50 protein-coding genes and 1 pseudogene (2 of these 51 only partly in view) are annotated in these 57,671 nt (G+C 69.2%); 24 read left to right on the top strand and 27 right to left on the bottom strand.

All coding sequences use genetic code 11. The features are described 5' to 3' along the window. On the top strand, positions 1-581 hold the 3' portion of the coding sequence (locus LCL87_RS20115; protein ID WP_225023076.1) for a YihY/virulence factor BrkB family protein. 532 nt of this gene lie to the left of the window's left edge; only the last 581 of its 1,113 coding nucleotides appear in the window; its start codon lies beyond the left edge, outside the window; it ends in the stop codon at positions 579-581. Here LCL87_RS20115 and LCL87_RS20110 read toward each other — a convergent pair. Beyond that, positions 551-790 carry a DUF3039 domain-containing protein gene (locus LCL87_RS20110; protein WP_225023074.1) on the bottom strand — a complete coding sequence of 80 codons (240 nt, stop codon included), beginning with the start codon at positions 788-790 and terminating at the stop codon, positions 551-553. The genes LCL87_RS20115 and LCL87_RS20110 overlap by 31 nt on opposite strands. 59 nt (positions 791-849) lie before the next feature. Between LCL87_RS20110 and LCL87_RS20105 the strand changes: the two genes are divergently transcribed. The 3 genes from LCL87_RS20105 to LCL87_RS20095 all read left to right on the top strand — a co-directional run bounded on the left by LCL87_RS20105 (position 850) and on the right by LCL87_RS20095 (position 3,852). Further along, complete coding sequence (locus tag LCL87_RS20105; protein WP_225023072.1) at positions 850-1,206, top strand: DUF3099 domain-containing protein; 357 nt, start codon at positions 850-852, stop codon at positions 1,204-1,206. Between the two features lie 47 nt (positions 1,207-1,253). Next, entirely contained in the window at positions 1,254-2,732 is a 1,479-nt protein-coding gene (locus LCL87_RS20100) for a DUF7782 domain-containing protein (protein WP_225023070.1), read from the top strand. Positions 2,733-2,883: 151 nt separating this feature from the next. Next, a complete protein-coding gene (locus LCL87_RS20095; protein ID WP_225023068.1) occupies positions 2,884-3,852 on the top strand; it encodes a sigma-70 family RNA polymerase sigma factor in 969 nt (322 codons plus the stop codon). A 141-nt stretch (positions 3,853-3,993) separates the two neighbouring features. Here LCL87_RS20095 and LCL87_RS20090 read toward each other — a convergent pair whose 3' ends face one another. Continuing rightward, a complete protein-coding gene (locus tag LCL87_RS20090; protein WP_225023066.1) occupies positions 3,994-6,690 on the bottom strand; it encodes a bifunctional GNAT family N-acetyltransferase/acetate--CoA ligase family protein in 2,697 nt (898 codons plus the stop codon). Continuing rightward, on the bottom strand, positions 6,683-7,957 hold the full coding sequence (locus tag LCL87_RS20085) for an acetoin utilization protein AcuC (protein ID WP_225023064.1): 1,275 nt from the start codon (positions 7,955-7,957) through the stop codon (positions 6,683-6,685). Before LCL87_RS20085 ends, LCL87_RS20090 begins: the two co-directional genes overlap by 8 nt. Before the next feature lie 176 nt (positions 7,958-8,133). Here LCL87_RS20085 and LCL87_RS20080 point away from each other — a divergent pair, with 176 nt between their 5' ends. Beyond that, complete coding sequence (locus LCL87_RS20080) at positions 8,134-8,820, top strand: iron-dependent transcriptional repressor DtxR (protein ID WP_225023062.1); 687 nt, start codon at positions 8,134-8,136, stop codon at positions 8,818-8,820. A gap of 45 nt (positions 8,821-8,865) precedes the next feature. After that, on the top strand, positions 8,866-9,861 hold the full coding sequence (gene galE, locus LCL87_RS20075; RefSeq protein ID WP_225023060.1) for a UDP-glucose 4-epimerase GalE: 996 nt from the start codon (positions 8,866-8,868) through the stop codon (positions 9,859-9,861). Here the strand turns inward: galE and LCL87_RS20070 are convergent. Both LCL87_RS20070 and LCL87_RS20065 read right to left on the bottom strand, forming a co-directional pair. After that, positions 9,858-10,970 (bottom strand): DUF4192 domain-containing protein, encoded by a 1,113-nt coding sequence (locus LCL87_RS20070; protein ID WP_225023058.1) that lies wholly within the window; start codon positions 10,968-10,970, stop codon positions 9,858-9,860. The genes galE and LCL87_RS20070 overlap by 4 nt on opposite strands. A 150-nt stretch (positions 10,971-11,120) precedes the next feature. After that, positions 11,121-11,801, bottom strand: coding sequence for a DUF5642 family protein (locus LCL87_RS20065; RefSeq protein WP_225023056.1), 681 nt, complete (start codon positions 11,799-11,801; stop codon positions 11,121-11,123). 212 nt (positions 11,802-12,013) lie between these two features. Here LCL87_RS20065 and LCL87_RS20060 point away from each other — a divergent pair, with 212 nt between their 5' ends. The 5 genes from LCL87_RS20060 to LCL87_RS20040 all read left to right on the top strand — a co-directional run bounded on the left by LCL87_RS20060 (position 12,014) and on the right by LCL87_RS20040 (position 17,916). Beyond that, a complete protein-coding gene (locus tag LCL87_RS20060; RefSeq protein WP_225023055.1) occupies positions 12,014-12,994 on the top strand; it encodes a PAC2 family protein in 981 nt (326 codons plus the stop codon). Positions 12,995-13,172: 178 nt separating this feature from the next. Then, complete coding sequence (locus tag LCL87_RS20055) at positions 13,173-14,210, top strand: alpha/beta fold hydrolase (RefSeq protein WP_225023053.1); 1,038 nt, start codon at positions 13,173-13,175, stop codon at positions 14,208-14,210. A 75-nt stretch (positions 14,211-14,285) separates the two neighbouring features. Next, positions 14,286-16,805 (top strand): DEAD/DEAH box helicase, encoded by a 2,520-nt coding sequence (locus LCL87_RS20050; protein ID WP_225023051.1) that lies wholly within the window; start codon positions 14,286-14,288, stop codon positions 16,803-16,805. Positions 16,806-16,878: 73 nt separating this feature from the next. After that, positions 16,879-17,529: a TMEM198/TM7SF3 family protein gene (locus LCL87_RS20045; protein ID WP_225023049.1), complete on the top strand. Its 651-nt coding sequence runs from the start codon at positions 16,879-16,881 to the stop codon at positions 17,527-17,529. An 87-nt stretch (positions 17,530-17,616) separates the two neighbouring features. Next, a complete protein-coding gene (locus tag LCL87_RS20040) occupies positions 17,617-17,916 on the top strand; it encodes a DUF1540 domain-containing protein (RefSeq protein WP_225023047.1) in 300 nt (99 codons plus the stop codon). A 39-nt stretch (positions 17,917-17,955) separates the two neighbouring features. On the opposite strand, the gene LCL87_RS20035 is transcribed toward LCL87_RS20040, so the two are convergent. Beyond that, a complete protein-coding gene (locus LCL87_RS20035) occupies positions 17,956-18,387 on the bottom strand; it encodes a DUF5997 family protein (RefSeq protein WP_225023045.1) in 432 nt (143 codons plus the stop codon). Between the two features lie 73 nt (positions 18,388-18,460). On the opposite strand from LCL87_RS20035, the gene LCL87_RS20030 reads away from it, so the two are divergent. Continuing rightward, on the top strand, positions 18,461-19,231 hold the full coding sequence (locus LCL87_RS20030; RefSeq protein ID WP_225023043.1) for a LysR substrate-binding domain-containing protein: 771 nt from the start codon (positions 18,461-18,463) through the stop codon (positions 19,229-19,231). A 25-nt stretch (positions 19,232-19,256) separates the two neighbouring features. Here LCL87_RS20030 and LCL87_RS20025 read toward each other — a convergent pair whose 3' ends face one another. Next, on the bottom strand, positions 19,257-20,189 hold the full coding sequence (locus LCL87_RS20025) for a LysR substrate-binding domain-containing protein (protein ID WP_225023041.1): 933 nt from the start codon (positions 20,187-20,189) through the stop codon (positions 19,257-19,259). 106 nt (positions 20,190-20,295) lie between these two features. Between LCL87_RS20025 and LCL87_RS20020 the strand changes: the two genes are divergently transcribed. Continuing rightward, entirely contained in the window at positions 20,296-20,973 is a 678-nt protein-coding gene (locus LCL87_RS20020) for a PhzF family phenazine biosynthesis protein (protein ID WP_225023039.1), read from the top strand. Between the two features lie 39 nt (positions 20,974-21,012). On the opposite strand, the gene LCL87_RS20015 is transcribed toward LCL87_RS20020, so the two are convergent. The 3 genes from LCL87_RS20015 to LCL87_RS20005 all read right to left on the bottom strand — a co-directional run bounded on the left by LCL87_RS20015 (position 21,013) and on the right by LCL87_RS20005 (position 23,097). Then, positions 21,013-21,312, bottom strand: a complete 300-nt coding sequence (locus LCL87_RS20015; RefSeq protein WP_225023031.1) for a hypothetical protein — start codon at positions 21,310-21,312, stop codon at positions 21,013-21,015. A gap of 164 nt (positions 21,313-21,476) precedes the next feature. Then, positions 21,477-22,064 (bottom strand): transglycosylase family protein, encoded by a 588-nt coding sequence (locus LCL87_RS20010; protein WP_225023029.1) that lies wholly within the window; start codon positions 22,062-22,064, stop codon positions 21,477-21,479. A gap of 355 nt (positions 22,065-22,419) precedes the next feature. Then, positions 22,420-23,097, bottom strand: coding sequence for a C40 family peptidase (locus LCL87_RS20005; protein ID WP_510850817.1), 678 nt, complete (start codon positions 23,095-23,097; stop codon positions 22,420-22,422). Positions 23,098-23,126: 29 nt separating this feature from the next. Here LCL87_RS20005 and LCL87_RS20000 point away from each other — a divergent pair, with 29 nt between their 5' ends. After that, positions 23,127-23,378 (top strand): hypothetical protein, encoded by a 252-nt coding sequence (locus LCL87_RS20000; RefSeq protein ID WP_225023025.1) that lies wholly within the window; start codon positions 23,127-23,129, stop codon positions 23,376-23,378. A gap of 3 nt (positions 23,379-23,381) precedes the next feature. On the opposite strand, the gene LCL87_RS25975 is transcribed toward LCL87_RS20000, so the two are convergent. The 4 genes and pseudogenes from LCL87_RS25975 to LCL87_RS19985 form a co-directional block, all read right to left on the bottom strand. Continuing rightward, positions 23,382-24,224, bottom strand: a complete 843-nt coding sequence (locus LCL87_RS25975) for a substrate-binding domain-containing protein (protein WP_510850820.1) — start codon at positions 24,222-24,224, stop codon at positions 23,382-23,384. Positions 24,225-24,353: 129 nt separating this feature from the next. Continuing rightward, a pseudogene (locus LCL87_RS25970) lies at positions 24,354-25,373 on the bottom strand (ABC transporter permease); the annotation flags it as partial. Further along, positions 25,370-26,863: a sugar ABC transporter ATP-binding protein gene (locus LCL87_RS19990; protein ID WP_225023014.1), complete on the bottom strand. Its 1,494-nt coding sequence runs from the start codon at positions 26,861-26,863 to the stop codon at positions 25,370-25,372. The pseudogene LCL87_RS25970 and the gene LCL87_RS19990, both read right to left, overlap by 4 nt. Further along, entirely contained in the window at positions 26,860-27,834 is a 975-nt protein-coding gene (locus tag LCL87_RS19985) for a ribokinase (RefSeq protein WP_225023012.1), read from the bottom strand. The genes LCL87_RS19990 and LCL87_RS19985 overlap by 4 nt, the downstream gene beginning before the upstream one ends. Positions 27,835-28,025: 191 nt before the next feature. Here LCL87_RS19985 and LCL87_RS19980 point away from each other — a divergent pair, with 191 nt between their 5' ends. Further along, positions 28,026-29,024 (top strand): LacI family DNA-binding transcriptional regulator, encoded by a 999-nt coding sequence (locus LCL87_RS19980; protein WP_225023010.1) that lies wholly within the window; start codon positions 28,026-28,028, stop codon positions 29,022-29,024. Positions 29,025-29,030: 6 nt separating this feature from the next. Here LCL87_RS19980 and LCL87_RS19975 read toward each other — a convergent pair whose 3' ends face one another. After that, positions 29,031-30,224: an aminotransferase class III-fold pyridoxal phosphate-dependent enzyme gene (locus LCL87_RS19975; protein WP_225023108.1), complete on the bottom strand. Its 1,194-nt coding sequence runs from the start codon at positions 30,222-30,224 to the stop codon at positions 29,031-29,033. A gap of 226 nt (positions 30,225-30,450) precedes the next feature. Between LCL87_RS19975 and hrpA the strand changes: the two genes are divergently transcribed. Beyond that, positions 30,451-34,389, top strand: coding sequence for an ATP-dependent RNA helicase HrpA (gene hrpA / locus LCL87_RS19970; protein WP_225023008.1), 3,939 nt, complete (start codon positions 30,451-30,453; stop codon positions 34,387-34,389). Between the two features lie 61 nt (positions 34,390-34,450). Here hrpA and nrdR read toward each other — a convergent pair whose 3' ends face one another. Beyond that, on the bottom strand, positions 34,451-34,930 hold the full coding sequence (gene nrdR / locus LCL87_RS19965) for a transcriptional regulator NrdR (RefSeq protein WP_225023007.1): 480 nt from the start codon (positions 34,928-34,930) through the stop codon (positions 34,451-34,453). Positions 34,931-35,171: 241 nt separating this feature from the next. Further along, positions 35,172-35,744 (bottom strand): LysM peptidoglycan-binding domain-containing protein, encoded by a 573-nt coding sequence (locus LCL87_RS19960; RefSeq protein ID WP_225023005.1) that lies wholly within the window; start codon positions 35,742-35,744, stop codon positions 35,172-35,174. A gap of 254 nt (positions 35,745-35,998) precedes the next feature. Here LCL87_RS19960 and lexA point away from each other — a divergent pair, with 254 nt between their 5' ends. Next, positions 35,999-36,727 carry a transcriptional repressor LexA gene (lexA, locus tag LCL87_RS19955; protein ID WP_225023003.1) on the top strand — a complete coding sequence of 243 codons (729 nt, stop codon included), beginning with the start codon at positions 35,999-36,001 and terminating at the stop codon, positions 36,725-36,727. A 66-nt stretch (positions 36,728-36,793) separates the two neighbouring features. Here the strand turns inward: lexA and LCL87_RS19950 are convergent, their stop codons facing one another. The 3 genes from LCL87_RS19950 to LCL87_RS19940 form a co-directional block, all read right to left on the bottom strand. Further along, positions 36,794-37,939 carry an acyl-CoA dehydrogenase family protein gene (locus LCL87_RS19950; RefSeq protein ID WP_225022994.1) on the bottom strand — a complete coding sequence of 382 codons (1,146 nt, stop codon included), beginning with the start codon at positions 37,937-37,939 and terminating at the stop codon, positions 36,794-36,796. A gap of 178 nt (positions 37,940-38,117) precedes the next feature. After that, the gene (locus tag LCL87_RS19945) at positions 38,118-39,374 is read right to left on the bottom strand and encodes a solute carrier family 23 protein (protein WP_225023106.1); all 1,257 of its coding nucleotides are present in this window, start codon (positions 39,372-39,374) and stop codon (positions 38,118-38,120) included. Between the two features lie 224 nt (positions 39,375-39,598). Further along, on the bottom strand, positions 39,599-41,212 hold the full coding sequence (locus LCL87_RS19940) for a hypothetical protein (RefSeq protein ID WP_225022992.1): 1,614 nt from the start codon (positions 41,210-41,212) through the stop codon (positions 39,599-39,601). 426 nt (positions 41,213-41,638) lie between these two features. On the opposite strand from LCL87_RS19940, the gene betT reads away from it, so the two are divergent. The 3 genes from betT to LCL87_RS19925 are packed head-to-tail and all read left to right on the top strand — an operon-like array spanning position 41,639 to position 46,768. Further along, positions 41,639-43,705 carry a choline BCCT transporter BetT gene (gene betT, locus LCL87_RS19935; protein ID WP_225022990.1) on the top strand — a complete coding sequence of 689 codons (2,067 nt, stop codon included), beginning with the start codon at positions 41,639-41,641 and terminating at the stop codon, positions 43,703-43,705. Between the two features lie 7 nt (positions 43,706-43,712). Beyond that, the gene (locus tag LCL87_RS19930) at positions 43,713-45,218 is read left to right on the top strand and encodes an aldehyde dehydrogenase family protein (protein ID WP_225022988.1); all 1,506 of its coding nucleotides are present in this window, start codon (positions 43,713-43,715) and stop codon (positions 45,216-45,218) included. 2 nt (positions 45,219-45,220) lie between these two features. Continuing rightward, positions 45,221-46,768 (top strand): GMC family oxidoreductase N-terminal domain-containing protein, encoded by a 1,548-nt coding sequence (locus LCL87_RS19925; RefSeq protein WP_225022978.1) that lies wholly within the window; start codon positions 45,221-45,223, stop codon positions 46,766-46,768. Between the two features lie 13 nt (positions 46,769-46,781). Here the strand turns inward: LCL87_RS19925 and LCL87_RS19920 are convergent, their stop codons facing one another. From LCL87_RS19920 to LCL87_RS19900, 5 genes are all read right to left on the bottom strand, one after another. After that, the gene (locus LCL87_RS19920; RefSeq protein ID WP_510850816.1) at positions 46,782-47,909 is read right to left on the bottom strand and encodes a hypothetical protein; all 1,128 of its coding nucleotides are present in this window, start codon (positions 47,907-47,909) and stop codon (positions 46,782-46,784) included. Beyond that, positions 47,902-49,380 (bottom strand): GTPase HflX, encoded by a 1,479-nt coding sequence (gene hflX, locus LCL87_RS19915; protein ID WP_225022976.1) that lies wholly within the window; start codon positions 49,378-49,380, stop codon positions 47,902-47,904. The genes LCL87_RS19920 and hflX overlap by 8 nt, the downstream gene beginning before the upstream one ends. 80 nt (positions 49,381-49,460) lie before the next feature. Next, a complete protein-coding gene (dapF, locus tag LCL87_RS19910) occupies positions 49,461-50,330 on the bottom strand; it encodes a diaminopimelate epimerase (RefSeq protein WP_225022974.1) in 870 nt (289 codons plus the stop codon). 21 nt (positions 50,331-50,351) lie between these two features. Beyond that, positions 50,352-51,299: a tRNA (adenosine(37)-N6)-dimethylallyltransferase MiaA gene (miaA, locus tag LCL87_RS19905; protein ID WP_510850815.1), complete on the bottom strand. Its 948-nt coding sequence runs from the start codon at positions 51,297-51,299 to the stop codon at positions 50,352-50,354. Further along, positions 51,287-52,027 (bottom strand): class III extradiol ring-cleavage dioxygenase family protein, encoded by a 741-nt coding sequence (locus tag LCL87_RS19900; RefSeq protein WP_225022970.1) that lies wholly within the window; start codon positions 52,025-52,027, stop codon positions 51,287-51,289. Before LCL87_RS19900 ends, miaA begins: the two co-directional genes overlap by 13 nt. A 166-nt stretch (positions 52,028-52,193) precedes the next feature. On the opposite strand from LCL87_RS19900, the gene LCL87_RS19895 reads away from it, so the two are divergent. Continuing rightward, entirely contained in the window at positions 52,194-53,549 is a 1,356-nt protein-coding gene (locus tag LCL87_RS19895; RefSeq protein ID WP_225022968.1) for a DUF349 domain-containing protein, read from the top strand. Positions 53,550-53,623: 74 nt separating this feature from the next. Here LCL87_RS19895 and LCL87_RS19890 read toward each other — a convergent pair whose 3' ends face one another. After that, a complete protein-coding gene (locus tag LCL87_RS19890; RefSeq protein ID WP_225022966.1) occupies positions 53,624-54,226 on the bottom strand; it encodes an Rv2732c family membrane protein in 603 nt (200 codons plus the stop codon). After that, entirely contained in the window at positions 54,223-55,740 is a 1,518-nt protein-coding gene (gene miaB / locus LCL87_RS19885) for a tRNA (N6-isopentenyl adenosine(37)-C2)-methylthiotransferase MiaB (protein ID WP_225022964.1), read from the bottom strand. The genes LCL87_RS19890 and miaB overlap by 4 nt, the downstream gene beginning before the upstream one ends. Positions 55,741-55,951: 211 nt before the next feature. Here miaB and LCL87_RS19880 point away from each other — a divergent pair, with 211 nt between their 5' ends. The 3 genes in view from LCL87_RS19880 to LCL87_RS19870 are tightly spaced (at most 34 nt apart) and all read left to right on the top strand, a layout consistent with a single transcriptional unit that may run on beyond the window. Then, on the top strand, positions 55,952-56,680 hold the full coding sequence (locus tag LCL87_RS19880) for an amino acid ABC transporter ATP-binding protein (RefSeq protein ID WP_225023102.1): 729 nt from the start codon (positions 55,952-55,954) through the stop codon (positions 56,678-56,680). 34 nt (positions 56,681-56,714) lie between these two features. Continuing rightward, on the top strand, positions 56,715-57,545 hold the full coding sequence (locus LCL87_RS19875) for a glutamate ABC transporter substrate-binding protein (RefSeq protein ID WP_510850819.1): 831 nt from the start codon (positions 56,715-56,717) through the stop codon (positions 57,543-57,545). A 15-nt stretch (positions 57,546-57,560) separates the two neighbouring features. Beyond that, positions 57,561-57,671: the 5' end (the start) of an amino acid ABC transporter permease gene (locus LCL87_RS19870; RefSeq protein ID WP_225022954.1), read on the top strand. Its footprint extends 573 nt past the window's final position; 111 of the gene's 684 nt are visible here — the first part of the coding sequence; it begins with the start codon at positions 57,561-57,563; its stop codon lies off the right edge, out of view.

Genomic DNA, 57,671 nt, shown 5'->3' with positions numbered 1-57,671 from the left:
GAGTACTCCCGGAGTCGTGGCATGCGTTCGGGTCGGAGGTGGTGGACACGTTCTACTACCCCGCGGTGGGCCTGCTGCTCATCATCGGCCTGACGACGCTGTACAAGGTCGCGCTGCCGAAGTCGCTCCCGTGGCACCGTCTGCTGGCCGGCGCCCTGGTGGCAGGAGTGTTCTTCATGGCGGCGAGCACGGTGCTGCGCCTCTACCTGAGCTGGGTGACCGGCACCGGGTACACCTACGGCGCGCTGGCGACGCCCATCGCGTTCCTGCTCTTCACGTTCTTCCTGGGATTCGCGGTGGTGCTCGGTGCCGAGTTCAACGCCACCATCCAGGAATTCTGGCCCGCGCGCGCCACCCGCATGGAGCAGGTCCGCGACTGGATCGCCGCGCAGGCCGCGGTCGACGCGTCCGACGAAGCCGGTCCGGTCACTGCGATCACCCGACGGATCGCGACCGGACCGATCCGCTTCACGTCTGATCGGTCACAGTCCGCGGACACCGAAACGGCGGACGCGCCCGACTGCGGCGCATCCACCGAGGAGTCGGCGACTCAGTCGCCGCCCTTGCGCAATCCGTCGTAGATCTTCTTGCACTCCGGGCACACCGGGGAGCCGGGCTTCGCGGACTTGGTGACCGGAAATACCTCGCCACACAGCGCGACGACGTGCGTTCCCATGACCGCACTCTCGGCGATCTTGTTCTTCTTCACATAGTGGAAGAACTTCGGGGCATCGTCGTCCGTCGTCTCGTCGGTGGTGGTGTCGGGACGTTCCTTCGTCAAAGTGCTCACGCCTCAATAATGCCGCAAGCGCATGTGCAATTGCCGCCCGAGAGTGCAACAGTGGAACCATGGCAAGAACATCGGGGTTCGGCGACTCCGCAGAGAGCGGCACACCCCGCCACCCGGCACTGATCACCGAGGCGCAGCAGTCCATCGAGGATCAGCACCGGGCGCGCGTGAAGAAGTACCTGACGATCATGTCGTTCCGGATTCCCGCGCTGATTCTCGCGGCCCTCGCGTACGGCGCATTCGGGAGCGCCTGGATCTCGGTCGGCATCATCGCGCTGTCGATCCCGCTGCCGTGGATCGCGGTCCTCATCGCGAACGACCGGCCGCCCCGCTCCAAGGACGAGCCCAGCCGGTACGACAACCGCAACTCGGCCCGCGCCATCGAATCACGGACCGACCGCACCATCGAGGGATGACTCGCGCGGCAGGCCGGTCGTGACCTGACGGCTGCAACAATGCTCGCGTGACCCGTGATCTCCTGCTGTCCGTGTGCGCCCCCCTTCGTGCGGCGCTGACGCGCTGCAAGTTCGACACCGACTCGATCCTCGAACTCCTCGGACCCGAGGCCCACGCGGCCCTGGACCGGCACGAACCGGTGCCGGTCCGCCGCGCGTCCGCAGACGGCGGCGAACTGGGCCTGCTGGTGCGACTGTTCCTGCTCGGTGACGACTGCGATGCCGGTGCCGTCGCGGCCGCGCTGAGCCCGCTCGGCATCGACGACGCCGTCGCGGCCGGACTGCTCTCGCGCGCCGGCGACGTCGTCCGCGCCGAACTCGATCTGCGCCCACTGGACCTGGGCACCGGCACCCGCTGGGTGCTGTCCGATCTCGACGGCTCGATGCGGCCGCGCCCCACCGCCGACGACCACGTCATCGGTGTCGGGCATGCGTCCCTGTCGTTGCTGCAGGGCACCCCGAGCCGACCGGTCGGCACCGTGCTCGACGTGGGCACCGGCTGCGGCATCCAGGCGCTGCGTGCCGCGGACTACGCGGGCACCGTGACCGCGACCGACGTCAACGCGCGTGCAACCGACCTGACCGCGGCCACGGCGGCACTCAACGGACTCGAGTTCGAGATCCTCGAGGGTTCGTGGTTCGAGCCGGTCGCGGGCCGGACGTTCGACCAGATCGTCGCGAACCCGCCGTTCGTGGTCAGCGAGGCCCGCGTGGTCAACAGCTACCGCGACTCGGGCCTGGACCTCGACGGCGCAAGCGAACTGATGATCTCCCGCGCGGCGGACCATCTCGCGCCCGGCGGGACGGCCGCGATGCTCGCGTCGTGGCTGCACGTCGACGGCGAGGACTGGCGTCACCGGGTCGCGTCGTGGCTGCCGGCCCATGGCGTCGACGCGTGGATCGTCCAGCGCGACGTCGCCGACCCCGCCCTCTACGTGGGGACGTGGCTGCGCGACGGTGGCGGGGATCCGCGAGATCCTGCGGTGCAGGCCCGGGCCGAGGCGTGGCTCGATCACCTCGCCGAGGCCGACGTCGAGGGTGTCGGGTTCGGCTTCGTCTACCTGCGACGCACGGATGCGCCGTCGGACATCCTGTGCGAGGACCTGCGGCACGGCTTCAGCGATCCACTCGGCGACGAGGCGCTCGCCTACTTCGACCGCCTCGCGTGGCTGCGCGAGCACGACGTACTGGAGTCACGGTTCACCGTGCGCCCCGATACCGCCCTCGAACGCGTGTTCCTGCCCGGCGACGACGGCTGGAACCAGGTGGTCGCACGGGTGCACCGCGGCAACGGCCCGCGGTGGCAGCACGAAGTGGACGATCTGGCGGCGGCCCTGCTCGCGGGAATGCGCGGCGACGGACTGGCGTTGGAAGAACTCGTCACGCTCCTCGCCTTCGCGAACGACGAGGACGAGGAGTCCCTGACCGCCTCCGCGATTCCGCTGGTGCACTCGTTGGTCCGTCACGGGTTGATCGAACCCGCCTGACGCGTTCCCGGGCGCGCACCTTCTCAGGAACTTCTCAGGGGACCTCGGCGATACCTGCAGGTCAGGGGCGGCAACGACGAATCGTCCGGGGAACTTTCCCGGACCGTCGAAGCGTTGAGGGATATGAGACACCCCGATGAGGAGGCACGTCATGACAAGCCCCAGCACCACTCGACCCCGCGCCACCGGTTCCGATCTGGACAGCCAGAGCCCGGCAGCAGATCTCGTTCGCGTCTATCTGAACGGGATCGGCCGCACGGCACTGCTCACCGCTGCGGACGAGGTCGATCTGGCGCGGCGGATCGAGGCGGGGCTGTATGCCGCGCACGTCCTCGCGACCAAGAAGCGGCTGACGGCGGTCAAGAAGCGCGACCTCGCCACCATCGTGCGGGACGGAGAAGCGGCCCGGCGTCATCTCCTCGAGGCCAACCTCCGCCTCGTGGTGTCGCTCGCCAAGCGCTACACCGGCCGCGGTATGCCGCTCCTGGACCTGATCCAGGAAGGCAACCTCGGGCTGATCCGAGCGATGGAGAAGTTCGACTACGCCAAGGGCTTCAAGTTCTCGACGTACGCCACGTGGTGGATCCGTCAGGCGATCACGCGCGGCATGGCCGATCAGAGCCGCACGATCCGGCTCCCCGTCCATCTCGTCGAGCAGGTCAACAAGCTCGCCCGGATCAAGCGCGAACTGCACCAGCAGCTCGGCCGCGAGGCCACTGACGAGGAGCTGTCGCAGGAGTCGGGGATCCCCGAGCACAAGATCGCCGACCTGCTCGACCACAGCCGCGACCCGGTGAGTCTGGACATGCCCGTCGGCAACGACGAGGAGGCGCCGCTCGGCGACTTCATCGAGGACTCCGAGGCGACGTCGGCGGAGAACGCGGTGATCGCCGGGCTGCTGCACAGCGACGTCCGCAGCGTCCTGGCCACCCTCGACGAGCGCGAGCAGCAGGTGATCCGCCTGCGCTACGGCCTCGACGACGGCCAGCCGCGCACCCTCGACCAGATCGGCAAGCTGTTCGGGCTCTCCCGCGAGCGCGTGCGGCAGATCGAGCGCGAGGTGATGGGCAAGCTCCGTCAGGGTGAGCGCGCCGATCGCCTGCGTGCCTACGCGAGCTGACCCCTCCGATCACCTTCTCGGCCTTCTCACTGGCTTCCCGGCCGGTCTCCGTCCCTCCCCCTCGGGTTCGGAGATCGGCCGGGTTTCGTTGTGTCGGGGCACTTCGGCGGGTCGGGGCACTGCCGGCCCTTCAGTGGTGGGTCACCACTCCCGGAGCCGACGCGGACCGAGGTCTGCCATGCTCGGCTCGGGTCCGATCCGCACCCTGGCGTCGGTGACCTGGGCGCCCTCGGCGGACGCGAGCACCGGCTCGCAGGCGAGCGATCGCACCTCGGGCAGGTCGTCGGCCAGTGCCGACACCCGCTGGACCAGGTCGACGAGCGCCTGCTTGTTCACCGGCGCGGCGCTGCGGTACCCGGACAGCAGGGGCGCGGCCTTGGGCGCGTCGATCAGTTCGGCCGCCTCGTCCTCCGTCAACGGCAGCACCCGGTACGCGCGATCCCCCAGCAGATCGGAGATCACGCCGGCCAGACCGAACGAGATGAGCGAACCGAACGACGGGTCGTCCTGCACCCCGACGACACAACCGATGCCCTTGGTCGCCATCTTCTGGACGTGCAGCAGCGGCTCCCCCGACGCTGCCGCGAGGTCGCGGTACGCGAGCCGCACCGAGTCCGGTCCCACCAGATCCAGCCGCACGCCGCCGAGATCGGGGCGGTGCCGCCACAGCTCGCCGGTCGCCTTGACCGCGACCGGATATCCCAGTTCGTCGGCCGCCGCGACCGCCTCGTCCGCGGTGGTCGCGGCACGGAACTCGACCACGTGGACGCCGTAGCACGCGAGCAGCTGCGCGGCCTCGAAGTCCGACAGCCACCGGCCGTTCGACTCCCCCAGCCAGCCCTCGACGAGGGTGCGGGCCCGGTCGGGATCGATGCCGTTGGGTCGGACCACCTTCGAGACCGGCCGACCCCGCCAGGCGGCATAGCGCCACGCGCGGGCCAGGGCCAGCGCCGCCCGTTCGGGGCCGGGGAACGACGGCACCGACCCCCGCGTCGGATGGCCGTCGGGCCCGCGGACCGCGAGCACGTCCGGAATGCCCTCGGCCGCGAGGAACGTGGTGAGGATCGGCTTGTCGGTGTCGACGACGGCCTCCCGCAGCGCCTGCGCGTACGGTTCGACGGCAACTGCGACGGGCGGCGCGAAGACCGCGATGACGGCGTCGACGTCGAACGACGCGAGCGCGGTCGACACCGCGGCCGCGAACACCTCGGGGGTGGCCTGCGCGCCGAGGTCGACCGGCTCGCCCACCTGCAGGCCCTCGCGGCGCGCCGCGTCGACGGCCAGCACACCCAGCGCGGTCGAGTTGCCGACAACCGCGACCCGGGGCCCCGCCGGCAGCGGCTGGTACCCGAACAGCATCGCGCAGTCGAAGAGCTGCGAGATCGAGCCGACCTGCACGACGCCGGCCTGCTCGAACAGCGACCGCACGATCGAGTCGTCCATCTCGACGCCGGTCGCGGCGAGCGCCGGGGGCACCGCGTGCCGGCCGCTCTTGACGGCGACGATCGGTTTGTTGCGGGCGACGCGGCGGGCGATGCGGGAGAACTTGCGGGGATTACCGAAGCTCTCCAGGTACAGCAGCACCACCTCGGTGTCGGGATCGGTGTCCCAGTACTGCAGCAGGTCGTTGCCGGAGACGTCCGCGCGGTTGCCGGCCGAGACGAACGTCGACAGGCCCAGGTGCCGTTTCGCGGCCTGGTCCAGAATCGCGATGCCGAGTGCGCCGGACTGGCAGAAGAACCCGACCCGACCCGGCTTGGGCAGCACAGGCGCGAGTGTCGCGTTCAGCGACACGGCCACGTCGTTGTTCGCGACCCCGAGCGCGTTCGGCCCGATCAAGCGCATGCCGTGCGCGCGGGCCGCGTGCACGAGGCGGCGCTCGGAATCCCTTCCGTCGGGCCCGGTCTCGCCGAATCCCGCCGACACCACCACGAGCGCCTTGACGCCCTTGGCGAGACAGTCGTCGAGCACCGCGTCGATCGACTCGGCCGGGACCGCCACGACGGCGAGGTCGACGTCGTCGGGGATGTCGCGCACCGTCGGATAGGCGCGGACACCGCGCACCGATCGGTGTTCGGCGTTGACCGGGTAAACGGGGCCGGAGAAGTTGCCCTGCAACACGTTCGCCAGGACCGCATTGCCGACCTTGGAACTGTCGGTGGAGGCGCCGATCACGGCCACCGATCGTGGGCTGAGCACGTTGCGGACGCTGCGGGCCTCGGCGGCGCGCTCCCGCGAGTTCCGCACCGACAACAGCGCCTCGGTCGGGTCGATCGCGAACTCGAGGCGCAGCACGCCCCCGTCGAAACTGCGGCTGACCTGATATCCGGCCTCACGAAACACGGAGACCATATTGCGGTTCTCGGCCAGGACCTCGGCGACGAACATGTTCAGACCGTTCTCGGCGGCCGCACCCGCGAGGTGCTCGAGCAGGATCGGTCCGAGGCCGCGGCCCTGGTGCGCGTCGGCCACGACGAACGCGACCTCGGCGGAGCGTCCGTCGCCGACGTCGAGCAGGCGTTCGTAGCGGCCCACCGCGATGATCTCGTCGCCGAGGATCGCGACGAACGCGACGCGGTTGCGATGATCGACCGTCGTGAAGTTCACGATGTCGCGCTTGGACATGGTCGGGTACGGGCCGAAGTAGCGCAGATAGCGGGTGCGTTCGGACAACTTGCCGTGGAACTCGACCAGCTTGTCGGCGTCCTCGGGAACGATCGGACGCAGGTGCACGACACCCCCGTCCGACGCGAGCACGTCCGCGAGCCAGTGCCGCGGAAAGTTCCGTGCGCGTTCGAGATCGACTTCCTTGCCGTCTTGGGCGGTGCCGTCAGTCACGGGGATCCTCCGGATCGAGGCCGAGCAGTGGGAATGCGGCGCGGCGGGTCGCGATGATCGCCGCGTCGATGCGGGTGAGGGCGCGGTCCATCGAGGCGACGCCGGTCTCGGGCGTCCCTCCGGGGCCGTCCCACGGCAGGTACTTCGTGTCGCCGCCCTCGCCCATCGTCGTGGGCAGATCGACGCTGGGAGCGATGGCGTGTGCCTTCTCACGCCAGCTGTCGGGGATCGCCGTGGCGGGGTCGATCTCGCGGTCGAGAGCGGCGGCGATGAGATGGGTCCACGATCTCGGCACGACCCGGACCAACCCGTACCCGCCACCGCCGACCGCGAGCCAACGCCCCTCCGCGTACCGGTCGGCGAGGTCGCGCATCGCGAGGTACGCGGCACGCTGACCGTCGACGGTCAGGGCAAGATCCGCCAGCGGGTCCTCGCGGTGATTGTCGGCGCCACACTGGCTGATCACGATCTGCGGCCGGAATCCCGCGATCGCGGCCGGCACCACCGCATGGAATCCCCTCAGCCACAGCGCATCACTGGTGCCGGGCAGGACCGGAAGGTTGATCGCGGTGCCCTCGGCGGCACCGGCTCCCACCTCGCTCGACCACCCGGTGTTCGGCCACAACGTGGCCGGGTGCTGGTGGATCGAGATGGTCATCACCCGCGGGTCGCCGAGGAACGCGTGCTGGACGCCGTCACCGTGGTGCGCGTCGATGTCGACGTAGGCGATGCGGTCGAAGCCGTTGTCCAGCAACCAGGAAATGGCGATCGCGGCGTCGTTGTAGACACAGAATCCGGAGGCCCAGTCCGCCATCGCGTGATGCATACCGCCGCCGATGCTCACCGCGCGCCGGGCGCGGCCGGACGCGATCTCCTTGGCGGCGGCGAGCGAACCGCCCGCGAGCACCGCGCTGGCCTCGTGCATCCGGGGAAAGATCGGGTTGTCGTCGGTGCCGAGTCCGTGCCGCGTCTCGAGCTCCGGTGGCAGTGCCCCGTCGCCTGCCTCGCCCGCGAGTTTGACCGCGTCTATGTAGGCGGGGGTGTGGATGCGGAGCAGGTCGGCGTCGGAGGCGGCGTCGGGGCGCACGACCTCCGCGGCGTCGATCAACCCCAGTCCGTCGGCGAGCGCCATCGTGAGGTCGAGGCGGGTCGGGTTCATCGGATGCTGCGGACTCCAGCGATAGCTGAGATAGTCCGGACTCCAGACCACGACGCGATCCGAACCGGTGGTTGCTGTGCCCCTACCGGGACCTGACGACACGGCCATTCACCCAAGTTACTTGGCGCGGCGTCGCCCGCGCGAGGCGCCACGAACAGTGTCGACAGGGCCGTCCGGAGGAGCTCTCGCTCCGGCGCCTGCGCGACGCGTTTCGCCTCGGTGCCGGAGCGGGACCGACAAACCGAAATGCCCGGTAGAATCACCCGAGACGAAGGGGTGTGAGAGTGAAGGATCTGGTCGACACCACGGAGATGTATCTCCGGACGATCTACGACTTGGAAGAAGAGGGCGTCGTCCCGCTCCGCGCGCGGATCGCCGAACGACTCGAGCAGAGCGGTCCGACCGTGAGCCAGACGGTTGCCCGCATGGAGCGCGACGGGCTGCTGCAGGTGGCGGGTGACCGCCATCTCGAGCTGACCGACAAGGGCCGCAACCTCGCGGTCGCAGTGATGCGCAAGCATCGCCTCGCCGAGCGCCTGCTCGTCGACATCATCGGCCTCGAGTGGGACCAGGTGCATGCCGAGGCATGCCGCTGGGAGCACGTGATGAGCGAGGACGTCGAACGCCGCCTCGTCGAGGTACTGAAGAACCCGACGACCTCGCCGTACGGCAACCCGATCCCGGGTCTGGCGGATCTGGGTCTGGACCGGCCGTCCGGCAACGCGGAGACGCTGATCCGGCTCACGGACGTGCCGCCCGGCAAGCCGACCGCCGTGGTGGTGCGCCGCCTCGCCGAACACGTCCAGTCCGATCCGGAACTGATCGGCCAGCTGCGCGAAGCAGGCGTGGTCCCCGATGCCCGGGTTACAGTCGAGACCCGACCAGGCTCGGTGACGATCACCGCGTCCGGTCACGACGAATTCGACCTTCCTGAGGAAATGGCCCACGCCGTCCAGGTGAAGCAGGTCTGACACCTCGCTTCGCGTGTTCGGTTGCGGCACGCGAGGAGATGAACTGTGAGACTTCTGGTTACCGGCGGCGCGGGATATGTCGGCAGCGTGTGCACCACCGTGCTGCTCGAGCGTGGCCACGAGGTGGTCGTCGTCGACGACCTCTCGACCGGAAACGCCGACGCCGTGCCGGCGGGTGCGGAGTTCATCGAGGGTGACATCGCTGCTGTTGCCGGGTCCGTGCTCGGATCCGGCAACAGCACACCCCGTTTCGACGGAGTGCTGCATTTCGCCGCACAGTCGTTGGTCGGCGAGTCCGTCGAGCGTCCGGAGCAGTACTGGCACGGCAACGTCGTGACGACGCTGGCTCTGCTCGAGGCGATGCGGCTGTCGGGCACACCGCGCCTGGTGTTCTCGTCCACCGCGGCGACCTACGGCGAGCCGGAGCGCACGCCCATCACCGAGGACGCGCCGACCCGTCCGACCAACCCGTACGGCGCCACGAAGCTCGCGATCGACCACGCGATCACGTCGTACGCGAACGCACACTCGCTCGCCGCGACCAGCCTTCGCTACTTCAACGTCGCCGGCGCCTACAAGGGTGCAGGCGAGAACCGGGTCGTCGAAACACATCTCATCCCCCTCGTGCTCCAGGTCGCGCTCGGCCAGCGCGAGAAGATCTCGGTGTTCGGCACCGACTGGCCGACCAAGGACGGCACCGCGGTGCGCGACTACATCCACGTACTCGATCTGGCCGACGCGCACCTGCTGGCGCTGGAATCGTCGGTCGCCGGACAGCACCGCATCTACAACCTTGGCAGCGGCGCCGGATTCACTGTCCGCGAGGTTATTTCGGCCTGCGAGCGCGTGACCGGCCTGCCGATCGCCGCCGAGGACGCACCCCGGCGCGCGGGTGATCCTGCCGTGCTGATCGCGTCCAGCGACCGCGCCGTCGACGAACTCGGCTGGCGCCCGGCACACACCGACCTCGACGAGATCGTCTCCGACGCCTGGAAGTATCTGCAGGCCCTGGGCGACCGGGCGCACGCCGCCCGCCGCTAGTCCGCCGTCGGCGGCAGACGCACCCCGAGGTCGGCCGCGGTATCGCGCCCGACATCGGCGAGTTCGCGCAGGACGCCCGGGCGTACGCCACGTTGCAGGGCGTCGTCGAGGAGATTGGCCAGACGATGGCAGGGGTCGGCCGTGAGCGCTGCGCACAGCGCGACCCCCGCCATCGGCCCGTCACCCCGCAGGTACGCACTGAAGCCGAGAAGCGCTAGCGGTTCGGCCCGTTCGGGCTCGGGCAGTGCGCGCGCCAAGGCGATCCACAACTGCTCGGCAGCGTCCGCGTCGTCGCCGGCCGACAGCGCGAGCAGCGCATCTCGCACGCGCGGATTCTCCAGCACGAGAGCGAGTTCCGCGCATTCCTCGGGTGTCACCTCGTCACCCGACGCGGTCTGCGCGATCCGGGCGAGCACCCGCTCGAGGCAGTGCCGGTCGGCGCCGATCGGATCGGTGGCGGTCCGCGCCACCCCGGCTCCGCGCGCGATCCGGTCCCGCGCGTCGTCGATGAGGTGGGCGACACGCTGCTGGTCGTCGAGCGGATCCGGGACCAACACGGCCTCGAGTTCGTCTCGGGAGGATCGGATCGCGCGGCCCCCGAGAACCTGGGCGAGTGCCACCCTCGACGAGGTCGGGTCCGGGAGCGCTCCACGTACGCTCCCCGCGAGGTCCGTCCACGGGGCACCTGCCGCGATGCGGGCGACGAGATGGGTCGCGGCAAGCTCGATTCCCCGTACCCCGAGCAGTTCGGCGAACGCCGCCGCGATCTCCCCGTGGGTCACGAGATCGCTCGACTCGGGACGGTCGGGTAGGCGGTCGTCGACCATGACGACCAGGATCTGGTCGGCTCCTTCCCGGACGGCCACCGCGGTGAACTGCTCGAGGACGATGCGCATCACCGCGGGCTCACCAGGCCGGAGATCGTGCCGCATCACCGCGCCGACCGAGGTGCCGGCCAGGCAGATCACGACGAGCGACCGGTGCGGGTGGAAGCCGAGCAGGGCGGGCACCGCACTGATGAGGTCCCCGGGATCGGAGATGCGAACGGCATGAGCCGTACGCGGGTCGTGTGGACAGGGTGAACCGTGTGCCGAGGTCGGTGTCGTCATGCCACGACCATGCCGCGTGAACCGGACGAGGTGTTCGCCGCGACCTGGGACGATGCCCGCCCTGTGGATGACGGCGACGCCTGTGCAGAACCCGGCTTTCCGGCCGCGCGAGGCGCCCCCCTGTCGGGGTGATGTGTTAGCGCCGGGACCTCAACCGGCGCGGACCTTCTGCACCGCCGCGGTGAAGAGTTCGTCGAGGACCGCGGCGTCGTCCCCGCCCGGTTCGGCACCGAACGACATGTAGGTGGCCTGGATCCGCACGTCGTCGACCTGCGCGATCAGGGTGAGCATCGATTGGGTCACCGTCCCGCCCGGCCCGCCGGATTCGACTGTCCGGCGCAGTGCGAGCGTGTCGTCCGCCTCGATCCGGGGCGGTGGGGTGATCGTGGTCCGCACCGCTACGTCGACGCCGTTCGCGGTCGCGGTCACGTCGGGGCATTCGACCAGTTGCGCCCCGAGTTCCGCGAGTGGAGTCGCCACTCGGACCAACTCGATCGTGACGGTCGACCGGGTCACCGAATCCGTACCGACCGCCATCACGGTTCCGTTCGGGGTGAAGTCCTGCTGCGGCGGTTTGCAGCCCGGTGGGACGACCCGCGCGCCGGGCGCGATCCCGGCGAGGTCCGGCGCCGCCTGCGAAACCGCTTGCGCGGGAAGGACGACCGCGGGGTATGCGGTCGGGAAGGCCGCCGGCTCGAGCAACAGTTCACCGAGCGGCCGGGACGTGACCGAGCCCTGGGTCGGCGTCGCGGTGCCGGAGACCACCGTCCCGCATCCGGCAACGAGCACGATCGAACCCAGCACGAGCGCGCAGAGCATGCGCTTCCTCATGTGGCGCCCTCCTGCACGATTGACTCGCGGTCCTGCCCGTCCGCCACACCCTGTCACACAGCCGGACCGGACGGAATGATTCGCGGGCCGCCGTTGTTGGTCCACTGACGGCGGGTACCGACCCTCGCCGCGGGCCTCCCCGGCTCCCGTTTAGAACGACGGGACCCCGTGAGGGACACTGGAAGAAGACGTTCGAAGGAAAAGGAGCCGTCATGGACGAGCAGTCGAAGATGTACGAGCTGGAATTCCCGGCACCGCATCTGTCCTCGGCCGACGGCCAGGGTCCGGTGCTGATCCACGGACTGGAGGGCTTCTCCGACGCCGGACATGCGGTGAAGCTGGCCACCAAGCACCTGCGCGAGAGCCTCGAGACCGAACTGGTCGCGTCGTTCGCGGTGGACGAGCTGATCGACTACCGATCGCGGCGCCCCACCATGACCTTCAAGGCCGACCACTTCTCGGACTTCGACGCGCCCCAGCTGAACCTGTATGCGCTGAAGGACACCGGCGGAACCCCGTTCCTGCTTCTCGCGGGCATGGAACCCGACCTGCGCTGGGAGCGGTTCACCACCGCGGTCCGGCTGCTCGCCGAGCAGCTTGGTGTCCGCCGGACGGTCGGCATCAACGCGATTCCGATGGCCATCCCTCACACCCGGCCGCTGAGCGTGACGGCGCACTCGACCAACAAGGAGTTGATCAAGGATCACCACCGGTGGTCGGGCGAACTCCAGGTACCGGGCAGCGCGTCGTCGCTCCTCGAACTCCGGATGAGCCAGCACGGACACGAATCGGTGGGCTTCTCCGTGCACGTGCCCCACTACCTCGCCCAGACCGAGTACCCGGCCGCCGCCGAGACACTGCTCGAGAACGTGATGGAGATCGCGGACCTCGCGCTGCCTCTGGTCGCCCTCGGTGAGGCCGCCGCCCGGGTGCGCGAGCAGATCGACGAGCACATCACCTCGAACGAGGAGGTCCAGTCGGTGGTGAAGGCGCTCGAGAACCAGTACGACTCGTACGTGGCCGCACAGGAACAGCAGTCGACCCTGCTCGCGAGCGACGAGGACCTCCCGAGCGGCGACGAACTCGGCGCCGAGTTCGAGCGTTTCCTCGCCGAGCACGCGCGCCGCGGGGACGAAGCCGGCGACCCCGGAGCCGAGACGGACGACGAGCGGGGCACCGACGAGCCGAACTGACGGCCGAACAGCGCCCAGTTGGTCGTTGGTCCAGGTAGTGTGAAGTCCGAAACCTTTCCGTTATCCGAAGTCACACTCACGACTCTTGGGCCGCATAGCCTCTCGGTGCACGGATATACTCGGACGATCGATATCTGAGCGGTGCCCGCTGTGCCGGGCGACGGCTTCAGGAGGCGATATGAGCGACTGTCGCACGCGCGTGCTCCGCCCGGTGCCCGACACCGAGCCACGCCTGCTGTTCCGCACGATCCACGGCTACCGGCGTGCCTTCCGCATGGCCGGCGAGGGCCCGGCCGTCCTCCTACTGCACGGCATCGGCGACAACTCGTCCACCTGGAGCGAGATCATCCCGCACCTGGCGCAGAACCACACCGTCATCGCACCGGACCTGCTCGGCCACGGCCGTTCGGACAAGCCGCGCGCCGACTACTCGGTGGCCGCGTACGCGAACGGGATGCGGGATCTGCTGTCGGTCCTCGGGATCGACCGGGTGACCCTTGTCGGGCATTCGTTGGGCGGCGGTGTCGCGATGCAGTTCGCGTACCAGTTCCCTCACATGGTCGACCGTTTGGTGCTGGTGTCGGCGGGCGGCGTCACCAAGGACGTCCATCCGCTGCTGCGGCTCATCTCGATGCCCGTCGTCAACGAGGCGCTCAAGCTGCTGCGGCTTCCCGGCGCGATGACCGCCGTCCGGGCGATCGGCGACGTCGTCTCCCGGGTGCACGGTTCCCCGCTGCGCCCGGGCACCATGCTGCACGACACGCCCGATCTGATCCGGGTACTCGGCGCACTGCCGGACCCCACCGCCTACGAGGCGTACCTGCGGACGCTGCGGTCCGTCGTGGACTGGCGTGGGCAGGTCGTGACGATGCTCGACCGCTGCTATCTGACGGAGAATCTGCCCGTCCAGCTCATCTGGGGTGCGCGCGACTCGGTCATCCCGGTCAGCCACGCGCGACTCGCGCATTCGGCGATGCCGGGCTCGCGTCTCGACGTCTTCGAGGACGCGGGCCACTTCCCGTTCCGGGACGACCCGATGCGCTTCCTCGATGTGCTCGAGGGTTTCCTGGAATCGACGCCGCCGCTCGAATTCGACGGGGACCGTTGGCGTGCCCTGCTGACGAATGGCGCCGGCGAGTCCACGATCACCGGTGCTCCCGAGACCCGGATGGCGGTGCTCGACGCGATGGGGTCCGACGAGCGCAGCGCCACCTGACCGACGGCCGACGCACCCACCGGTCCGGAATGCCCGCCTGGCCCTCCTGTCCTTGCGAGGCTCTAGCCTGTAACGGTGCTGCTTCCCGATCTGCTCCCCGACACCGTCGACGCTTCCGACGTCGATGCCGACGCCCTGTTCGACGCGTTCACCTCGTGGACGAGCGATCGTGGCCTGCAGTTGTACCCGGCGCAGGAGGAAGCCCTCATGGAGCTGGTCTCCGGGGCGAACGTGATCCTGGCGACGCCCACGGGGTCGGGGAAGTCGATGGTGGCGCTCGGCGCCCACTTCTTCGCACTCGCCGAAGGCCGTCGCACGTTCTACACCGCGCCCATCAAGGCGCTGGTGAGCGAGAAGTTCTTCGCGCTGTGCGAGGTGTTCGGGGCCGACAAGGTCGGCATGATGACCGGCGACGCGTCGGTGAACTCGTCGGCGCCGATCATCTGCGCGACCGCCGAGATCGTCGCGAATCTCGCGCTGCGCGAGGGCGCGGGCTCCGACATCGGCCAGGTCGTGATGGACGAGTTCCATTTCTATTCGGAGCCGGACCGCGGCTGGGCGTGGCAGGTGCCGCTGATCGAGTTGCCGCAGGCCCAGTTCCTGTTGATGTCGGCGACGCTCGGCGACGTCACGCACCTGCGTGAGGACCTCACGCGCCGGACCGGACGCCCGACGACGGAGGTATCGGGCTCCGAACGCCCCGTGCCACTGCATTTCTCGTACTCGCAGACCCCGATCGGCGAGGAGATCGAGGAACTCGTCACCACCCACCAGGCCCCGGTGTACGTCGTGCACTTCACGCAGGCGGCCGCGCTCGAGCGCGCCCAGGCACTGACCAGTGTCAACCTGTGCAGCCGCGCCGAGAAGGACGCGATCGCCGAGGCGATCGGGGCATTCCGGTTCACCACGGGCTTCGGAAAGACGTTGTCGCGCCTGGTCCGTCACGGCATCGGCGTGCACCACGCGGGCATGCTCCCGAAGTACCGCCGGCTCATCGAACGCTTGGCGCAGGACGGCCTGCTCAAGGTCATCTGCGGCACCGACACCCTCGGCGTCGGCATCAACGTGCCGATCCGCACCGTGCTGCTGACCGGCCTGACGAAGTTCGACGGCACCCGCACCCGCCAGTTGCGGGCCCGCGAGTTCCACCAGATCGCCGGGCGCGCGGGCCGGGCCGGCTTCGACACGATGGGCACGGTCGTCGTGCAGGCTCCCGAGCACGAGATCGAGAACGTGCGGGCGCTCGCGAAGGCCGGCGACGACCCGAAGAAGCGCCGCAAGGTGCAGCGCAAGAAGGCGCCCGAGGGGTTCGTCTCGTGGGGCGAGGGCACGTTCGACAAGCTGATCGTGGCCTCTCCCGAACCTCTCGTCTCGAGGTTCTCGGTGAGCAACTCGATGCTGCTCAACGTGATCGCCCGCCCCGGCAACTGTTTCCAGGCGATGCGCCATCTGCTCGAGGACAACCACGAGCCGCGTCCGGCCCAGCGCAAGCACATCCTCAAGGCCATCCGGCTCTATCGCGGACTGCTGCAGGCGGGCATCGTGCAGCAGCTCGACGAGCCGGACGCGCACGGCCGCATGGCCCGGCTCACGGTGGACCTGCAGCGCGATTTCGCGCTCAACCAGCCGCTGTCGCCGTTCGCGCTCGCGTCGCTCGAACTGCTCGATCCCGAATCCCCCAGCTACGCACTCGACGTGGTGTCGATCATCGAATCGACCCTCGACGATCCGCGACAGATCCTCATGGCGCAGCAGCACGCGGCGCGCGGCGAGGCGGTCGCCGAGATGAAGGCCGACGGCATCGAGTACGAGGAGCGCATGGAGCTCCTCGAGGAGATCACCTGGCCGAAGCCGTTGGCGGACCTGCTGTTTCCCGCGTTCGAGACGTACCGCGCCGGGCATCCGTGGATGAGCGAGTTCGCCCTCTCCCCCAAGTCGGTGGTCCGCGACATGGTCGAGCGATCCATGACGTTCGCCGAGCTCGTGAGCCACTACGGCCTCGCCCGCTCGGAGGGCCTGGTCCTGCGGTATCTCGCCGACGCGTATCGCGCTCTGCGGCAGACTGTTCCGACCGAGGCCAGGACCGAGGAAATCGAGGACCTCACCGAGTGGCTCGGTGAGCTGATCCGCCAGGTCGATTCGAGCCTGCTCGACGAGTGGGAGCAGCTCACCAACCCGGGCGCCGAGTCCGACGACCAGCAGGTGGCGTTCGGCGCCGACATCCCGCGGCCCATCACCGCGAACACCCGCGCCTTCAAGGTGATGGTGCGCAACGCGATGTTCCGCCGTGTCGAGCTGGCGTCGCGGCACCGCTGGGCCGAACTCGCCGAACTCGGCGACGGCCTCGACGCCGACGACTGGGCCGACCTGCTGGAGTTGTACTTCGACGAGTACGACGAGATCGGGACCGGCCCGTCGGCGCGCGGGCCGCTGCTGTTCCAGGTCACCGTCGAACCGACGCTGTGGCGGGTCCGTCAGGTCCTCGAGGATCCGAACGGCGACCACGGCTGGGCGCTGCTCGGCGAGGTCAACCTGGCCGAGTCAGACGCGGCCGGCGAGGTCGTCTTCGACGAATTCGAGGTCGCCGAGGGCTGATTCGGCCCGAGGCATCCGCGTGTTACCCAGCGGGTTCCCGTGAAAACCGACCGTTCCGGACTACGGTCGCGGTATGACCGACATCGTGCTGGGCATCCTCGCCGTATTGGCCGGAGCCGTGTTCTGCTTCCGCGGCCTTCCTGCGATGCGCATCGTCATCGCATTCTGGGGTGCCTTCGCCGGTTTCGGCCTCGGTGCGGCACTGGTCGCCGCGATCGGTGGGGACGGCTACCTGTCGACCGGGCTGGGCTGGATCGTCGGCGTCCTCGTCGCGATCCTGTTCTCCGTCCTCGCGTACCTCTACTACACGGTGGCCGTCGTCCTGGCGATGGCATCGGCGGGATTCGCCCTCGGCGCCGGTGTGACGGTGGCGCTGGGCGTGACGTGGAACTGGGTGATCGTGCTCGTCGGCGCACTGATCGGGATCGCGCTGGCGGTGCTCGCCCTGGCAGCGGATCTCCCGGCCGTGCTGCTGATTATCGTCAGCGCCCTCGGTGGAGCGGTTGCCATCGTCGGCGGCGCGATGCTCCTGACCGGTGTGCTCGACGCCGCGGACTTCGGACACGCGTCGATCACCCGCACCGTCGACGACGACTGGTGGTGGTACGCGTTCTACCTCGTGCTCGCCGTCGCGGGCGTGGTGGCGCAGCTGCAGTTCCTCGGTCGTGAACGGTCACTGCGCGCGCAGTGGCAGCAGGTCCCCGAGTACACCCAGTCCGCTTAGGGCAGCCCATCCTTGCTGGTCAGGCCACCAGCGCGCGGATACCGTGAGGTGGCACGAGGACAACCGTCGAGATGTCCGGAGGGCCACATGACCACGATGGAAATGCCCCACGTCACCGACTGTTCGGTGACCAAATGCTCCTACAACCACGACGGCTGCCACGCCTTCGCGATCAATGTCGCGGGCAGCAATGGCAGCGCCGACTGCGAGACCTTCATCCCGCTGTCCACCAAGGGTGGGCTCGACACCGTGACGAGCATGGTCGGGGCCTGCCAGCGCGCCGACTGCAAGCACAATCGCAATCTCGAGTGCAGCGCCACCGAGATCCGTGTCGGCGCCGGCGCCGGCGACCACGCGGCACGCTGCCTCACCTTCAGCCCCCGCTGACCCGGCCGGGTCCGAACGCGGCCCGGCCGGGGCGGAGATCTACGCGGACGGCTTGAACGGTCCGGCGTTGCGAGGCCTGCGGTTGGACTCCTCGCGCTTGGCGGCCTGCTGCTCGCGGATCCGCTTCTCGTCCTTGCGGACCTCGACGAGGTTGGCGCGCTCGGCGACGAGCCAATCGGGCTGGTCGGCGAGCAGCGCGTCGATCTGCGCGGTGGTGAGCGCCTCGTCGACGCCGCCGCGGGTGAGGCCGGAGATGGAGACGCCGAGCTTCGCGGCGACGACGTCCTTCGGGTGCGGGCCCTCCTTACGGAGAGTGGTGAGCCACTCCGGCGCGTTCGCCTGCCACTCGTTGAGTTCGTCGCGGGTCACCACACCGTCCTGGAACTCGGCGGGGGTGGCCTGGAGGTACACACCCAGCTTCTTCGCCGCGGTCGCGGGCTTCATCGTCTGGGGGGTCTTCTGCGACGTCATGCGTCAAGGGTATCGAGCACGGGTGAGGCGGCTGCACGGGCGGCTCCCGAGACCCTCCGGGTAGCCTTGGCCGGTGACCGAGGCGACTGCATCCCGACCGTTCCGGCTCGCATACGTTCCCGGTGTCGTCCCCGCGAAATGGGTTCGCATCTGGGGCGAGCGTGTGACCGATACCCCGCTCGAACTGGTGGCCGTCGATGCTGCCGACGCACCGGTGGCCCTGCACGAGGACCGCGCCGACGCGGCACTGCTGCGACTGCCGATCGACCGGGACGGGCTGAGCGTCATCGCGCTCTACGAGGAGGTCCCGGTCGTCGTGGTTCCCAAGGACCACGTGTTCACGGCCGCCGACGAGGTCGCCCTCGCCGACCTCGCCGAGGAACTGGTCCTCGACCCGCTCGACACGCCGCTCGTGTGGGACACGCTCCCGGGACGCGCGGCTCAGGATCGCCCCGTGACGACGGGCGACGCGATCGAGCTGGTTGCCGCCGGCGTCGGGGTCGTGGTGGTGCCGATGTCGATCGCCCGCCTGCACCATCGCAAGGATCTGACGTATCGCCCCGTCGCCGAGGCGCCCGAATCACAGGTGGCGCTGTCGTGGGCAGCGGATCGCACGACCGAACTGGTCGAGGAGTTCATCGGCATCGTGCGCGGACGAACCGCCAACAGCTCACGTGGACCCAACCCGCACGAGACCCCGAAGACCAAGGAGAGGGCGCCGCGGACGGCCAAGCCGCACACCGCGAAACAGCAGCCGGCCAAGGCAGGCAAGGCGCGCGCCCAGGACTCGCGTCGCGGCAAGCCCGGCAGCAAGGCCAAGCCGGGCGGACGCAAGCGGCGCTAAGTCGCCGCCGCGAATCGGTGCGGCGTCAGGCGGGCATGGTGACGACCCCCGCCGGCGCCGAGGCCCGCAACAGCCCGGCCAGCTGCCGGTAGCCCTCGGCCCGACCGCTCGAGGCCCGGAAGACGAGACCGACGGTCCGCCCCGGGGCCGGCGAGGCGAAACGGGCGGTACCGAGGTCGCCGCGCCGCGTCTCGACCGGCACCGCCGAGTCCGGGACCAGCGTCACTCCCAATCCCCCTGCCACGCACTGCACGACGGTCGCGAGCGAGGTCGCCCGGGTGTCCCCGGAGAGCGGGTGCGCGTCCACCGAGCGGCACAGGTCCAACGTTTGATCACGCAGGCAGTGCCCCTCGTCGAGGAGCAGTAGGGGCAGCTCGTCGAGCACCTGCAGGGGCAGATCGTCGCGTCCGGCGAAGACGTGCTCCCGCGGGAGTACGACGACGAAGTCTTCCCGGTAGAGCGGGATCTCGATCAGACCGGGCGCCTCGGACGGCAACGCGAGGACGGCGACGTCGATCGCACCGGCACGGAGGGACTCGAGCAGCCGAGCGGTCTGGTCCTCGATGACCTGCGGCACCAGGGCCGGCATCTCCCGCCGGATCGCGGGCAACAGCGCCGGCAACACGTACGGGGCGACGGTCGGGATCAGACCGATGCGCAACGGGCCGACGAGGCTGTCCCCCACCCCCGCTGCCGCGGCGACGAACCCGTCCGCGGCATCGAGGATCAGCTTGGCCTGCGCGAGCAGCTGCTCACCGGCCGCGGTGACCAGGACCCGTCGGGTGCTGCGCTCGATCAACTGCACCCCCAGACCGTTCTCGAGCGACGCGAGCGACTGGGACAGGGTCGGCTGGCTCACGCTCAACCGCGCGGCGGCGGTGCCGAAGTGGCGGTATTCGGCCACCGCGACGAAGGCCCGCAGCTGCGACAGTGTCGGTTGATAGGTCCCATCAGCCATACCTATCAGTGTAGTAGGACCTATCGCCTTACCCTCTCGAGAATCGGTCGACGGCTCGCGAGGCGTCATCCGGAAACCGGACCGGTCCGGCGATAGCGTGGGCGGCATGCCGATCGAAGTGCACGTCGTCCGGGTGTTCACCGATGAGGACGGCCGACACGGAAACCCACTGGGCATCGTCGACGCGTCGACGCTCCCGGCCGCCGAACGCCAGGGCCTCGCGAAGCTCCTCGGGTTCAGCGAGACGGTGTTCGTGGATCTGCCTTCGCCGGGCGCGAGCACCGCCCGGGCGCAGATCTTCACGCCCGCCACCGAGCTCCCGTTCGCCGGCCATCCCACCGTGGGCCTGTCGTGGTGGCTCACGGAGCAGGGCCGGGGCGTCACCGCCCTCGACGTGCCCGCCGGCCGGGTCGCGACGTCCGATCGGCACGGCGCGACGTGGGTTCGCGCGCAGCCGGAGTGGGCGCCCGACTTCGCCCTGTATCCGCTGCCGGACCTGCACGACGTCCTGCACGCCCATCCCCGCGACTTCGCCGACGGCCACCACTACGTGTGGGCGTGGGAGGACGAGGTCGAGGGACGGATCCGATCCCGCATGTTCGCGCCGGGCCTCGGTATCCCCGAGGACGAGGCGACCGGCGCGGCGGCGGTGCGGATCACCGCCCACCTGCGCCGCTCACTGCTCATCAATCAGGGCCGCGGGTCGCAGATCCGCACGAAGTTCGACGACGACTGGGTCGAGGTCGGCGGCCGGGTGCGACCGGACCGCACATTCACGGTCTGAGGGGCCGGCTACGGCGACGACAACTCGACCGCTGACAACTCAACTGCTGCTGCCGAAGCCCAGGGTGTCCGGAGCGAAGACCACTCGGTACCAGACGCCCTCGGCCGCGTCGTAGGTGCACGGCTCGATGACGACCGCCCGATAGGACTTCTCGAACCCGAGCGCCTTGTTGCACACGTACTCGGCGCTCTCGCCGGAGGACTCCGCGCGATACAGGGGACCGATCCGCCACGGGGTCGCCTCCGCGGAACCGACTCCGAGCGACGAGCCGACCACCAACGGTGCCGCCACCGCGGCCAGCACCGAGGCTGTGCGTCGAACAGACCGATGAGATCGCATCACGACAACTCCTTCGCGGTAGACAGGGCCGACGTCCGTGACGTCGCCCCGGATAGACCGATCGTTACGCCATTCCTGTCCGGAAACACGACCCCGAGACACGACACAGCCCCACCGGGAGGGGGATACCGGCGGGGCTGTGAGCTGTGCGGCGCGAAGGCCGATCAGAGGGACAGGGTCTGTCCGGGGAAGATCAGGTCGGGGTTCTGGACCTGCGCGGCGAGGTTCGCGAGCGCCACGCCGTGGTTCTGCGCGATCTGAGACAGGGTGTCACCCAGCTGGACGATGTAGTTGCCGACACCCGCGGGAACGGTCTGGACCCACTCGGCGACCTGCTGCTGGACGGGAGCCGGGGCGGTGACCTGGGCCGGGGCCTGCTGCGCGATCGACTCGACCGAGCCGGTCGGGGTGCTGCCGCCGGTGAGGTACTGGCCGCATACCGGCCACGCGCCGACACCCTGGCCGTCGAGGACGTTCTCGGCGACGCGGACCTGCTCGGCCTGGCTCGCGTTGCTCGCGCTGCCGCTGCCGCCGTAGGCCTCCCAGGTGCTCTGCGAGAACTGCAGGCCGCCGTAGTAGCCGTTGCCGGTGTTGGCCGACCAGTTGCCGGACGACTCGCACTCTGCGACGCCGGACCAGTCGTGGCCGCCGGCCGCGGAGGCGGTGCCGGCACCGAGAGCCAGCGGAATCGCGACGACGGCGCCGGTGGCAACGACTGCGCCGAGGGCGCGCTTGATGGTGAAGCTGGTCATTCGGGTAAATCCTCTCCGCTCCTGCAGGTGAGGCGGCGCCCACGCACCGGACGCATCCGGCGGAGCTTCTCTCCGACTCACCCCTGCCCCCTCGAAGGATTGGGTGTCCGGACCGCGAGGGCAGGTTGGTGCAGCGGCGGTCCGGCGTGGCCCGTTCGTCTCGGGCCGGTAACGACGTTAGGGGACTGTCACGGAAAGGTCACGGTCTGCATTTTCGGTACGGCCGTGCGACTTCACCGTCTTAACCGACCGGTTTCCGCAGTTGCGTTCGGCGTGTCCGCAAGTCGCCAGACCGGTCGTTATCCAGTCGTTATGTGATAACCCTCACTCGAAATCGGTGCTCCGGGTCACACGCTCAGCCCCGTTCTGCGCCGCCTTCGGCGAGATCCTCGGGGCTCAGCAGAACCGCGATCTCGTCGCCCAGTTCGACGCCCGGCGCCAGCGGCAGCCGGTCACCGCTCCAGAATCGCCCCGGGTCGTACCAATTCGTCCGTCGCTCGGCGGTGAGCAGTCCCATGGCCTCGTACGTCGACGCGACCACCTCGGCGCAGTAGGCGCTCTCGAGACCCGCGCGCTCCGCGTGGCCCGAGCGTCGGCGCAACGACGGCAGCCGACCGCCGAACCACCGCGACGCGAGCCGCGCGGTGGACGGGAACGGGGTGCCGTCGAGCCGCGCGATGGTCCGCAGCATCGCGTCCTCCTGCTCACGGGTCACCGGATCCTCGAGCTGCCGCAGCCAGCCCCGCTGTCCGTAGCGCGCACCCCACACCTGCACCGCAGCCCGCAGATCGTGCAGTTGGACGCCGCGCTGGAATTTGCCAGTCCACATGTCCTGCAGCGAGCGTCCGAGTTCGGCGTGCCACATCAGCGGCGGCAGATCGTCGAGCACGACGGACATCCCGACGTGGTTGACGGGACTGTTGGTGAGGGTCTGGATCGCCCGGTCGGCGCCGGACTGCCCCCGGAAGATCCAGATGTCGCCGGTGCGGGTCGCCTCGACCGCCTCGTCGAGGGTGATCTCCGATGGGTGCATCCGCCGAATCATCCGCCTAGCCTAGAGCGATGCGCATCGACGGCAGACATCTGTGGAAGGCACTCGGACTCGCGGGCGCGGTGGGTGTCGCCGCGACCGGGGCGCTCGCAGTGCGCGCCGAACGACAGCGCCGCGCCTACACCCCCGACGAGGTACGCGACCGCCTGCACACGCGGTTCGCCCGCGCTGCCGCAGATACGGAAAGTCGCCCGACGGTGGATCTGACCTCTGTCAGACCCACCGTCCGGCAACGTCTCTCGCGCCGCTTCAGGCGACGCTGACCGTCAGTTGTCCGCGGTGACCACCCGCACGGGCACGCTGTGCACCGCTCCGGTCTCGGCGGTGTCCACGAGCACCGAGTCACCGGTCGCCTCGACTGCCAATCGGACCGCGTCCACGCCGAGGACCGTCGGCTGCTGCGCGACATCGGCATTCACCGTGCCCGCCTCGACCGCGGCCAATCCGTCCGGCGTCCCGTCGAATCCGACGATCTTGATCTGACCGCCGGCGCGGGCGCCGAGCGCCTTGACCGCACCGAGTGCCATCTCGTCGTTGGCCGCGAACACCCCGCGGATGTCCGGGTTGGACTGCAGCACGTTCGACATGACGTCGAGCGCCTTGGTCCGGTCGAAGTCGGCGGGCTGCGACGCGACCACCGTGATGCCCGGATGCCTCGCGATCTCCTCGTCGAAGCCGGCCTGCCGATCGCGGGCCGCGGAGGTGCCCGGCTTGCCCTCGAGCACCGCGACGGGACCCGTGCCGACCAGTTCGGCCAACTGCCGGGCGGCCAGGCGCCCACCCTCGACGTTGTCGGAGGCCACCGTCGTCACGACGATGCCGCCGCTGGGGGCGCGGTCGAGCGCGATCACCGGGATGCCGGCCGCGTTCGCGGCCTGGACCGACGGCACGACGGCGTCGGAGTCGACGGGATTGACGACGATCGCGTCCACGCCGCGCGCGATCGCGTTCTGGATGTCGTTGGCCTGCCGAGACGGATCGGAACCGGCATCGGTGACCGTCAGCTTCACCCCGAGCCGGTCCGCCTCCTCCTGCGCACCCTCCCGAACATCGACGAAGAACGGGTTGTTCAGGGTCGACAGCGACAGCGCGATGCGGGTACCGGACACGCCTCCCCCGCGCTGACGGTCGACGATGGCCCACCCGGCCGCGATCACCACCAGCACCAGCACCGCGGCACCGGCCTTGCGGACCGCCGGACTTCGCAGCGGACCTCCGCCCTTGCCACCGGAGCGACGGCGCCGACGCAGCGTGTCGAACAGGACCGCTGCGGCGATGACTGCACCGATCACGACCTGCTGCCAGAACGCGGAGACGTCGAGCAGGTTCAGGCCGTTGCGCAGGATCGCAAGGATCAGCGCACCGATCAGGGTGCCGACCGCGGTGCCGACGCCGCCGGACAGGCTCGCGCCGCCGATGACCACGGCCGCGATCGCGTCGAGCTCGTATCCGGTGCCCGCCTCGGGCTGCGCCGACGCCAACCGGGCCGCGAGCAGGATGCCGGCGACCGCCGCGAACATGCCCGACAGCGCGTAGACCAGCACCTGCTGCCGATTGACCCGGATCCCGGACAGGCGGGCCGCCTCGGGGTTTCCGCCGATCGCGTACATCGCCCGCCCCGCGTAGGTGCGGCGCAGGATCAGTCCGGTGGCGACCGCGGCGGCGATCAGCACCAGCACCGGGTACGGCAGGAAGCCGAACAGCTCACCGCTGCCGAGGGTGGCGAGCCAGCCGTCGACCGGGATCGGTCGTCCGTCGGCGATCACCAGCGCGAGACCGCGGGCGACGGAGAGCATCGCGAGCGTCGCGATGAACGGGGGCATCCGCCCGGCGGTGATGAGGATGCCCGACACCACCCCGGCCAGCACACCCGAAGCGACACCGGCCAGCACCGCCAGCCACATGGGTACGCCCGCGGTTGTCGCGGTCCAGCCGGTGACGATGCCGGACAGTCCGGCGATCGAACCCACCGACAGGTCGATGCCGCCACTGACGATCACGAACGTCATACCGAACGCGAGCACCGCGGTCACAGACGCCTGCACGCCGACGTTGAGCAGGTTGTTCGTGGTGAGGAAGTCCCCCGACAGCAGCGCCAGCAGCACCACCAGGGCGACCAGCGCCGCGAGCGGGCCGCCCGTGCCGCGCACCGACGTCACCCACCGCCACAGCCCTCCCTTGGACGATGGGGGCTGCTCGCCCGCCGCCGATGTTCCCGCTCGTGCGGGATCGGTGTTGTTCTCGGGCACCGCCCTCATCCTTCCGTGACCGCGAGAGCCATGACGCTCTCCTGGGTTGCCTGGGTACCGTCCAGCTCGCCGCGGACTCGGCCGTCCGCCATGACGAGCACACGGTCGCTGAGCCCGAGCAGTTCGGGCAGATCGCTCGACACGACCACGACGGCCGTGCCGTCGGCCGTCAGTTCGGCGATCAGTTCGTAGATCTCCGCGCGGGCACCGACGTCGATGCCGCGGGTGGGTTCGTCGAGGATCAGCACCCGCGGCTTGGCCATCAGCCATTTGCCGATGACGATCTTCTGCTGATTGCCGCCGGACAGCGTGACCACCGGCTGTTCGGGGCCGTACACGCGGATCCCCATGCGCTGCACGGCGGTCCGCGCCTTCTCGGCCTGATCGTTCAGATCGACCAGGCCGAGGCGGGTGCGGTCGCCGAGCGTGGCCAGGCCGAGGTTCTCCTCCACCGACGCACCGAGCACGAGGCCCTGCCCTGCCCGGTCCTCCGGGACCAGCGCGAGCCCGGCCTCGTGGGCGGCCACGACGTCGCCGCGGCGCACCGGACGGCCGTCGACCAGGACCTCGCCGCGGTCGTACCGGTCGGCGCCGAAGATCGCGCGCACCACCTCGGTGCGGCCCGCGCCGACCAGGCCGCCGATGCCGACGACCTCCCCGGCGCGCACGGTGAGGTCGACGCCGTCGAACTCGCCGTCCCGGCCGAGACCGCGCACCTCGAGCACGACGTCACCGATCTCGTTGTGCCGCGGCGGATACTGCTGCTCGATCGACCGGCCGACCATGAGCCGCACCAGTTCGTCGACGTCGGTGTCGGCGGGGACCTCCCCCACCTTGGTGCCGTCGCGCAGCACCGTGACCCGGTCCCCGATCTCGGCGACCTCGCCGAGCAGGTGCGAGATGAACACCACGCCGACGCCGCGGTCGGTGAGGCTGCGCACGATGTCGAACAGCGCGGTGACCTCGCCGCGGCTGAGCACGGCGGTGGGCTCGTCCATCACGAGGAAGCGGGTGTCGATGCTCAGGGCCTTCGCGATCTCGACCATCTGGCGCCGGGCGACACCGAGATCGCCGACGATCGCGTCGACGTCGAGGTCGAGACCGGTGCGGTCGAGCAGTTCCCGGGCCTGCCGCCGCATCGCGCGGGTGTCGATGAGACCGAGGCGGCGCGGGGGCCTGCCGAGGAAGATGTTCTCGGCGACCGTCAACTGCGGCACCAGTGCCATCTCCTGGTGGATCGTCGAGATGCCCAGCGCCTCGGCGTCGCCGGGCCCGCGCAGCCGCACGGGGTTGCCGTCCACCCGGATCTCCCCGGTGTCCGGCTGGTGCACGCCGGCCATCATCTTGATCAGCGTGGACTTGCCGGCGCCGTTCTCGCCGAGCAGCACGTGCACCTCGCCGCCGTGCAGGTCGAAGTTCACCGAATCGAGAGCCCGCACACCGGGATACAGCTTGGAGACACCGTCCAGCTCGAGCCGTCCGGGCCGCGCACCGCTCACGACGGGCTCCCCTGCCGCGCGGCGAGGACCTGATCGCGGGTGGGCATCGCGGACTGGGCGCCCGCGCCCGTCACCGCGATCGCGGCGGCTTCCGCGGCCCAGCGCACGGCGTCCTCGAGCGGTTCGCCGCGCACCAGCGCGTCCACGAGAGCACCGGCAAACGTGTCCCCGGCACCGGTCGGATCCGTCACGTGTGCGACGGGCACGGCCGGCACCTCGGTGACAGCGCCGGCGCGTACGAGTACCGCGCCGTCGGCGCCGAGGGTGACCACGACGGCCGCCGGTCCGGTCAGCCGACCCGCCATCGCCGCGGCCTGCCGCGACGTCTCCGGTTCGGCTTCGCCCGCAAGGAACGCCAATTCGGAACGGTTGACGATCAGGACGTCGACGCGGCTCAGCACCGCGTCGGCGACCGGCCGTGCGGGCGAGGGATTGAGGACGACGGTGCCGCCCGCGAGCGCGATCGCGGCGGCGACGGCGGCATCGGGAATCTCCAACTGCACGATGGTCACCAGCGCGCGTCGCAGGTCGTCGGCGGCGGTGCGCACGGCCGCGGCATCGAGGTCACCATTGGCACCGGCGAGCACGGTGATGCAGTTCTCGCCGGAGCCGTCGACCTGCACCACGGCAGTGCCGGTGCGAGCGCCGGCACACTCGCCGAGCCCGGTGAGGTCGATGCCCTCGGCCCCCAGCGCGTCGCGCACGGCGGCCCCGCCGGCATCGTCGCCGACCGCGCCCACGAGCCCGACGCGGCGACCGAGCCGAGCGGCGGCCACGGCCTGGTTCGCACCCTTGCCGCCGACGTGCTCGGTCGCGCCGGTCCCGAGCACCGTCTCACCCGGCGCCGGCAGACGCGGAACGCGGATCACCGTGTCGACGTTGACCGACCCCACGACGACGATCTCCGGCGACGCCGGCGGTGATGCGCGATCCGGATCGTGCGGGCGCTGGGACGGTCGCGTCTGGGACATCGGGGGCGGCCTCTCGGTCGTGCAGAACGATTGCATCGCGGGTGAAAACGTTTTCCGTGACGTCACCCACGATGACGGAGTGCTACGCCCGCGTCAAGGCGGCTAATGCATACATCCCGGTCTGAATTGCCCCCTGATACGGAAATCGATTACCGTTGCGTTTCCACGATCTCGAGGGGTACGAGGGTCCGATGAGTGCCACCATCCGCGATGTCGCCGCGCGAGCCGGAGTGTCGGTCGCGACGGCCTCCCGTGCGCTGTCGGGTGAGCGCGGGGTTCGCCCCGAGAATCGCGAACGCGTGCTGGCCGCCGCGGCCGCACTCGCCTACCAGCCCAACATCCTCGCCGCCGCCCTGCGCGGACGCACCACGTACACCGTCGGCATGGTGGTGCCCAGCATCGCCAACCCGTACTTCGCGACGCTCGTCGAGGCCGTCGAACATCAACTCCGCGACGACGACCGCAGTCTGCTGCTCGCCAATTCGCGCTACGAGCCGCAGACCGAACGACGCCAGATCCAGGCCCTCCTCGACCGCCGCGTCGACTCGCTGATCCTGGTGCCGTGCGATCGCGCGTCGAGCCGCGCGGCCACCGCGGACGCCGCCGCCCGGGTGCCGACGGTGCAGGTCGACCTGCGGGTCGACGACCACGCCGGCAGTTCGGTCACGGTCGACAACGAGTTCGGCCTCAGGCTGGCCGTCGATCACGTCCTCGACCGCGGGGCGTCCCGCCCGGTCTTCGTCGGCGCCGAACCCGTCGACTCGTCCGCACAGGAGCGGCTCGACGGCTACCGACAGGCGACGGCCCGCCACGGACTGACCGACCCCGACGTCCTGCTCGGCAACTTCAGCACCGACTGGGGACGCGAGGCCGCCCGCCGGATCGCCGCGCGCACACCCCGGCCCGACGCCGTGATCTGCGGGAACGACATGATCGCGCTCGGCGTGCTGGACGGACTCGCCGCCGCCGGGGTACGGGTCCCCGCCGACATCCAGGTCACCGGGTTCGACGACACCCCGTATGCGGCGCTGTCACGGCCGCCGCTGACGACGGTGCGTCAGCCGCAGGACGAGATCGCCGCGCAGGCGGTACGACTGCTCGACGCCGCGGCAGCGCGCTCGGACAGCCCGCCGCCGCAGCGGATCGCGATCACCCCCACGCTCGTGGCGCGGGGCTCGACTCTGCCCTGACCTCGGTCAGCCGAGGGCGGCGCGCACGCCGGCGGCCATCTCCGCGACCTGCTCGTCGGTCATGACGAACGACGGCGAGAACTGCATCGCGCCCTGACCGGCCGCGCGACCCGAGATGCCGTGCGCGCGCAGCGTCTTCACGAACGGCAGCGCCTCCGACGGATCAGCCAACTGGACGGCGGCGACGGCGCCGAGCCCGCTGCGCACCTCCGCCACCCGGGGGTGGTCGGCGAGCGGCGCCAGATGCTCGTGCAGCGAGGACTCGAGCCGCTTCGCCTCGTCCAGCAGGTTCTCCCTCTCGACGATGTCGAGGTTCGCCATCGCCGCCGCGGCGGCACCGGCATGACCGCCGTAGGTGTAGCCGTGCCGCCACCACACGCCCCCGCCGAAGAACGGTTCGGCCACGGTCGGCGCGACGAACACCGCGCCCATCGGGACGTAGCCGGAGGTGAGGCCCTTCGCGGTGGTGATCATGTCGGGTTCGAGGCCGAACCGGGTGGATGCGAACCACGATCCACCGATGCGCCCGAAGCCGGTGACGACCTCGTCGACGACGAACAGGATCTCGTGCTCACGGCAGATGTCGCGGACCTCGGTCAGATAGCCCTCGGGCGGCAGGTAGATGCCGCCGGCGCCGATGATCGGTTCGCAGAAGAAGGCCGCGATCGCGTCCGCACCCTCCCGCTCGATCAACTCGAGCAGGCTCTTCGCGTCGTCCCAGCCGACGGTCCGGGCGTCGGACATAAGCTCGCCGTAGCCCTCCCGGTTGACCGGAATGCCGGCGAGCGCGGTGCCGGCGACGTGCATGCCGTGATACGCCTTCTGCCGTCCGACGATCAGCTTCTTCCCCGGCCGGCCCACTTCGTTCCAGTACCGGCGGGCGAGCTTGGCAGCCGAGTCGACGGAGTCGGAGCCGCCCGATGTGAAGAACACCTTCGATCCGGGCACCGGCGCGATCGCCCCGAGACGCTCGGCGAGGGCGACGGTGGTGTCGGAGGTGAAGTCACCGAAGTTCGAGAAGTGCGCCACCTTCGACAGCTGTGCGGCGACGGCGTCGGCGATCTCGGTGCGGCCGTGCCCGACGTTGGTGAACCACAGCCCCGCGGTCGCGTCGAGGTAGCGGGTACCCGCGTCGTCCCAGATGTACGCGCCCTCACCGCGGGAGACGACGAAAGCGCCGTCGCGCTGCACCGCCCCCATGTCGGCGAACCCGTGCCACAGCGCTCCACTCACCACAGTGCTCCACTCATCCGAGACTTATTTCCCCGCTCCCTCAGCGACTATGCCACGGTTCCGGAGCGGACCGCCCGGTCGCCGCGACGGCGGCCGGGACGTCGCTCGGGATCGTGCAGCAGCTGCCGTGCGCATGCCCCACCCGGTCGCAGCAGGAATTGCCGTTGCACGCTTTCGATAGGCTGTCCGCAGCATGTCGACATCACCATCTGCAGCCGAGATCCAGACCGATCGCCGTGAGGCGAAGAAGCGTCTCGGTGCGCTCACGCTGCGCGACGAGCACCGGCTGCGCCGACGCCTCGATCGTGCCAAGTCCCCGTCCGCGCTCGCTGCCCTGGACGAGGAGATCACCGCGGCCGAGACGCGGATCGCGGGCCGCCGCGCGCAGGTCCCGGCGATCACCTACCCCGAGGCCCTGCCGGTCACGCAACGCCGGGACGACATCGCCGCCGCCATCGCGTCCCACCAGGTGGTGATCGTCGCCGGCGAGACCGGCTCCGGCAAGACCACGCAGATCCCGAAGATCTGCCTCGAACTGGGCCGCGGTATCCGGGGAATGATCGGCCACACCCAGCCGCGGCGACTGGCCGCGCGCACCGTCGCCGAACGGATCGCCGAGGAGGTCGGGCGCGAGCTGGGCGACACGGTGGGCTACACCGTCCGGTTCACCGATCAGGTCTCCGATTCCACCCTGGTCAAGCTGATGACCGACGGCATCCTGCTCGCCGAGATCCAGCGCGACCGGATGCTGCGCCGCTACGACACGCTCATCATCGACGAGGCGCACGAACGCAGCCTCAACATCGACTTCATCCTCGGCTACCTCAAGCAGCTGCTCCCCCGTCGGCCCGACCTCAAGGTCATCATCACCTCGGCGACGATCGATCCCGAGCGTTTCGCCGAACACTTCGAGGTCGACGGCGTCCCGGCTCCGATCGTCGAGGTGTCGGGCCGGACGTTCCCGGTGGAGATGCGGTACCGACCGCTCACCGTCGAGGTCGGCGATCAGAGCTTCGACCGCGACCCCGTCGACGCGGTGTGCGAGGCGGTTCAGGAGCTGTCCGGAGAGGGTGACGGCGACATCCTCGTCTTCCTGTCCGGCGAGCGCGAGATCCGCGACACGGCGGACGCGCTGCGCGACCGCAAGCTCCGGAACACCGAGATCGTGCCGCTGTACGCGCGGCTGTCCGCGGCCGAGCAGCACAAGGTCTTCACGCCGCACACCGGACGACGGGTGGTGCTGTCCACCAACGTCGCCGAGACGTCGCTGACCGTGCCCGGCATCCGCTATGTCGTCGACCCGGGCACCGCCCGCATCTCCCGCTATTCGGTCCGCACCAAGGTCCAGCGCCTGCCGATCGAACCGATCTCGCAGGCGTCGGCCCGCCAGCGTGCCGGTCGCTGCGGCCGTGTCGCCGACGGCATCTGCATCCGGCTGTACTCGGAGGACGACTTCGAGGCGCGGCCCCAGTTCACCGAGCCGGAGATCCTGCGCACCAACCTCGCGTCGGTCGTGCTGCAGATGACGGCACTCGGGCTCGGCGAGATCGAGGCCTTCCCGTTCGTGGAGAAGCCCGATCCGAGGGCGATCCGCGACGGCATCGCGCTCCTCGAGGAACTCGGCGCGATCGCATCCGGCAAGCAGCCCGCGAAGGGCGACGGCCCGGCCCCGGCGGGCCCGCAGCTCACGGCCACCGGCCGCGAACTGGCCCAGCTGCCGGTCGACCCACGCATGGCCCGGATGCTCGTCGAGGCGCACCGCAACGGCTGCCTGCACGAGATGCTGGTGATCGTCTCGGCCCTGTCCATCCAGGACGTCCGGGAACGTCCGGCCGAGTTCCAGCAGGCCGCCGACGAGAAGCATGCCCGCTTCAACGTGGAGAACTCCGACTTCCTCGCCTACCTGAAGCTGTGGGAGTACCTGCGCGAGCAGCGGAAGGAACTGAGCTCGAGCCAGTTCCGGAAGATGTGCCGCAACGAGTTCCTGCACTGGCTGCGAATCCGGGAGTGGCAGGACCTGCACGGTCAGCTGCGCCAGATCGCCCGCGGGCTCGGCTGGGAGACATCCGATTCCGGTTCGGTGCCATCCGAAACGTCGATCCACCAGTCGCTGCTGGCAGGCCTGCTCTCGCACATCGGCCTGCGGGAGGGCGACAAGCGTGACTTCCTCGGCGCGCGCGGCAGCCGGTTCGCGGTCTTCCCCGGATCGAGCCTGTTCAAGAAGCCACCGCGCTGGGTGATGGCGGCGGAATTGGTCGAGACGTCGCGGTTGTGGGCCCGCATGGCCGCCCGGATCGAGCCCGAATGGGCGGAGAAACTGGCGCCGCACCTGGTCAAGCGGACCTACTCCGAACCGCACTGGTCCACCAAGCGGGCGTGCGCGATGGCGTACGAGCGGGTCACCCTCTACGGGGTCCCGCTCGTCACCGAACGGCCCGTCACCTACAGCACCATCGACCCGGAAACCTCGCGCGAGTTGTTCATCCGGCACGCGCTGGTGCAGGGCGAGTGGCAGACCCAGCACAAGTTCTTCCACGCCAACCGGGCGCTGCTCGACGACGTCGAGGAGCTCGAACATCGCGCCCGGCGACGCGACATCCTCGTGGACGACGAGACGCTGTTCGAGTTCTACGACGAGCGGGTCGGCGCGGAGGCAGTGTCCGCCAGGCACTTCGACACCTGGTGGAAGAAGGCCCGCCGGGAGAACCCGAACCTGCTGAACTTCACCACGTCCACGGTCGTCAACGCCGATTCCGCGGCCGTCCTCGAGGGCGACTACCCGGACGCGTGGCGTCAGGGCGACATCCAGTTCCCACTGACCTACCAGTTCGAGCCCGGCAAGGAGGAGGACGGCGTGACCGCGCGGATCCCGGTCGCCCTGCTCGCGGGTCTGCGCCCGGTGGGCTTCGACTGGCTGGTCCCGGGCATGCGCACCGAACTCGTGACGGCGCTGATCAAGACGCTGCCCAAGCAGCTTCGTCGTCAAGTGGTGCCCGCGCCGGACTTCGCCGCGGCCGCGCTCGCCTCGGTGAAGCCGCGCTCGGAATCGCTGGTGCACGCACTGGCGCGGGAACTGTCCCGCCTGGGGAACTGCCGCATCGAACCCACCGACTTCGATGTCGCATCCCTGCCGGCGCACCTGCGCATGACGTTCGCCGCGGTGGACGACAAGGGCAAGGTCCTCGGGCGTGACAAGAGCCTGGCGGCACTGCGCCGGACTCTCGCACCCCGCGTCGAGGTCGAGGTGTCCAAGGCCACCGCGACCACGGAACGCAAGCCCGCGCTGGCGTGGACCGCGCAGACACTGGGCACCCTGCCGTCGTCGGTGACCCGCGAACTCGGTGGCCAGAAGGTCACCGGCTATCCGGCGCTGGTGGCGGAGGAGTCGGGAGTCGCGGTGCGGGTCCTGACGACGCCCGCGGCCCAGCGCGCCGCGATGCGGGCGGGCACCCGAGAGTTGCTGCTGAAGGCGATTCCGACGCAGGCCAAGTCGGTGACCAACGGGATGAGCAACACCGACCGACTGGCGCTGGGACAGAACCCGGACGGCAGTTTCGATGCCCTCATCGAGGACTGCCGGGCGTGCGCGGTGGACGAACTGATCGCCGAAAACGGCGGGCCGGTCCAGGATCCGGCAGCGTTCGAGGAACTCACCGGCAAGGTGCGCGCCCAGTTGGCGACCCGGGTCGCGCGCCTGTTGCGGATGCTGTTGCCGGCACTCACCGAGGCTCATCGCCTGTCGGCCGTCCTCGATCGCAGTTCCGGCGAGGCCGCGGACGACGTTCGCGAGCAACGGGAGTCACTGTTGTTCCCCGGTTTCGTCACGGAACTGGGGTCCCGCCGACTGCGGGAGCTTCCGCGCTATCTGGCGGCCGCATCGGTGCGCCTCGAATCGTTGCCGGGCAGCGCGCAGCGGGACCGGGTCGGGATGGACGCACTCGATCGTGTGTATGCGGCGTACGACCGCATGCTGTCGGCGTTGGCCGAGGAGCGGCGCGGCGACGACGATGTGAACGAGATCCTGTGGAAGATCGAGGAACTCCGGGTGAGTCTGTTCGCCCAGTCGCTGGGCACGTCGATCCCGATCTCCGAGAAGCGGGTCCTCAAGGCGATCGACGCCATCCGGCGCTGATCGGGCACCTATCAGCCTTGATCGGCTCGGTGCGCCGGTCCTGACAGAAGAGCCGACGCTGCTATTCGGCGGCGTCGGCCTCGGCCAGGTCGGTGTCACGGTGGGCGCGCAGATCCTTGATCTCACGCTCGAAGTCCTCCGCCGAACTGAAGGACCGGTACACCGACGCGAATCTGAGGTAGGCCACCTCGTCGAGGTCGCGGAGGGGGCCGAGAATGGCCAATCCGACCTCGTGGCTGGGAATCTCGGGAGAGCCCGCGGCGCGAACCGCGTCCTCGACTTGTTGCGCCAGCAGGTACAGCGCATCGTTGTCGACCTGCCGGCCCTGGCACGCGCGCCGCACGCCCTGCACCACTTTCTCCCGGCTGAACGGTTCGGTGACGCCGCTGCGCTTGACCACCGAGAGCACCGCGGTCTCCACCGTGCTGAAGCGGCGACCGCACTCCGGACACGACCGACGACGACGGATCGCCGCCCCCTCGTCTGCCTCACGGGAATCGACCACGCGCGAATCGGGGTGCCGGCAGAACGGGCAGTGCATGGTGAATCCTTCGTGGCCATCGTGGCCGCTGGATTGCTCCTCGATCGCCGCGGGAACCAGCAGGACCGGCCCGTGCAGGGGAGACGCGATATCGACGCGACCACGCGATGTGGTGGGACTGACAGGATTCGAGGATACCCGCCCGACCGGCCCCGGTACCGACTCACGGGTAACCGCACCTGCCGGATGCCGGCGCGAAGGGTGCGAGGTGACCGCAAGCGCCTTCCGCGGCCGCACCACGTCAGCCCCCGTGCGACGCGGGGCTGATCAGGATCTGCCCCGGACGAATCTCAGCGCCCGACATCGCATTCAGCTCGACGATCCGGTCGACGGGAGCCTCGGGAGCAGTCCGCGCCGCGCCGTCACCACGAGACTCTCCTCGATGGACCTGCGACGAGTCGGTGGATGCCGGGGCGGAATCCGTCTGCGCCGACCTGAGGTTGGCGATCGCGTCGAGACCGGCCACGACGCCGGCGGTGATGACGAAGGTCGCCACCACGGCGGACAGTCCGGACAGCGGGCGCTTCCTGCCGTGGGACGGCCCGTCGGCCCGGGACACCTGCGTGCCGGTGGACCCGTTCCGCGGCGCCGTGCCGTACCGCACACCCCCCGTCGTGGGACGGGCCGTGCTGCGCTGCCGCGTCCGCCCGCGCACGATGTCGGGTTCGGCGACGTCGACCGCCCGAACACGCGACGGCGCCGGCCGGCACCCGTACTCGATTCCCGAGGCGTCCGCCCGCACGTACACGGCGCGCCCCCTGGTCACTCCCTCGAACGACCGTGCCGCTCGCTGCTCCGAAAGTGCCGTACCCATCCGAACCCTCCTGCGAATCGTCGAATCGTTGCAGCTCGCCGTACTGGTGGAGACCATGCGAACCGTCCGCCGTCACCCTGTTCGATCATGCGTTCGATAGAACAGATATTCGATTTCTACCACGCGACTCCGACAAAGTCAGCAGAATCGCCGACACGGCTCGAACAGATGTTTGAAGTAGCCGACCGATCGGGATAGATTCGACACACAAACTGATACGCATGCGACGTATCCGCGAAGGAGGCGCACCCACGATGAAGGACGACAGCACGAGCACCTCGGGCCGTTCCGGGACTCCGTCTTCCGGGAACTCCTCGACCGAGGAAGTAACGGTCACACTCGACGCCTCCCAGCTCACGCCGCGTCAGCGGAAGGTGCTCGAGGTGATCCGGGCATCCGTCGCCGAGCGCGGCTATCCCCCGAGCATCCGCGAGATCGGTGACGCGGTGGGCCTGACGTCCACGTCGTCGGTGGCGCACCAGCTGCGAACCCTCGAGCGCAAGGGCTTCCTGCGGCGCGACGCCAACCGGCCCCGCGCCGTCGATGTTCGCGGCCTGGACGCCATCGACGAGACGACGCCCGACCGCGACGGATCGACCGACCGCCCCGCTCCGACGTTCGTTCCGGTCCTCGGACGCATTGCGGCCGGTGGCCCGATCCTGGCCGAGGAAGCCGTCGAGGACGTGTTCCCGCTGCCCCGCGAACTCGTCGGCCAGGGCTCTCTCTTCCTGCTGAAGGTCGTCGGCGAGTCGATGATCGACGCCGCGATCTGCGACGGCGACTGGGTGGTGGTCCGGCAGCAGAACGTCGCCGAGAACGGCGACATCGTCGCGGCGATGATCGACGGCGAGGCGACGGTCAAGACGTTCAAGCGGACCGGCAAGGACGTGTGGCTGATGCCTCACAATCCCCTGTTCGAGCCCATCCCCGGCAACGACGCCGCGATCCTCGGCAAGGTCGTCACCGTGATGCGCAAGCTCTGACGACGACACCAACGGCGAAGGGACCGCGGCGTGCCGCGGTCCCTTCGCCGTTGTCGATCGGTCCGGTCAGCCCAGGTTCAGACCCCTACCGATGATCTCCTTCATGATCTCGGTGGTTCCGCCGTAGATCGTCTGGACCCGCGAATCCATGTACGCCTTCGCGATCGGGTACTCGCGCATGTAGCCGTAGCCGCCGTGCAACTGCAGACACCGGTCGATGAGCTTGACCTGGGCCTCCGTCGTCCACCACTTGGCCATGGCGGCCTCCTGAACGGTCAGCTTCCCGTCGTTGAGCTGTTCGATGAACTTGTCGACGAGGACGCGTACCGCGGTGGTCTCGGTCGCCAGTTCGGCGAGGACGAACCGCGTGTTCTGGAAACTACCGATCGACTTGCCGAACGCCTTGCGGTCGCGGCAGTACTGGATCGTCATGTCGAGGCACGACTCCATCGCGGCGGCCGCGACGACGGCGATCGACAGGCGCTCCTGCGGCAGGTTCTGCATCAGGTAGATGAAGCCCATGCCTTCCTCACCGAGGAGGTTCTCCGCGGGCACCCGGACGTCGGTGAAGCTCAGTTCCGCGGTGTCCTGCGCCTTGAGGCCGATCTTGTCGAGGTTGCGACCCCGCTCGAAGCCCTCCATCCCGCGTTCGACAACCAGCAGCGAGAAGCCCTGGGCACCCTTGTCGGGGTCGGTGCAGGCCACGACGATCACCACGTCGGCGTTGATGCCGTTGGTGATGAACGTCTTGGCGCCGTTGAGGATCCAGTGGTCGCCGTCCTTGACGGCGCGGGTCTTGATGTTCTGCAGGTCGCTGCCGGTGCCGGGTTCGGTCATGGCGATCGCGGTGATCAGTTCGCCCGAACAGAAGCCGGGCAGCCAGCGCTGCTTCTGCTCCTCGTTGGTGAGGTTGATCAGGTAGGGGGCGACGACGTCGTTGTGCAGCATGAAGCCGACGCCGCTGTAACCGCCACGCGTGGTCTCCTCGGTGAGGACCGCGTTGTAGCGGAAGTCGTCGACTCCCCCGCCGCCGTACTCCTCGGGTACCGCCATTCCGAGGAATCCCTGCTTACCGGCCTCGACCCACACCGACCGATCGACGATGTTCTGTTCTTCCCACTGATCGTGGAACGGCGCGACGTGCTGGTCGAGGAACTTGCGGTAGGACTCCCGGAAGAGTTCGTGCTCGGGTTCGAACAGGGTGCGTTCCACTGCGTCTCCTCGTGTCGACTTCGCCGGCGTGCGGGCACGCAGCGGCGGACGTGCTTCCTCGACATGACCGTAAAGCGAGGATCAGTGGCGATCCATGACCGAGACGAGCACGATTCGTGACCGTGTGGTTCAGGTCACGAATCGTGCTCGTGGAGAGTTCTCGTGGCGAGTGCGCGGACTAGTCGCGGCGCAACGAGTACAGCCGGCGCATCACCGGGTAGGCGACGAGGATGCCGACCGAACCCCACGCGATGCCGCCCAGTTCGACGGATCCGATGGACAGCGTCAGGTTGCCGATGCCGGCGACGAGCGCGGTCGCGACCACGGTGAGGTTGACCGGGTCGGTGAAGTCCACCTTGGCGTCCATCCAGATCCGGACACCGAGGACGCCGATCAGGCCGTACAGCACCATCGTCGCGCCGCCGATCACGCCGTCCGGAACCGTGAAGACCAGCGCCCCGAACTTCGGCGAGAAGGACAGGACGATGGCGGTGACGGCGGCCACCCAGTACGCGGCCGTCGAGTACACGCGGGTCGCCGCCATGACGCCGATGTTCTCGGCGTACGTCGTGGTTCCCGAGCCACCACCGGCGCCCGCGAGGGTGGTGGCGAGTCCGTCGGCGAACAGTGCGTTGCCGGCGAGGTCGTCAAGCGGCTTGCCGGTCATCGCGGAGACCGCCTTGACGTGGCCCACGTTCTCGGCGATCAGGACGATCACGACCGGCAGCGCGAGCAGGATCACGGACAGATCGAACGACGGCCCGCGCAGATGCGGCACACCGAACCATGCGGCCTCACGCAGCGCGTCGACGCGCTCGTCGGCGAGGCCGCCGGTGATCGCGGCAAACACCCAGCCGACCACGACACCGATGAGGATGCCGAGACGCCCGATGATCCCGGGCCCGATCACGGTGGCGAGCAGGATGCCGAGGAGCGTCACGGCGGCGATCAGCGGCTGCGCCTGGAACGACCCGGCGGCGGTGGGCGCGAGGTTGAGTCCGATCAGTGCCACGACGGCGCCGGTGACGACGGGCGGCATGACGGCGTCGATGACGCGGGCGCCGATCAACTTGACCGCGAGGCCGACGAGCATCAGCGCGACACCGGCCGCGACGACGCCGCCGAGCTGCGCAGCAGGCCCGTCACCGGCGGCCGCGGTGAGCGGCGCGATGAACGCGAACGACGAACCGAGGTAGCTGGGAATCCGGCCGCGGGTGATGAGGAGGAACAGCACGGTGCCGATACCCGAGAACAGCAGCGTGGTCGTCACCGGGAATCCGGTGATCGTCGGCACCAGCAGCGTCGCACCGAACATCGCGATCACGTGCTGCATGCCGATGCCGATGGTGCGCGGCCACGACAGCCGCTCGTGCGGTGCCACCACCGCGCCGTCGCTGATCCGTCGGCCGTCGCCGTGCAGCGCCCATCCGAACATCCCGGTGCCGGCTTCCTGTTCGGGCGCGCTTCCCGCGCGGTCCTCTGTACTCGTCACAGTTGGCCAATACTAGGGCCACCGCCTGCGGCGATACACCACCGCACCGGGACTCGCCATCCGAATCACATCCGTACCGAGTGCCCGGTTCGACGACGGGCCGACCGACTACAAGGCTGCGGCCACCCACCGAACGGTGGATGGCCGCAGCCTCTCGAACGGATTCGCTAACTCGTGGGAACCATCGGGTACGTGCGATCGACCCCGTTCCCGTCGACGCGCACCGCGAGCGGGGTTTCCCCGTTCCACGCGTGCGCGGCCACCGACGCGGACGAATTGACGGGGATGCTCACCGGACCACCGGTGGTCACGTTCCGATCCCGAACGGCGTCTCGGTGCCGGACGTCGAGCTTCAGAGAACCCGGAAGCCCGATGCCGCCGAGCGCGTACACGTAGTCGCCATCGGTCTGGCGTTCGACCGACAAGGTGCTGCCCGGCAGCACGCGGAGCCCGGTACCTTGGGCCGCCACCGACCAGTTCGCCTGCTCACTGGCCAGCCTCAGCGTCGGCTCGACCGGGAAGTTGCTGTTCAGGCTGAGTTTGCGCTGATCCTGATCGACCTTCACCGAGGCGCTCGCTCCGGCCGACAGCTTGATGTCGTCGATCTCGTTGATCCAGCCGTCACCGTAGAGGGAGATGTCGATGTCCGCGGCCGGACCGACGGGGACCTTGCCCATCGTCATCTCGAACGCGACGCCTGCCGGAACACGGAACAGCGCCGCCTTCTGATTGTTCTGCAGCGCGAGTTGTTCGAGCCCGGCGACCTCGCCCCCGCCGGGCGCCGTGATGTCGAGATCCCAGTCGATGATCGTGCCGTCCCGGTTCTCTGCATTGTCCTTGACCAGGACGAGGACAGAATCGTCGCCGGAGTCGCGACACGTGGGACATTCGTGTACCGCGGTCGTCTGCGGCAGGTCGACCAGCACCATCGGGTTCTCCGAGGATCCGACGAACAGATAGCTCTTGTCCGCTGGATTCAGAGCAGTGGTGTAGTACCACTCGTCGGCAGCAGCATTCGCCACAATCATCTTCTCGACACCGGGATAGTTGTTGTCGTACACGACAATTCCGGTCTTGCCGTTGCCGAGGTCACGCAATGCGATCGGCGTTACCGCGTGCCCACCGATCTCCCCAGCGATCGTGAGAATGTAACTGTCGCCCCGCGCCCAGGCTGCGTCGAGTTTGTCGAGAGTGTCGGCGACCGAAGTCGCAGAATTCGCATCGCTGGTCGGAGGGGAGATCTGCGTACTGGCGTACCGAGAGATCAATCCGTCGAGATGATCCGACGTCGGCTCGTCGTAGACATTCGGCCCCACCGCAAGATGGTCCGCCTTGTCGAGTTGACCGGTGGCGAAGAGACCTGCCAACGCGGCAAACCCGAAACAATGCCCGATACTCCACGTTTCGTTCAGATCGTCCTGGAGCGCCTGACCGGTCGCGGTGAGAACGCAGCCGCCGTCGACGATTCTCGAGCAGATCCGGTCGCCGTAGAGCGACTGCATGACCGAGGGCGTCAGTCCACGGCGGTGAACCTGGTCGTCCGGCCTCGCCCAGTTCTCGAACGAGAACCCGTCGCGCTTGACGTCGAATCCACTGGTCGCGATCAGAATTCCCGAGGTCGGGTCGACCGCGACATATCCCGCCGACTCGTCGGAGGATCCCAGCGAAGACCCCAGCGAACCGCTCGACCCCAAGGCGCTGGACAACGGGGCTGCGCCCGCCGTCGTGGAGAACGCTGATAAAAGAACTGCCGTGAAGACCGCTGTCCAGAGCCTTCGCACTGTGCCCTCCCTATGTCATTTTCTTTGTCCGCCATTCGAATCCGGCACCACGGGACGCTAGCGGACCATCGCCCGAAATTGGTTGATTGACCGTTTGACTCCGATTCGAGTCGCCGCTGGCGCGAGAATGCCTTCTTCGTCACACTTCGGCCGCCCACGCCGGAGCCACCACGGCCCGTCCTCGATTCGACCGGAACGCCTTGGATGCAACGCTTCTCGAGACTGCGCCGGACGGCCGATCTCAGTTGCCCGCAGCCGAAAGGCAACAGCCCGAAACGGGAGCGTCACTTCCACTCCCCAGCGGAACCGCCAGGTCGGCGGTAGCTTCAGACCAGCAGTCGGACGGGCGTTCACCTTTTGCCCGGACAGTTCGATATCGCCGCCGAGACCACTCGATCCGGTCGCAGAACCCGACGGAGGAGACACATGAGCACGACGGATCGACAGCCTTCAGAGGCCGCGTTCCACGACGAGCCACAGCAGACGGCCACCGGGCGATCCGGGATCAACAAGCCCGTGTTCTACATCTCGTCGGCGATCATCGTCGCGATCACCGCGTGGGCGATGATCGCCCCGGACAACGCGGACTCCGTGATCGGCAGTGTCGTGGACTGGATTGCGGGCGCCTTCGGCTGGTGGTACTTCCTGGTCGCGACGCTGATCGTCGTGTTCGTGCTGTTCCTGGCACTCTCGCGCTACGGAAAGATCAAGCTGGGCCCCAACCATTCGCTGCCGCGCTACAACGTCTTCACCTGGGGAGCAATGCTGTTCGCGGCAGGCATCGGCATCGACCTGATGTTCTTCTCGGTCTCGGAACCCGTCACGCAGTATCTGGCGCCACCGGTCGGCGACGGCCAGAACACCGAGGCCGCGCGTCAGGCCGTGGTGTGGACCCTGTTCCACTACGGCATCACCGGCTGGGCCATGTATGCGCTGATGGGCGCAGCACTCGCCTACTTCGCGTATCGGCGTGGACTGCCACTGTCGATCCGCTCGGCGCTGTACCCCGTGATCGGCAAGCGAGTGAAGGGTGCCGTCGGCGACGGCGTCGAGATCGCCGCCGTGCTCGGCACGATCTTCGGCATCGCGACATCCCTCGGTATCGGTGTGGTCCAGCTCAATTACGGGCTGCACTTCATGTTCGACCTTCCGCAGAACACCGCGATGCAGATCGCGCTTATCGCGCTCGCTGTCCTGATGGCGACGGTGTCCGTCGTCTCGGGCGTCGACCGCGGCATCCGGCGACTGTCCGAGTTGAACGCTCTGCTCGCGCTCGCGCTGATGTTGTTCGTATTGTTCGCCGGCAAGACCCGATTCCTGCTGGACGCGATCGTGATGAATGTCGGCGACTACGTCAGCCGCTTCCCGGGGATGACGCTCGATACCTTCGCGTTCGACGCCCCGCAGGAATGGCTCAACTCGTGGACCCTGTTCTTCTGGGCGTGGTGGATCGCCTGGGCACCGTTCGTCGGTCTGTTCCTGGCCCGAATCTCGAGGGGCCGCACGATCCGTCAGTTCATCGGCGCGGTGCTGACCATCCCGTTCGCGTTCATCGCACTGTGGATCGCGATCTTCGGCAACGCCGCATTGTCCGTGGTGATCGACGGAAACAGCGAGTTCGGGGAATCCGCGATGTCCGCTCCCGAGAGCGCGTTCTATTCACTGCTGGACCAGTACCCCGGCGCGCTGTTCAGCGCGGGTATCGCGACGTTCACCGGGCTACTGTTCTACGTCACCTCCGCCGACTCGGGCGCGCTGGTGCTCACGAACCTCACTTCCCACCTGAACGATCCGGAGGAGGACGGCCCCAAATGGGGGCGGATCTTCTGGGCCGTCGCAACGGGTCTACTGACGCTCGCAATGCTGATCGTCGGCGGCGTCACGACGCTGCAGAACGCGACGATCATCATGGGGCTGCCGTTCTCGTTCGTGATGCTGCTCATCATGGCCGGCCTTCACCGGGCCCTGCGCACGGAAGGCTTCCGGGAGGACAGCATTCGCGCGGTCCTGCATTCGTCGTTGTCCGAACGGGTGGGCTCCGAGCGCGGCGTCCAGCGCACATGGCGCCAGCGCCTCACCCGCACCCTCGCGTATCCCGACAGCAAGGACCTGCGCGGATACGTCGATTCCACGGCTCGGCCCGCGCTGCAGGCCGTCGTCGACGAACTCGCGACTCGTGAGATCCCCGCGGACCTCACCGAGAACAGAGAAGAGAAGACGGGCGTCCCGCACCTCGACCTGACCGTCGAGATGGGCGACGACCCACCGTTCCGCTATCAGCTGTGGCCCGAGAAGACGGACATCCCGTCGTTCGCGATGAACTCGGCCAGCGGCGACGCCGTCTACTACCGCCTCGAGGTCTACCTCACCGAGGGCAGCCAGCAGTACGACGTCATGGGCTACACCCGCGAGCAGCTCATCGGCGACGTCCTGGACCAGTACGAACGCCACATCGAATTCCTCCGCCTCCGACATACCCCGACGATGGAGTGATGAAGACATGACCGACACCGCAACGAGCCTGTTCATCGGCGGCACCTGGGTGGCCGCCGAGTCCGGGGAGACCCGCGACATCCAGTGCCCCGCCGACGGCAGCCACGTCGCAACCGTCTCCGAGGCCGGAACCTCCGACGTCGAGCGGGCGATCGCCGCTGCCCGCGACGCATTCGACAACGGTCCGTGGCCGCGAACGGTCGCCGGTGAGCGCGGCCGCATCCTCCGCAAGGTGGCCGACCGGTTGCGGGAGCGCAAGGAGGAGTTCGCTCGCGCCGAGTCCTTCGACACCGGCAAGCGAATCGTCGAGGGCCGCATCGACATCGACGACGTCGCGGCGTGCTTCGAGTACTTCGGCTCGATCGCCGCGACCGACGCCGGACGCCTCGTCGACGCCGGGGACGCCAACGTGCTCAGCCGAATCCAGTACGAACCCGTCGGGGTGTGTGGGCTGATCTCCCCGTGGAACTACCCGCTGCTGCAGGCTGCGTGGAAGGTCGCACCGTGTCTGGCGGCCGGAAACACGTTCGTGCTCAAGCCGAGTGAGCTCACCCCGTCGACCGCGATCCTGCTGATGGATCTGCTCACCGAGTGCGGCGTCCCCGCCGGGGCGGCGAATCTGGTGCTCGGCGCGGGCGCAGTGGCCGGTGCCCCGCTGTCCGAGCATCCGGACGTCGACATGGTCTCGTTCACCGGCGGACTCGTCACCGGACGCCGGATCGCGGCGACCGCGGCGGCGACGGTCAAGAAGGTGGCCCTCGAACTGGGTGGCAAGAACGCGAACGTCGTGTTCGCCGACGCGCTGTTCGACGCCGCCGTCGACAACGCGCTCAACGCCGCGTTCGTCCACTCCGGCCAGGTGTGCTCGGCCGGTGCACGACTGATCGTGGAGGAGTCGATCCACGACGAGTTCGTCGACGCACTGGTCGCCCGCGCCCGGCAGATCCGTCTCGGCGGACCGTTCGACGACGACGCCGAGACCGGCCCACTGATCTCGGCTGCCCACCGGGACAAGGTCAGCGAGTACGTCCGCAAGGGTGTCGAGGAGGGCGCCGTGCTGCGCTGCGGCGGCGAGTGGGGATCCGGCGACCTCGAGAACGGCTATTACTACCTGCCGACCGTGCTCGACGGCGTCCGCCAGGGGATGTCCGTCGTCGTCGACGAAGGCTTCGGCCCCGTGGTGACCGTCGAGACGTTCACCGACGAGGACGACGCGGTGCGTATCGCCAACGACACCCGCTACGGCCTGGCCGGTGCGGTCTGGACGCAGGATGCGGGTCGCGCACAGCGCGTCGCGAACCGGATGCGCGCAGGCACGGTGTGGATCAACGACTTCCACCCCTATCTGCCGCAAGCCGAATGGGGTGGCTTCGGTGAGTCCGGCTTCGGCCGCGAACTCGGCCCCACCGGCCTCGACGAGTACCGCGAGGCCAAGCACGTCTATCAGAACATCGATCCCGGGGTGAGCGGCTGGTTCACGGACCGGACCTCGGAGCGATCGGAGAAGGAGTGACCATGACGTCCCAGCAGCACGAATACGACTACGTCGTCGTGGGCGGTGGATCCGCCGGAGCCGCCGTCGCGGCTCGGTTGAGCGAGGACCCGGCGGTGACCGTCGCACTCATCGAGGCCGGTCCGAGCGATGTCGGGCTCGACGAGATCCTGATCCTCGAGGACTGGATGGCACTACTCGAATCCGGCTACGACTGGGACTATCTGATCGAGCCGCAGGAGAACGGCAACTCCTTCATGCGGCACGCCCGCGCCAAGGTGCTCGGTGGATGCTCGTCGCACAACTCGTGCATCGCGTTCTGGCCGCCGCGCGAGGATCTCGACGAGTGGGCCGGCCAGTTCGGTTGCACCGGATGGGAAGCCGAGACGATTTTCCCGCTGATCAAGCGGCTCGAGAACAACTCCCGGCCGGGCGAGCACCACGGCCACGACGGCCCGGTGGTACTGCGGGACGTCCCGCCCGAGGATCCGTGCGGCGTCGCGATCCTCGATGCGTGCGAGCAGGCAGGCATTCCGCGGGCCCGGTTCAACGAGGGCGAGACGATCGTCAACGGCGCCAACTTCTTCCAGATCAACGGCCGGGAGGACGGCGTCCGCTCGTCGTCGTCGGTGTCCTACCTTCACCCGATCCTCGATCGCGGAAACCTGACCGTCCTCACCGACCACCGGGCGCGCAAGCTGCCGGTCGAGGACGGCCGCTGCGTCGGCGTCGACGTGCTGCTGCCGGACGGCATCCACTCCCGTCGGATCACCGCCCGGCGCGAGGTGATCCTGTCGGCCGGCGCGATCGACTCCCCGAAACTGCTGATGCTCTCGGGCATCGGGCCCGCCGACCACCTGCGGGAGATCGGCATCGACGTGCTCGTCGACTCCCCGGGCGTCGGCAGCAACCTGCAGGACCATCCCGAGGGCGTCATCCAGTGGGAGGCGAAGCAGCCCATGGTGACCAGATCGACGCAGTGGTGGGAGATCGGCATCTTCTCCCCCACCGAGGAGAACCTCGACCGCCCCGACCTGATGTTCCACTACGGGTCGGTGCCGTTCGACATGCACACGGTGCGGCAGGGCTATCCGACGTCGGAGAACGCATTCTGCCTGACGCCCAACGTCACCCACGCCCGCTCCCGGGGCACGGTTCGGTTGCGCAGCATCGACTTCCGCGACAAGCCGCGGGTGGATCCGCGCTACTTCACCGACCCGTATGACATGGACGTCATGATCAAGGGCATCCGCCGGGCGCGGGAGATCGTCGCGCAGCCGGCGATGGAGGCGTGGGCGGGTCGGGAACTGTTCCCCGGCACCGACGTCCAGTCCGACGACGAGATCGCCGACTACATCCGACGCACCCACAACACCGTCTACCACCCGGTGGGCACGGTGCGGATGGGACCCGACCCGGACTCCCCGCTCGATCCGCAGCTGCGGGTGAAGGGCGTGCAGGGACTCCGGGTGGCGGACGCGTCGGTGATGCCGAAGATCGTCGCGGTCAACCCCAACATCACCACGATGCTCATCGGCGAGCGCTGCGCGGACCTGATCAGGAACGCCTGACGGCCAACTCCGGTCAGTGCCGCGACCGCGACCGCCGCAACACCAGCCCGAACGTCGCGAGCCCGGCCACGAGCGCACCGCCGAGGAGAACCGACGTGGACCACTGCGGGGCACCTTCGTCTGCACCGGCCGCCTCCGACGCCTCGGACACGGCGGGTTCTCCCGTCGACGCCGACAGCGACACCGATCCACCGGACCACGACTCGTCGCGGGCCAGGTCGACGGCGCCGGGCAGGACCTGCAACGGGGGCAGCGGCCCGCCGGCGGATTCCGAACCCGCAAGCAGGTCGCCGTTCGCGGTGAACGCGATGGCCTCGCCCTGCGGCTGGTTCGGCAGCGCCACCCGCACCGGGGTGGTCGTGGTCAGCGCCCGGACGAGGTCACCGTCCGGGGCCGAGAACAGGTAGACGTCGGTGTAGGTGCGCAGCGCCGCCACGGTCCCGTCGGCGCTGACCGCGCCACCGGTCACCAGCGTCGATCCGCCGACCGGCACCGGTCCGCCGGGCGTCGTGGTGGGTCCCAGGCGCAGTTCACCGACCCGTTCGAGCGCGGTGGGGCCGGGTGAGGCGAGACCGTCGACCGTCGCGGCGCCTGCCGGACGGTAGATACCGTTGGCGACGAGGACTTCCTTCGTGACGATCAGCGGTACACCGTCGCGCTGGACCAGCAGCGCCTCGGCGTCGTGCGGGCCGTCGGGATACGTGAGCCGGTGCAACTGCCCCTCGCCCGACGCCGGATCGAGATCGATCAGCGCCACCGTCGACCGGGCCCGCAGGTTGTCGCCGGTGTCGGCCAGCCACAGCCGGCCGTCCGGGCCCACCCCCATGTCCTCGATGTCGTACGGGTCGACGGGGACCGGGACGGTGCCGGTGACGGCGCAGTCCCCGTCCAGCACGACGACGGCGTCGTCGGTGCCGCTGTCGCCGATGCCGTACGTCTTCCCGTCCAGCACGGCCAGCCCCGACAGCTCTGCGAGCGCCGGATCGGTGGGAGTGCAGACCGGTTCGAATCGCGCGTTCGGCAGCAGCACGCCGGAACCGGTGCTCTGCGCCACCGCGGGACCCGCCAGCAGCAGCGACGGAACGAGCGCGAGCGCGGCGCCGGCGAGCGCGAGCCCGGCCGTGCCGCGTCGGCTACCCACGCCCCGCGTACTCGACCAGTGCCGAGGCGAGCGACTCGGGCACTCGCACGCGCATCCGGGTGCCGTCCTCCTCGTGGGTGGTGTCGAGGATCTGGCCGTCCGCGTGGATACGTGCGACGAGGTCGCCGCGCGAGTAGGGCACCAGCACGTCGACCTCGACCTCCGGTCGCCGAACGATCTCGCCCAGCCGCTCGCGAAGCTCATCGATGCCCTCCCCGGTTCGGGCGGACACGAACACCGCGCCGGGCAGGAGCCCGCGCAGCTGGGTCAGTACCACCGGGTCCGCAGCGTCGATCTTGTTTACCACGATCAACTCGGGCGGAGCGGTCGTATCGTTCTCGCGGATCACCTCGGTGATGACCTCGCGGACCGCCTTGATCTGGTCGGTCGGCAGCGGGTCGGACCCGTCGACGACGTGCAGCAGCAGGTCGGCGTCGGTGACTTCCTCGAGCGTCGACCGGAACGCCTCGACCAGCTGGGTCGGCAGGTGCCGCACGAACCCGACGGTGTCGGTGAGCACGTATTCGCGGCCGTCCTCGAACGACGCCTGACGGGTTGTCGGATCCAGCGTCGCGAACAGCGCGTTCTGCACCAGCACACCGGAACCGGTGAGGGCGTTGAGCAGGCTCGACTTGCCGGCGTTGGTGTAGCCGACGATCGCGACGGACGGGATCTCGTTGCGCAGGCGCTGGCTGCGCTTGGTGTCGCGCGACGCCTTCATGCCCTTGATCTCGCGCCGCAGCTTCGCCATCCGCTCACGGATGCGCCGGCGGTCGGTCTCGATCTTCGTCTCACCGGGACCGCGCAGGCCGACGCCGCCGTTGCTGCCGGCACGACCACCGGCCTGCCGGGACATCGACTCACCCCAGCCGCGCAGTCGCGGCAACATGTACTCCATCTGCGCGAGGGCCACCTGGGCCTTGCCCTCGCGGGAGGTGGCGTGCTGGGCGAAGATGTCGAGGATCAGCGCGGTCCGGTCGATCACCTTGACCTTGACGACCTTCTCCAGCGCGGTGAGCTGGGCGGGCGTGAGCTCGCCGTCGCAGATCACGGTGTCGGCGCCGGTCGCGAGAACCACCTGCCGAAGCTCGTCCGCCTTGCCGGAGCCGATGTAGGTGGCGGCGTCGGGCTTGTCGCGCCGCTGCACCAGGCCTTCGAGCACCTCGGAGCCCGCGGTCTCGGCCAGCGCGGCGAGTTCGGCCATGCTCGCGTCGGCCTGAGCGGCGGTGCCCGACGTCCAGACGCCGACCAGCACGACGCGCTCGAGCCGCAGCTGCCGGTACTCGACCTCGGTGACGTCGGTGAGCTCGGTCGACAGACCCTGCACACGGCGCAACGCGGCGCGCTCGTCGAGCTGCATGTCGCCGACGGACGGCGCCGAGTGGTCGTCGAAGTGGTCAGTCTCGTCCGGCGCCGTGTGCTCGGCGGAGCCGTCGGCCGACGGGGAATGGGTGCGATGTGTTTTCGTCATACACGTTCATGGTCCCACGAAGCGTGAATGCCGTGCACGTCGATTTCGACCCGGCCCCCGCACGTCGGGAACAACCCCGATCAGCCCAGCTCGGTCCACCAGCGATCGTCGATCTCACCGGCCGCGACCAGCACCGACGGACCACGCAACGCGGCGCGGCCACCGTCGACCGAGACCTCGACGCGACCGCCGGGCACCCGCACCTCGACCTTGCCGTCGGCGTCGCCGTGCGCGCGCAGCGCGGCGACCGCCGCCGCCACCGTGCCGGTGCCGCAGGACCGGGTCTCCCCCACGCCGCGTTCGTGGACGCGCATCTGCACCGCCCCGTCGGCGAGCGCGGTCAGGATCTCGATGTTGACGCCTTCGGGGAAGAAACCGGGATCGAATCCGGGCGCGGCCGTGAGGTCGAGGGCCGCGAGCGAGGCCGGCGTGAGGTCGGGATCGACGCACGCCAGATGCGGATTACCGACGTCGATACCGATGCCCTCGAGAACGCGTCCGCCGACCGTCGCGGTGGACGTCCCGAGCTCGCGCACCCGGCCAATGTCGACGGTGACGTCGCCGTGCACGTGATCGGCGGAGTGCACCCGGACCGGCCGGGCGCCGGCCCGGCTGCCCACGACGAACTCGTCGCGCAGTTCGAGCCCGGTCGCCCGGAGGTAGTGCGCGAACACCCGAACACCGTTGCCGCACATCTCGGCGATCGACCCGTCGCCGTTGCGGTAATCCATGAACCAGTCGTCGGCGCCGACGCCCTCGGGCAGCTCGGGCAGCACACCGACCGCGGCAAGCGCACCGGCGCGGGCGACGCGCAGGAGACCGTCCGCCCCCAGGCCGCGACGGCGGTCGCACAGCGCGGCGATGCGGTGTGCCGGCAGCGCGAGGTCGACATCCGGATCCGGGAGGATCACGAAGTCGTTCTCGGTGCCGTGGCCCTTGCTGAATTCCATGACACCAACTCTAGCGGGGTGTCAGATCCCCTCGACCACGCGCAGCACGCCGTCCAGCAGCGCCGGATCGGCGCCGTCCACCCAGTGCACCCGGGGATCGCGCCGGAACCAGGACCGCTGCCGGCGCACGTACCGGCGGGTGCCGATGAAGGTGCGCTCCAACGCCTCTGCGCGGTCGTACTCACCGTCGAACATCGCGAGCACCTGCGCGTAGCCGATCGCGCGCTGCGCCGTGACGCCCTCGCGCAGACCCACCCCGACGAGGTGCTCGACCTCGTCGACGAGTCCCCGCTCGAACATCAGCTCGGTCCGCAGCCGGATCCGCGCGTCGAGCGCCTCGGTGTCCCGGTCGACACCGACGATGACTGTGCCCCAGCGTGGTTCGCCGATCGTCGGGGCCGACGCCGCGAACGGCTTGCCGGTCAGCTGCACGACCTCGAGCGCGCGCACCATCCGCCGCCCGTCGGTCGGCAGGATCGACGCGGCAGCATCGGGATCGACCCGCTCCAGCTCGGCGCGCACCGCGGCCACCCCGCCCTCGGCCAGCACCGACTCCCAGTGCGCGCGGATCTGCGGATCCGTCGCGGGGAAAGCCCACTCGTCGAGCAGCGACTGCACGTACATCATCGAGCCGCCGACGATGACCGGCACCGCGCCACGGGCCCGGATGGCCTCGACATCGCGCACCGCGGACTCCTGGTACCGAGCCACGGTCGCGGTCTCGGTGACGTCCAGGACGTCGAGCTGATGGTGCGGAATGCCGCGGCGCTCGGCGACCGTCAGTTTGGCCGTGCCGACGTCCATGCCGCGGTACAGCTGCATCGCATCGATGTTGACGATCTCGCCGCCGAGCCGCTCCGCGAGGTCGAGCCCGAGATCGGACTTGCCGGTGGCGGTGGGGCCGACGACGGCGATCGGGGTCGGGCCGGAGGTCGGGTCAGGGGCCTGGGCAGAACTCACGGCAGCCACATTCCGACGTGGTAGCCGACGCCGTACGGGGCGCCACAGTACAGCGATTCGGCCTTCCGCGGTCGCTCGACTCCGGCCGCGCCGCCGAAGACACCCGAAAGCACTTGCCACGCAGCACGTCCGGGCAGTCCCACCGCGGCGCACAGGTTCGGGTCCAGTGCGGCGAGCGCGGCCGGATCACCGTCAGTCAGGGCCCGGTCGAGCGCCGTCTGCAGGTCGGCGGAGCGTTCGTCGAACGCGCCCGGAGCCTTGTCCGTCAACGTGTTCGCGCCGTCCGCGATCACGAGCAGACCCTGCGGAGCGGTGGACGCGTCGAACTCGGCGCGCAGCTCCGCACCCAGCCGCGCACATTCGGCGGCCGGGGTGTCGGCCGCCGGGATCCGTACCCGCACGCGGGCCGACGGCGCGGCCCGCCCCCGCAGCCAACCGGCAATGAGCGCCGCGAGCGGCATCTCGGGGTCGGGTTCGGCGGACGCGACCTCGGACAGCGACACCCGGACGTCGACGCCGAATCCCCGGAACGTGCCGCACGATTCGGCGGCCACCTCGACCGCCCCCCGCCCGGCCTCGGCGACACCGATCGCCGTCCACTCGGTGCACGAGTCCGCCAAGCGGCCTGCCGCATCCAGCGCAGCCCGGCGCAACCGGTCGGTTTCCGACGCTGCGGCACCGGCCAATTGGGGAACCAACAGTGGCGGCGAGGGCACGAAGGCAGCGGCTGTCAACACACTGCGCCACGGTAGTCGACCCCGAGGTGACGCCCTCGGAGGGTCATACCTGTTTCAATAGTCGTGGACAGTCGCTGCACGCTCTCACCGGCCCCGACCCCAGGGGTGCGGTGGAGAGGCGACAGTGTGATCAGGCAGCCGTGACGCGCGGCAGAGACGAGGAGCTATGACCGAGAGCAACGCACCCAAGCCGGGTACCCCCAAGCCGGGTTCCCCGAAGCCGGGCGCGGCCAAGCCCGGCGCCGCGAAGACCGGCGCCCCCAAGCCCGGTCCGGCCTCGGCGCACGCCCCTCACACCGCCGCCCCGAGCGATCCGAGTTTGTTCGGCCGCGTCGACGACGACGGCACTGCCTGGGTGAAGACCGCGGACGGTGAACGACAGATCGGCTCCTGGCAGGCGGGCGACGCCGCGGAGGGCCTCGCGCACTTCGGACGTCGCTACGACGATCTCGCGACCGAGGTGGGCCTGCTCGAGGCTCGCCTCGCGTCGGGCGCCGGCGATCCCAAGAAGACCCGCGCGGCCGCCGAGTCGCTCGCCGAGTCGCTGCCGACCGCGACGGTCATCGGTGACATCGATGCACTGAGCACGCGACTGGCCGCGATCGTGGAGGGCTCCGAACAGGCCGCGACGCAAGCGAAGCAGGAGAAGGACCAGTCTCGCCAGGAGCAGACGGCCCGCAAGGAGGCGCTCGCCGCCGAGGCCGAGCAGCTCGGGACCGAGTCGACGCAGTGGAAGGCCGCCGGCGACCGCCTGCGCGAAATCCTCGACGAGTGGAAGACGCTGCGCGGACTCGACCGGAAGACCGACGACGCCCTGTGGAAGCGGTTCTCCAAGGCCCGTGAGGCCTTCAATCGTCGCCGCGGCACCCACTTCGCCGAACTCGATCGGGAGCGCGCGACCGCGAAGACCCGCAAGGAAGAACTCGTGGTGCAGGCCGAGGCGCTGGCCGGCTCCACCGAGTGGGGTCCGACCGCGGGCGAGTTCCGTGACCTGCTCGCCGAGTGGAAGGCGGCCGGACGCGCACCGCGGGAGGCCGACGACGCCCTGTGGCGCCGGTTCAAGGAGGCGCAGGACGTCTTCTTCGCCGCCCGCAACGCGGCCGCCTCCGAGCGCGACGCCGAGTTCGCCGAGAACGCGGTCGCCAAGGAGGAACTGCTCGCGAGCGCCGGGAGCATCGACCCCGACAAGGACATCGATGCGGCCCGCGCGGCCCTCCGCGATCTGCAGGAGAAGTGGGACGCGATCGGCAAGGTTCCCCGCGAACGCATGCACGACCTCGAAGGCAAGCTCCGCGCGATCGAGAAGCGTGTCCGAGAGGCCGCCGATTCCGAGTGGCGTCGTACCGATCCGGAGGCGCTGGCGCGTGCCGCACAGTTCCGCGAGCGCGTCGCGCAGTTCGAGGAGCAGGCCGCGAAGGCCACGGCCGCCGGCAAGACCAAGGACGCCGAGAAGGCGCTCGCTCAGGCCCAGCAGTGGCGTGAGTGGGCCGAGGCGGCCGAGGGCGCGGTCAACGAGCGCTGAGTGACGAACCAGTGAGGGGTGTGACGCCGATCGGCGTCGCACCCCTCACTCGTTTCCGGATCGGATCGCCGTCGTCAGACGGTCCAGTCGTTGTGCGGATCCTGGTCGGCGGCGTTGCGGCGATCCTCCTCCGCGGCAAGCTGCATCGCGGTGCGGGTCCACACCACCTTGAGCCAGTGGAACGTGAGCACGATGACCGTGATCCATCCCAGCACCAGGCCGATTCCCGGGCCGGCACCGGATGCGTCCGCCACCGGGAGCGTCTGGCGCGACCAGATGGCGAGCATGCCGAAGACCGTGGACACGGCGGTGCCGGCGAGGGCGATCCACGCGAGCACCCAGCGGCGGGTGACGAGCGCGAGGATCGAGAACACACCGCCGAACACGAGCGCGAGCCACACGAAGATCCGTGACGGCAGCTTGACGTGCTCGTCGACAGCGGGCTGCGCGTAGATCAGCACGTCCCAGCCGTTCGCGGAACCGGTGTGCGGCAACGTGAACGACAGCAGCAGGACGAGAACACACACCGCGACGACCACAGCGCGCATGCCGGGATCGATCTCACCGGCGATCTTCTTCTCGGCGGCCTCGAAGTCCTTCTGGTACTCCTCGATCGGGTCGGGGGCCGGGTCGCCCGGGCGGTTCTCGTGGTCGGCCGCGTCGCCGCTGGCGCTCATGCGTTGCATCCCATCTGTGTTGGCAGCGGCGCGGGGACGCCCACCTGGGGCAGTCCCAGCCCGACGCCGATCGGCGGAGTCTTCGGGGTGATTCCGCGTTCGAACGAGTCACCGGCGCGGGTGCGGCGGTGCGTGAGGACGGTGTCGTCGGCGACGAGGTGGTGCGGGGCCGCCGACGTGACGACGACGGTGACGACATCGCCGGGACGCAGATCGCCGTCGAGGTTGCCCTCGGGCTTGAAGTGGACCAGTCGGCCGTCCCGGGCCCGGCCGCTCATGCGCGCGGTCTCGGCGTTCTTGCGGCCGTCACCCGCGGTCACCAGCAGCTCGACCTCGGTGCCGACGAGCTTGCGGTTCTCGTCGAGCGTGATCTCCTCCTGGAGCGCGATGAGGCGGTCGTAGCGTTCCTGCACAACGGCTTTCGGAAGCTGATCTTCCATCTCCGCGGCCGGCGTGCCGGGACGCTTGGAGTACTGGAACGTGAACGCGCTCGTGAAACGGGCCTGCCGGACGACGTCGAGGGTGGCCTGGAAGTCCTCCTCGGTCTCGCCCGGGAAGCCGACGATGATGTCGGTGGTGATCGCGGCGTGCGGCATCGCGGCACGCACCTTCTCGATGATCCCGAGGAACTTGGCGCTGCGGTACGAGCGGCGCATTGCCTTGAGGACGCGGTCCGAGCCGGACTGCAGCGGCATGTGCAGCTGCGGGCACACGTTCGGGGTGGTGGCCATCGCCTCGATGACGTCGTCGGTGAACTCGGCCGGATGCGGCGACGTGAACCGCACCCGCTCGAGTCCCTCGATCTGTCCGCACGCGCTCAGCAGCTTCGCGAACGCGCCGCGGTCGCGCGGGAGTTCCGGGTCGGCGAACGAGACGCCGTACGAGTTGACGTTCTGCCCCAGCAGCGTCACCTCGAGCACGCCCTCGTTCACGAGTGCCTGGACCTCGGCGAGGATGTCGCCGGGACGGCGATCGACCTCCTTGCCGCGCAGCGCCGGCACGATGCAGAAGGTGCAGGTGTTGTTGCAGCCGACGGAGATCGACACCCAGCCGGCGTACGCGGACTCGCGCTTGGCCGGCAGTGTCGACGGGAACGCCTCGAGCGATTCGAGGATCTCGACCTGGGCCTGCTCGTTGTGTCGGGCGCGCTCGAGCAGTGCGGGCAGCGATCCGATGTTGTGGGTGCCGAAGACGACGTCGACCCACGGGGCCTTCTTGACGACGGTGTCGCGGTCCTTCTGCGCGAGGCAGCCGCCGACCGCGATCTGCATGCCGGGGCGCTCCTCCTTCACCGGCGCGAGATGGCTGAGGTTGCCGTACAGCTTGTTGTCGGCGTTCTCGCGCACCGCGCATGTGTTGAAGACGACCAGATCGGCCTGCTCCCCCGGTACCGCCTTCGTGTAACCGGCGTCCTCGAGCAGACCCGACAGCCGCTCGGAATCGTGCACGTTCATCTGACAGCCGTAGGTGCGGACCTCGTAGCTGCGCCCGGCGTTCTGGTCGATCGTCTCCACGCATTCAAGGGTACGGCCCCCGGCAAAACCGCCCGTCACGGCCACATTGTTCGCCCACGCCGAGCCGCCGAGCCTTGATCGTTCAAGGATCGGAGCACTTGATCGTTCAAGATCTACAGGCGCTAGACCAGCGGGTACGTAATAAGTCCCTATAGGGTTACGCGTTATGACGCAGCCTGAGACCACCGGAGCGGCTCCCGGAACCCCGTCGATGATCTCCATGAACGGGGTCAACAAGCACTACGGCGACCTGCACGTCCTCAAGGACATCGACCTCGAGATCCCGACCGGCCAAGTGGTCGTCATGCTGGGCCCGTCCGGGTCGGGCAAGTCGACCCTGTGCCGGACGATCAACCGCCTCGAACCCATCGACCGGGGTGCCATCACGATCGACGGCGTGCCGGTCCCGGCGGAGGGCCGCGCCCTCGCCCGGCTCCGCTCCGATGTCGGGATGGTGTTCCAGAGCTTCAACCTCTTCTCGCACAAGACGGTGCTCGAGAACGTGATGCTCGCACCGATCAAGGTTCGCGGGATCGACAAGGCGAAGGCCAAGGAACGCGCGCACGCCCTCCTCGAACGTGTCGGCATCGACTCCCAGGCCGACAAGTACCCGGCCCAGCTCTCCGGCGGCCAGCAGCAGCGCGTGGCCATCGCCCGTTCGCTCGCGATGGACCCCAAGGTGATGCTGTTCGACGAGCCCACCTCGGCCCTCGACCCCGAGATGGTCAACGAGGTCCTCGACGTCATGGTGAACCTCGCGAAGGAGGGCATGACGATGATCGTCGTCACGCACGAGATGGGGTTCGCCCGCAAGGCCGCCGACCGCATCATCTTCATGGCCGACGGTTCGATCATCGAGGACACCGACCCGGACACGTTCTTCACCGCACCGAAGTCGGACCGCGCCAAGGACTTCCTCGGCAAGATCCTCGGACACTGACGGGGACGGAACACACATCATGAGACGCATACGCATCCGAGCGCCTCGCGCGCTCGCGGTCGTCGCCGCCCTGACCGCAGTCGTCCTGACCGCGTCCGCGTGCGGAAGCAGTGAACCGCGGGACGTGCTGGCCGACGCCGCCGAGGGTCACCTGACGATCGGCACCAAGTACGACCAGCCGGGTCTGGCCCTACGCGAGCCCGACAAGGACATGACCGGCTTCGACGTCGAGGTCGCGAAGTACATCGCCAACTACCTCGGGGTGCCCGAGAGCGGCATCACGTGGCGTGAGGCCCCGTCGGCGCAGCGCGAGAACCTGATCAAGAACGGTGAGGTGGACTTCGTCGTCGGCACCTACTCGATCACCGACAACCGCAAGAAGGTCATCGACTTCGCCGGGCCGTACTACGTCGCGGGCCAGTCGCTGCTGGTGCGCGCCGACGACGACTCGATCACCGGCGCCGAATCCCTCGAGGGCGGCAAGAAGCTGTGCTCGGTGTCGGGCTCGACGCCGGCGCAGAAGATCAAGAAGTCGTATCCCGGCGTTCAGCTGCAGCAGTTCGACAGCTACTCGTCGTGCGTCGAGGCCCTGCACCGCGGCAAGGTCGACGCGCTGACCACCGACGACATCATCCTGGCGGGCTACTCCGCCCAGTACCCGGGCGAGTTCAAGCTCGCCGGGAAGCCGTTCACCACCGAGCTGTACGGCGTCGGGCTCCCGAAGGGCGACACGGAAGCACGCATGAAGATCAACGACGCCATCGAGGACATGATCGCCACCGGTGCGTGGCAGCGGGCACTCGAAGAGACCATGGGCGACTCCGGCTACGCGCTGCCCGCGCCGCCGACCGTCGACCGGTACTGATGCGGAGGAGGTGACATGGGACTTATCGATACTTACGGTGACCAGCTCGTCAGTGCATTCTGGACGACGGTGCAGCTCACCTTCTGGTCGGCGCTCGGCGCCCTGATCTGGGGCACGATCCTCGCC

It is taken from the genome of Prescottella equi (genome assembly GCF_020171745.1).
GTDB classification, from domain to species: Bacteria; Actinomycetota; Actinomycetes; order Mycobacteriales; family Mycobacteriaceae; genus Prescottella; species Prescottella equi_A.
This window is presented reverse-complemented; position numbering and strand designations above follow the sequence as displayed.

Excerpts from the sequence above, each read along its gene's own strand:
- LCL87_RS19925 (WP_225022978.1), top strand. The coding sequence starts at position 45,221 with ATGACGTCCCAGCAGCACGAATACGACTACGTCGTCGTGGGCGGTGGA.
- LCL87_RS20020 (WP_225023039.1), top strand. The coding sequence starts at position 20,296 with ATGCCGATCGAAGTGCACGTCGTCCGGGTGTTCACCGATGAGGACGGC.
- betT (WP_225022990.1), top strand. The coding sequence starts at position 41,639 with ATGAGCACGACGGATCGACAGCCTTCAGAGGCCGCGTTCCACGACGAG.
- LCL87_RS20015 (WP_225023031.1), bottom strand. The coding sequence starts at position 21,312 with ATGCGATCTCATCGGTCTGTTCGACGCACAGCCTCGGTGCTGGCCGCG.
- LCL87_RS20040 (WP_225023047.1), top strand. The coding sequence starts at position 17,617 with ATGACCACGATGGAAATGCCCCACGTCACCGACTGTTCGGTGACCAAA.
- LCL87_RS19930 (WP_225022988.1), top strand. The coding sequence starts at position 43,713 with ATGACCGACACCGCAACGAGCCTGTTCATCGGCGGCACCTGGGTGGCC.
- hflX (WP_225022976.1), bottom strand. The coding sequence starts at position 49,380 with ATGACGAAAACACATCGCACCCATTCCCCGTCGGCCGACGGCTCCGCC.
- LCL87_RS19960 (WP_225023005.1), bottom strand. The coding sequence starts at position 35,744 with ATGGGTACGGCACTTTCGGAGCAGCGAGCGGCACGGTCGTTCGAGGGA.
- LCL87_RS20035 (WP_225023045.1), bottom strand. The coding sequence starts at position 18,387 with ATGACGTCGCAGAAGACCCCCCAGACGATGAAGCCCGCGACCGCGGCG.
- LCL87_RS20070 (WP_225023058.1), bottom strand. The coding sequence starts at position 10,970 with ATGACGACACCGACCTCGGCACACGGTTCACCCTGTCCACACGACCCG.
- LCL87_RS20055 (WP_225023053.1), top strand. The coding sequence starts at position 13,173 with ATGAGCGACTGTCGCACGCGCGTGCTCCGCCCGGTGCCCGACACCGAG.
- LCL87_RS19895 (WP_225022968.1), top strand. The coding sequence starts at position 52,194 with ATGACCGAGAGCAACGCACCCAAGCCGGGTACCCCCAAGCCGGGTTCC.
- LCL87_RS20060 (WP_225023055.1), top strand. The coding sequence starts at position 12,014 with ATGGACGAGCAGTCGAAGATGTACGAGCTGGAATTCCCGGCACCGCAT.
- LCL87_RS20010 (WP_225023029.1), bottom strand. The coding sequence starts at position 22,064 with ATGACCAGCTTCACCATCAAGCGCGCCCTCGGCGCAGTCGTTGCCACC.
- dapF (WP_225022974.1), bottom strand. The coding sequence starts at position 50,330 with ATGGAATTCAGCAAGGGCCACGGCACCGAGAACGACTTCGTGATCCTC.
- LCL87_RS20025 (WP_225023041.1), bottom strand. The coding sequence starts at position 20,189 with ATGGCTGATGGGACCTATCAACCGACACTGTCGCAGCTGCGGGCCTTC.
- LCL87_RS19975 (WP_225023108.1), bottom strand. The coding sequence starts at position 30,224 with ATGGGGGCGGTGCAGCGCGACGGCGCTTTCGTCGTCTCCCGCGGTGAG.
- LCL87_RS20005 (WP_510850817.1), bottom strand. The coding sequence starts at position 23,097 with ATGCACCCATCGGAGATCACCCTCGACGAGGCGGTCGAGGCGACCCGC.
- lexA (WP_225023003.1), top strand. The coding sequence starts at position 35,999 with ATGAAGGACGACAGCACGAGCACCTCGGGCCGTTCCGGGACTCCGTCT.
- LCL87_RS20045 (WP_225023049.1), top strand. The coding sequence starts at position 16,879 with ATGACCGACATCGTGCTGGGCATCCTCGCCGTATTGGCCGGAGCCGTG.
- LCL87_RS20085 (WP_225023064.1), bottom strand. The coding sequence starts at position 7,957 with ATGGCCGTGTCGTCAGGTCCCGGTAGGGGCACAGCAACCACCGGTTCG.
- LCL87_RS20095 (WP_225023068.1), top strand. The coding sequence starts at position 2,884 with ATGACAAGCCCCAGCACCACTCGACCCCGCGCCACCGGTTCCGATCTG.
- LCL87_RS19945 (WP_225023106.1), bottom strand. The coding sequence starts at position 39,374 with ATGTTCGGATGGGCGCTGCACGGCGACGGCCGACGGATCAGCGACGGC.
- LCL87_RS19985 (WP_225023012.1), bottom strand. The coding sequence starts at position 27,834 with ATGTCCCAGACGCGACCGTCCCAGCGCCCGCACGATCCGGATCGCGCA.
- LCL87_RS19880 (WP_225023102.1), top strand. The coding sequence starts at position 55,952 with ATGATCTCCATGAACGGGGTCAACAAGCACTACGGCGACCTGCACGTC.
- LCL87_RS19980 (WP_225023010.1), top strand. The coding sequence starts at position 28,026 with ATGAGTGCCACCATCCGCGATGTCGCCGCGCGAGCCGGAGTGTCGGTC.
- hrpA (WP_225023008.1), top strand. The coding sequence starts at position 30,451 with ATGTCGACATCACCATCTGCAGCCGAGATCCAGACCGATCGCCGTGAG.
- LCL87_RS20105 (WP_225023072.1), top strand. The coding sequence starts at position 850 with ATGGCAAGAACATCGGGGTTCGGCGACTCCGCAGAGAGCGGCACACCC.
- LCL87_RS20000 (WP_225023025.1), top strand. The coding sequence starts at position 23,127 with ATGCGCATCGACGGCAGACATCTGTGGAAGGCACTCGGACTCGCGGGC.
- LCL87_RS19890 (WP_225022966.1), bottom strand. The coding sequence starts at position 54,226 with ATGAGCGCCAGCGGCGACGCGGCCGACCACGAGAACCGCCCGGGCGAC.
- nrdR (WP_225023007.1), bottom strand. The coding sequence starts at position 34,930 with ATGCACTGCCCGTTCTGCCGGCACCCCGATTCGCGCGTGGTCGATTCC.
- LCL87_RS20065 (WP_225023056.1), bottom strand. The coding sequence starts at position 11,801 with ATGAGGAAGCGCATGCTCTGCGCGCTCGTGCTGGGTTCGATCGTGCTC.